Origin of the sequence: Dyella sp. AtDHG13 (genome assembly GCF_003201105.1) — a bacterium.
Lineage (GTDB): Bacteria > Pseudomonadota > Gammaproteobacteria > Xanthomonadales > Rhodanobacteraceae > Dyella > Dyella jiangningensis_B.
In genome coordinates this window covers 167,581-224,056 of record NZ_QICJ01000004.1, presented here as the reverse complement: position 1 = coordinate 224,056, position 56,476 = coordinate 167,581, and the positions used below count along the sequence as shown (strand labels likewise).

Genomic DNA, 56,476 nt, shown 5'->3' with positions numbered 1-56,476 from the left:
TCCGCATCGGCGGCCAGCAGGTTCACCGCTTCCCCGGGTCGGCCTTCGCGGCGCAGCACGCGGGCGCGCAGCACGCGCGCGGCGCGCGGCGCCACCTGTGCGGCCTCGTCCAGCGTGGCGAGCGCGCGGCTGTTCTCGCCGCGACGGGATGCCGCTTCCGCCGCCGCCAGCAAGGCGGGACCGCGCAGCACGTCCAGGCGCGAGGCGCGGTGCAGATCGCGTTCGGCCTCGCCATGCCGGCCTTCCATCAGCGCCAGCAGGCCTTCGCTCATCTTCTTGCGGCTCAGCTTGCGATGGCGGCGCGTGAGCGCGCCGAACGGCCAGCGCACCGCGAACCACACGGCGCTGATAAGCGCCCATGCCAGCAGCAGGATGACCGCGGCGGCGACCACGGTGGTCTCCGCCTGCCAACCGCGCAGCTGCACCAGCACGTAGCCCGGGTCTTCGGCCACCCAATGCCAGCCGAAGGCGGCCAGCGCCGCCGCGATCACCAGCAGCAAGATCCAGCGCCACAACTTCATGGCTTGGCTCCGGTCGAGCTGCTGCTCGCGGGCTTCAGCGCATGCACGGCGCGCAGGTTGCGCAGTTCGTTGAGCGCCGCGCCAAGCTGCACGGGCGCGCCCGGCGGCGTGGCCATCAAGCTCGCCAGCTGCGCGCGCGCCTGCTGCACCGGTGCCGCGTGCGTATCGAACTGCGCGGCGATGCCGGCATCGGCGCGCTTGAGCGCGGCGACGTAGCCGTCGCGATCGGAAGCGAGCAAGGCGGCCTGCGCCTGCGCCAGGTCAATGGCGGCCAGCTCGCGGGCAAAGCGCGCATCCGCCACCGACAGCGGCGCGCCGTTCGTGCGCTGCACCTTCACCACGTTGTTGAGCGCGCCGACGATGCGCGACCAGCCGCCGGGCGCGGTGTCGCCCGATGCGGTGTCCAGCGGCTTCAGCGGCAGCTGCATCATCGATGCGCGCAGATCGCTGAGCGTGATCAGCGACGCATCGATATTGACCGTGCGGCTCTTGCCCAGCGCCTCGCGCTCGGCGCCCATGCTCTGGCGCAAGCCGGAGAAAGCGCCGTCGTTCACGGCGGCCAGCGCCTGGTCCGCCAGCGCGTAGGCGGACAGCGCGCCCTGCGCGTCGTGGAACAGGTCGTAGCGTTCCTTGGCCATGCGCAGCAGCGATTCGGTTTCATCGAGCAGCATGGCGTCATGGCCGGATAGCGTCTTCTCCGACAGCTTGGCCAGGGCGTCTTCCAGGTTGCGCGTGCGCTCGGCCTGGCTGAGCACTTCCTCGCGCAACGAGCGGTTCACCTGGTCGGCATCGCTCAGGCGCTGGCGCAGCAGGTTGCGTTCGCTGTCGCCGGCACTGGCGGCGCCCTGCAGCGCATCGACCTGCTGACGAAGCGCGGCGAGGGTGGCGTTGCCCGCCGCATTGCCCTGTTCCTGCTGCCACTGGCGCCAGCCCACGTAGCCGGCGCCGCCCAGGGCGACCAGCGAGAACAGCAAGGCCACGGCCAGCGTGCCGCTGCCGCGACGCGCGGGCGGCGTGCCTCGGGCACGGGAAGAAGTGTCGGAACGCGCACCCGCAGATGCGCCGCTATCGGGGAGGGAGTCGTCTTGGCTCATGCGAGACATGCTAGCAGCCCGCAGCGGCCGGCTCGCATCAAACGCGCGTGAAAATCGGTGATCGCGCGGGAAAACAAGCCCTAGGGACGCGCCGCCGCAGCCAGCAGGTGTTCGGACAGGGCCGAGTCCGCGATCACGATGCGGGTGAATCCCGCCTCCCGCGCGGCCACGGCGATGCGCTCGCTGCTGGCCACCGCCACGGCACGGCGAAGCTGCGCGAACACGTCGCCGGGCAAGCCCAGCCTCAGGTTCTCCAGCGCCTCCGCGCTGGACAGCAGCACGCGCGACTCGGCCGGCAACGGCCGCACGGCATCCAGCTGGCGGCGTTGCCAGCGCGGCGCGGCGCGGCGGTAGACGTGCACCTCGCGCAGTCGCGCGCCGCGCGCCGCCAGCTCGTCGCGCAGTACGCCACGCCCGCCCGGCGCGCCGATCAGGGCCACGCGACGCCCTTCCAACTTCGCGAGCGCCGGATGCGCGAGCAGGCCTTCGCTGTCCTGGTGGCCGGGCGGAACCAGCGCATGGATGCCAAGACGGGCCAGCGCCCTGGCCGTGCCCTTGCCCACCGCCAGCACCGTGGCCTGGGTCGTGAGCGGTACCAGCCGCGCGGCGAAACGCACGGCCGCGGGGCTGGTGAACACCAGCAAGGCATCGCCCAGCGCGGCACGCACGGCGGCGGCCACCTCCGGCCCATCCACCGCGCGCAGCGAGAGCCCCGGCAGCAACAGGGGCAGGCCGCCCAAGCTCCGCACCTTGCGCGCCATCGGCGAGCCGGTGCCGGCGGGACGCGTGATGACCACCGTGCGTCCGTCCAGCGTGTGCTCGGCAGGTATCGGGGGTCGCGCAGTCATGGTCCGCTCCGGGGAATGCAGGGAGTGTAGCGGCCATGCGCCTGCGGATGGTCGGCCCGGGTGCGTAAACTAGCCGTTCCCTTCCGCTTCCCCACACCGATGAGCACGACCGAACGACACACCCTGGCGCGCAAGCTGGTCACTTTCATGCGCGACGAAATTCCCCTCGCGCAGACCATGGACCTCAACCTGCACGACTGCGACGAAACGCAGCTGACGCTCGCCGCGCCGCTGGGCCCCAACGTCAACGACAAGGGTTGCGCGTTCGGCGGCAGCCTGGTGAGCGTGATGACGCTCAACGGCTGGAGCCTGGTGGAACTGGAACTGCGCATGCGCGGGCTGGAGTGCGACGTGTTCGTGGGCGAATCCACCGTGCGCTACCTGGAACCGGTCTGGGACAACTTCCTCAGCGAGGCGCGGCTGGCCGAGGGCGCGGATTGGGACACCTTCTTCAGCACCCTGGCCGCGCGCGGCCGCGCCCGCATCGACGTGTCGTGCCGCGTGCCGGGCACCGGCGAAAAACCCGCGGCGACGCTGGAAGGCCGCTTCGTCGCCAAGCGGCGATCGCCGGACGCGGTGTGACATAAGCCCGATTCCGCCCGCGGCCGCGCAGATTTTGCGCAGGCACTTGGGCACAATGCGGGCATCGTCCAAGGGGAAGCCTCATGCGTCGCATCCTGATCCCGCTCGTCACGGTGTCCATGCTTGCGCTCGGTGGTTGCGCCACCGACCAGCGCAAGGACGCGCTCACCACCACGCTCAACGCCTATGCCAGCACGGTGCGCTGGGGCGATTTCAACAGCGCGCTGAAGTTCGTCGACCCCAAGATGCTCGAGGCGCATCCGATCTCGCCGCTGGAGATGTCCCGCTACCAGCTCTACAAGGTGAGCGGCTATGACGAGGGCAGCGGCCCCACGCCCAACGGCCAGTTCGAAGTGCGCCAGACGGTGCAGATCAACCTGATCAATGTGAACACCCAGTCCGAGCGCACGGTGACCGACCACCAGGTCTGGCATTACGACCAGGCGAGCAAGCACTGGTATCTGGAAAGCGGGCTGCCGGATATCAGCAGCCAGCCGTAAGCCTCGCTCGACGGAAACCTTTCTATCCGTCATCCCGGCGCAGGCCGGGCTCCAGTGACGGCATGGCATGGTTGTCGCGTGAGGCTGCACCATTTCGCGAAACCCGGCCATTGCGCCACTGGATTCCGGCCTTCGCCGGAATGACGAGCAAAAGCCCCAACACCCTAACGCCGCCACCCGTATAATCGCCCGTTCTGTTCACTCCACGCGGCCGCCGGCCGCGTCCGCGGAAGCCCAACGAATGAGCGATTTCCTGCACAAGCTGCCCCAATTCATCGGCAACAACATGGCGCTTGTCGCGTTGTTCCTGATCCTGCTGCTCGGCCTGATCGTCACCCAGCTGATGGTCATGCTGCGCAAGTACAAGGAACTGACGCCCGCCAGCCTGACCCTGCTGATCAACCGGGAAGGTCCGCTGATGATCGACCTTTCCGCTTACGCGGACTACGAGAAGGCCCATGTGCCGGGCTCGCGCCATGTCGCGCTCAGCCAGTTCGACCCCGAGCACAAGGACATCGCCAAGGCCAAGGACGTGCCGGTGGTGCTGATCGACAAGGACGGCCGCGGCGCCAGCGACAAGGCGGCGCAGCGCCTGGTCAAGGCCGGCTTCACCAAGGTCTACACCCTCGGCGGCGGTGTTTTGAGCTGGCAGCAGGCCCAGCTGCCGGTGGCCAAGGGCAAGAACCCGGGTTGATGGTTGGCCCGGGCGAGGGCGCAAGGTCCTCGCCCGTTGGCCTCACAGGCCGACGATGCCGGCCCGGTTGCCGAGGATCTGCGCCAGCACGTCGGGCGCGTAATCGAACGAATCGTAGTAGAGCCGCTCTTCCGGCAGCCCCGCGTCGATGAAGAGCTTGCGCCCCGCGTCGATCATCGCCGGCGGGCCGCTCATGTAGACGTCGTAGCGGGAAAGCTGCGGATGGTCTTCCAGCACCGCCTCGTGCACCAGCCCCGGCCGGATGCCGCTGGCCAGCGCCTGTTCCGCATCGGAAATCACCGCGTGGAAACGCAGGTCGTGCGCCAGCGCGGTCCAGTGCTCGGCCTGTTCGCGCATGTACAGGTCCGCCGCGTTGCGCGCGCCCCAGTACACGTGCATCGGCCGGCGCGTGCCCAGCGCGATGAAATGCTCCACGATGGCTTTCACCGGCGCGAAACCCGTGCCGCCGGCCATGAAGATCATCGGCCGCTCGGCGTCCTCGCGCGGCACGAAGGTGCCCAGCGGACCCTCGATGCGCAGCACGTCGCCCACTTTCAGCGTGTCGCTCACCCACGAGGTGAAGCCGCCGCCGGCCACGTGCCGCACGTGCAGTTCGATGATGCCTTCGCCTTCGGGGTGGTTGGCGATGGAGAACGGGCGACGTCGCCCGTCGTCCAGCAGCACGTCCAGATACTGGCCCGGCAGCCAGTTGAGCCGCGCATCCGCGGAAGCGGGCTTCAGGTGCAGGCCGATCACGTCCGGCGCCAGCATCCACTTGCGCGCGACCACCACGTCCAGCTGCCGCTTGACGATGTCCTCCACGGAGGTGACCTCGCGCGCCTCGATGGTGAGGTCGCTGCGCGGCACGGCCTGGCAAAGCAGGATGGCGTGCTGCGCCGGCGAGGTGCCGCTCAGCGCCACCGGCGGGTTGCGCGGGTAGTCGCAATGCCCGGCGATCAGCGTGGCCTTGCAGCTGCCGCACACGCCGGCGCGGCACGAATACGGCAGGGCGATGCCGGCCCGCTGGGCGGCCTCCAGCACGGTTTCTCCGGGGCAAACCGGGAAATGCCGGCCAGTGGATTGAATGGTGACGGTAAACACGGGGCGCATTGTCGCGGGCTAGGCGTCCTCCGACAATGAGGGCCTTGAGATATCTTCACAAGCTTTCCCCGGAGAAACCGCCATGCCCATCTGGAAACAGGACACCTCGCTCGAGCGCCTCAACGGCTGGAGCGCCAACACCATGATGGAAACGCTGGGCATCCGCCTCATCGAGGTCGGCGACGACTGGCTGCGCGGCACCATGCCGGTGGACCACCGCACCCACCAGCCCTACGGCCTGCTGCACGGCGGCGCGTCGGTGGTGCTGGCCGAAACGCTGGGCAGCACGGCCGCCATGCTCACGCTGGACCCCGCGCAGGAAGTGGCCGTGGGCCTGGACATCAACGCCAACCACGTGCGCGGCGTGCGCAGCGGCATCGTCATCGGCACCGCGCGCGTGGTGCACATCGGCCGCACCACACAGGTGTGGGAAATCCGCATCGAGACCGAAGGCGGCGAACTGGTGTGCATCTCGCGCATCACCATGGCGGTGATTCCCGCGCGCGTGGTCGCACCGCGTTGAGCATCGACGCGCCTTATGCCTCGCTCGATCCGGATCGCGTCCTCGACGCCGTGACCGCCTGCGGCCTGTGGCCCGACGGCCGGCTGCTTGCACTCAACAGCTACGAGAACCGCGTATGGCAGGTGGGCATCGAGGACGATGCGCCCGTCATCGCCAAGTTCTATCGCCCGCAGCGCTGGAGCGACGCGGCGATCCTGGAGGAACACCGCTTCGCGCAGGAGCTTGCCGACGCGGACATTCCCGTGGTCGCGCCACTGGTGTTCGGCGGACGCACGCTGCTGCACCACGACGGCTTCCGCTATGCGCTCACGCCGCGTCGCGGCGGACGCGCACCGTCGCTGGAGTCGACGGAACAACTGGAATGGCTGGGCCGCCTGATCGCGCGCATCCATAGCGTCGGCGCGCGCGAGCCGTTCGCGCATCGCGGACGCATCGACCGCGCCACGCTGATCGAACAGCCGATGCGCGCCGTGCTGGCGTCATCGCTGCTGCCGCCCTCGTTGCACGCGAACTATCGCGCGGCGGCCGAACGGGTGGACTGCGCGGTGGCCGATCGCTTCGACGCCGTCGGCCCGGTGCGCCAGCTGCGCCTGCACGGCGACTGCCATCCCGGCAACGTGCTGTGGACCGATGGCGGCCCGCATTTCGTCGATCTGGACGATGCGCGCATGGGCCCGGCGGTGCAGGACCTGTGGATGCTCGCCAACGACGACAAGGCCATGACCGCGCTGCTCGATGGCTACCAGCAGATGCGCGATTTCGACTTCGGCGAACTCGCCCTGGTGCCCGCGCTGCGCGCCATGCGGCAGCTGCATTACGCCGGCTGGATCGCCGCACGCTGGCACGATCCGGCGTTTCCGGCCGCGTTTCCGTTTGCCGCGGAGCCGCGCTGGTGGGAGCAGCACATCGCGGATCTGCATGAGTTGGCGGATGAGCTCTAGGAGCCGTTCAAGATCGCGGTGACGTGCATCCTCCTCACGTCATTCCGGCGCAGGCCGGAATCTAGTGGCCCCATAGCGCGGTTTTCGCAGAAGAGCTCAATAGCTCTGTGTCACGCGACAACCGGTCGCTCCCGCTACTGGATTCCGGCCTTCGCCGGAATGACGTGAGGGAGACAAGCGTTCGCACGAGATATCGAACCGGCGCCCACCCTGTACACCACCCAACAAACTGCCAAACCGCCCCGCCACCCTGCGTGCCGCGATCCGCTAAGCTCGCGGCTTTCGACCCGGGGCATCGCACGTGCGCACTTTTCTCTTCCGACTCATCGGCATCCTCGAAGTGGCGGGTGGCTTCTTCGGCATGGTGAACATGCTGCGCCGGCTGCTGCCGTTCGGCACGCACGATTCCATCGTGGCGGTGATCGGGTTCGCGTTCTATGCCTTCGTGATGGTGGCCGGCGCGCTGCTGCTGGAAAACAGCGAGCGCGGCGTGACCTTCTCCAGCTGGGCGCAGCTGATGCAGCTGCCGCTGATCGCCACGCCGGTGCTCAGCTACGGCTTCCACTGCGGCGCCTTCGTGAACATCTACGCCAGCCTGCACCTTCCGGTGCAGCTCGGCCTGGACTGGCACGTGGGCAGCGAGGGTTTCCTGCTCGCCGTGGCGGGGCCGTCGGTGTCGCGCCTGGGCATCAACCTGCTGGCGCTGCTCTCCTGGCTGGCCCTGCGCTTCCGCTGAGCCCAGCCTCCCCGCGCGCCATTCCCGCGAAAAAGCCGGGCGGCGCGGCCCCAGCGGGTATCATGGGCGGATGAACAGCCCCGCTCCCCTCCCCGTCATCCGCCTGAAAACCGACCGCACGCCCGGCCACCCGTGGGTGTGGTCCGCGCAGGTGCACAAGCCTGAAACCCGCGTGCCGCCCGGCAGCGTGGTCGACGTGCAGGACGCCAAGGGCCGCTTCGTCGGCCGCGGTTTCTGGAACGGCCATGCGCGCATCGCGCTGCGCCTGCTCACCAGCGACCCCGCCGAAACCATCGATGCCGAATGGATCGCCGCGCGCATCGACCGCGCCGTGACCCTGCGCAAGAACCTGCTGGAACTCGACCGCGTCAGCGACGCCTGGCGCGTGGTGCACAGCGAAGGCGACGGTCTCTCCGGCCTGGTGGTCGACCGCTACGCCGACATCCTGGTGATCGAATACTTCGCCGCCGGCATGTGGCGCTTCCGCGAGGCCATCCACGCCGCGCTGCTGCGCCACTTTCCGGGCGCGCGCCTGTACTGGTTCGCCGAAAGCCACGTGCAGAAGCAGGAATCCTTCGACTGCCGCTCGCCCGAGGCGCCCGCGCCGGCGGAGGTGCACGAGCACGGCCTGCGTTTCCACGCCGCGCCGGGCTACGGCCACAAGACCGGCTTCTTCGCCGACCAGCGCGAGAACCGCCATCACTTCGCGCGCCTCGCCAGGGGTCGCCGCGTGCTCGACCTGTGCTGCAACGCCGGCGGTTTCGCCGTGCACGCGCTGGCTGCGGGCGCGCAGTCGGCCACCGGCGTGGACATGGACCCGGGCATCCTGGAAATCGCCCGGGCCAACGCCGCCGCCAACGACGTGCCCGCCGTGTTCGAGGCCGCCGACATCTTCGACTGGCTGCGCGGCGCCATCGCGCGCGGCGAGCAGTACGACGCGGTGATCCTGGATCCGGCCAAGCTCACCCGCGATCGCAACAAGGTGGTGGATGCGCTGAAGAAGTATTTCGCCATGAACCGCCTGGCGCTGGACGTGATCCCGCCCGGCGGCCTGCTGCTCACCTGCTCGTGCACGGGCCTGGTGAGCGAGGCGGACTTTTTGGAAATGCTGCGCCGCGTGGCGCTCAACGCGGGGCGCGAGATCCAGGTGCTACACACGGCCGGCGCCGGCGCGGACCATCCGTTCCGCAGCGACGTGCCCGAAGGCCGTTATCTGAAGGCGGTGTTCTGCCGGGTGATGTAACCGCAGGTCTCAAGGGGAGAAGAACGTGCTCGATGTCGTCGACGCCATTCGCGAGTTCAACGCAGGACGCGATCCCGAACGGCTGCAACGCAAGTACACCGCGATGCGGCACGACCCGTTCACCTTCCTGCGCGGCACCGATCACCTGTTCTACGCGCAGCTGCCCGCGGCCAGGGCCTTCGACAAGGCGCCGGCTACCTGGGTGTGCGGCGACCTGCACCTGGAGAACATGGGCAGCTACAAGGGCGACAACCGCCTCGTCTATTTCGACCTCAACGATTTCGACGAAGCCGCGCTCGCGCCGTGCACCTGGGAACTCATCCGCCTGCTCACCAGCGTGCACGTCGCCGCCGCCAGCCTGGAGCTGAGCCGCGACCAGGCCAACCAGCTCTGCCATCGTTTTCTCGACGCATATACCACTGCGTTGTGCGCAGGCAAGGCGCGTTGGATCGAGCGCGACACCGCCACCGGCATGGTCGGCGACCTGCTCGAAGGCCTGCGTGGCCGGCTGCGTCCGCATTTCCTGGACAGCCGCACGGTGCGCAAGGGCAAGCTGCGCAAGCTGCGGCTGGACGGCCGCCGCGCGCTGCCGGTCACGGAGAAGCAGCGCGAGAAGGTCACCGCGCTCATCCAGAAGATCGGCGCGAAGGAAAACGATCCCGGCTTCTACCAGGTGCTCGACGTGGCGCGCCGCATCGCCGGCACGGGCAGCCTGGGCGTGGATCGCTACGCCATCCTCATCGAGGGCAAGGGTTCGCCGGATGGCAACTACCTGCTCGACCTCAAGCAGGCGCTGCCCTCTTCCCTCGCGCCGCATCTGGACATCCCGCAGCCCGCCTGGGAAACCGAGGCCGAGCGCGTGGTCGCGGTGCAACGGCGCATGCAGGCCATTTCGCCGGCGTTCCTGCGCGCGGTGAACATGGGGCGCAAGTCCTACGTGCTGCGCGGGCTGCAACCCACCGAAGACCGCGTCGCGCTCACCGACTGGCACGGCAAGCTGGAGCGCCTGGACGGCGTGCTGGAGGCGATGGGCAAGCTCACCGCCTGGGCGCAACTGCGCAGCAGCGGCCGGCAGGGCTCCGCCATCGCGGACGAGCTGATCGCCTTCGCCGAAAAACGGCGCTGGGCCGTCCAGCTGCACGAACTGGCCCAGGACTGCACGCGCCAGGTACGGCGCGACTGGAAGGCCTATTGCAAGGCCTACGACAAGGGCGCCTTCCCCGCCTGAGGCGCGCCCAGTCCGGGCTTATGAGACGCCAGCGCGTACACTGGCGACCTTGTGTCACCTGGAATCGCCATGTCCGTTACCGAAATCCTCCTGATCGTGCTCGTGGTCGCCGTGCTGGCCGTGGTCGTGCTGCAGGTAATGAGCCTGCTGCGCGGGCGCGAGGACGCCGGCCTCACCGCGCGCCTCGACGCCCTCAAGGACGACAACCGCCACCTGCGCGAAGCGCTGGCGCAGGAGCAGCGCGCCGGTCGCGGCGAAATCACCCAGTCGATCGGCCAGTCGCTGGGCCAGTTCCGCACGCTGGTGCAGGAACAGCTGGGCGGCATGAGCACCCAGCAGCACGAACGCATCGGCCATTTCGGCCAGCGCCTGGACCTGCTCACCGCGCGCACCGACGAAGGCCTGCAGAAGCTGGCCCAGCGACTCACCGAGGATGCGCGCCACAGCCGCGAGGAACTCACCCTTGCGCTCAACCGCTTCGGCGAACAGCAGCAGCAGCGCCTGGCCGCGCTCACCGCCGACAACGAAAAGCGCCTCAACGAAGTGCGCGCCACTCTCGAAACCAAGCTCAAGTCGATCCAGGACGACAACGCCGCCAAGCTGGAACAGATGCGCGCCACCGTGGACGAAAAGCTGCAGACCACGCTGGAAACGCGCCTGGGCCAGTCGTTCGCGCTGGTCTCCGAACGCCTTGAGCAAGTGCAGCGCGGCCTGGGCGAAATGCAGAACCTCGCCACCGGCGTGGGCGACTTGAAGCGCGTGCTCACCAACGTGAAGACGCGCGGCATTCTTGGCGAAGTGCAGCTGGGCGCCTTGCTGGAACAACTGCTCACCAGCGACCAGTACGACGCGAACGTGGCGACCATCCCCGGCAGCAGCGAACGCGTGGAATTCGCCGTGCGCATGCCCGGCGCGGCCGACAACGCGCAGCTCTACCTACCCATCGACGCGAAGTTCCCGGTGGAGGACTACCAGCGCCTGCTCGACGCCCAGGAAGCGGCCGACGCCGAAGCCGCCACGCTCGCCGGCCGCGCGCTGGAACTGCGCGTGCGCGAGGAAGCCAAGCGCATCCGCAGCAAGTATGTCTCGCCGCCGCACACCACCGACTTCGCCGTGCTGTTCCTGCCCACCGAAGGCCTGTACGCCGAAGTGATCCGCCGCCCCGGCCTGTTCGAAGCGCTGCAGCGCGACTTCCACGTCACCGTCGCCGGCCCCACCACGCTCACCGCCCTGCTCAACAGCCTGCAGATGGGCTTCCGCACACTCGCCATCGCCCAGCGCAGCAGCGAGGTATGGACCCTGCTCGGCGCGGTGAAAACCGAATTCGGCAAGTTCGGCACCGTGCTGGAAAAGACCCGCAAGAAACTCAACGAAGCCAGCAACGTCATCGACCAGGCCAGCGTGCGCACCCGCGCCATCGAACGCAAACTGCGCAGCGTGGAAACCCTGCCGGGCGAAGAAGCCCAGCAGTTGCTGGGCGATGCGCCGGCGATTGAAGACAGCGCGGAAGACGATGTGGAGATTTGATCTGCCGGCGCGACCTTCTGCTCGGCCTGAAGACAAGTCCATCTACAGGAATCTCCGTGCACCCTCAACTTTGATCATGAACCAGACGGGTGATTCGTTAGGATGCAAATATCCAAAGGTGGACGCATGAGGCGCACACGGTCAAGCATCAAACGAAAGAGAATCTGGTGGGGTCGAAACGGGTTCACCGCATGCTCCATGGCCGTTGCCATAGTTAGCCTCGCTATGAATTTGTGGACAAGTCACCGCACACGCCAGTCGGAGACTACAGGCGCATCGGTAGTGGCCACGAAGTACGCAGATCGAGTCGCCGAGGTATTCATGACTGCTACCTGGGCGAGATCCCTTGTGGCGGCCGCACGCCTCAAAAGCAATTCGCAGGAACAGCGCCACTTGGCTTTATTGCAATTAAGCGACGCCAAGCCACCGGCACTGAACCCAAGCGAAGAAGAGTTTGAGCTACTGACTCGTGCTGGTGATAACACCGCAAGCCGAGTGTCACTCTGCTTGAACCTGAGGAATCGATTCGAGAGTGACGTCGTGTCTCTCGAAGGAGCGAACCTAGACTCGCTTACCATCTCTCAATGGTTTGCTCTTAATCAGCTGGATCCTGACTCATTGAAGGTCATGTCTTCGTGCAAGAAGGCGGCAGAAGACCTAGCTCGCCTTGCTGAACTGGAACCCTCATTTGATGAGACTCATGAGAAGCCAGTGGTTTTGAAACGAATCCCGCCACCGGAAGATGCCGCCCCCTGAAACGTAGAGGAGATCGATGGGCGAGCGCCTGATATCTGCGATGACATTCACATCTACCGATCCAGCTTCCTACGATCAATTCATCGCGGATCGTTCGACTCTTGAGCCACACCTATTTCGCCATTCAATCTCATCGACATAGACAAATCGACAGGAATTTCAGTCACCTCCTATAGCCAGGCCTCCTTTGAGCCCCAAAACTCAAAGCTCACCATCTGAAAATATTCCAGGGGGAGTTCAAGTGGGCCTTGCCGTTGGTGGCGTTATCGCCAACATCATCGCAACGTTGTTTTTTCTCTCGAACCAAGCATCCGAGGGCGATGATTCCATCGTGGGAATTGCTGCGGTGATTCTCGGTACTCTTATCGCCGTCTCCGTACTTGGCCTGATCATTGCTGGCGCAGGCAAGAAGAAGCTCGGAGGCACCTTGGTCATTATCGGATCCATCGCGTTCGTTCCGCTGGGGCTGATCGGCGTCTTCGGTGGGCGCAAGATCATCCAGTCCAACGCCGGTGCCCATGACCTTGATATGAGGCGGCACATGGCCCCAGCGGCATCAGCCTCGCAAGCAGACTCGTCACGAGGTGGGTGATGGGCACCGGCGCCTCAACTCCAACTTGGAGCACCATCGAGTTCTACGCCGATCGCCGGTCAAATATGATGATCGGAATGGGTTGCGCATTCATCGTGGCTGCGCTTGTTCTTGCCGCCAACTTCGGTGGAGCTGGGATCGGCGGTTTTGTCACCGTATCCATCGCATTCATCGCGATCGGAGCCTTCAGGCGATCAAGCGTTTATCTCAGATTCGCCGCAGATCATTTTGAAACCAAGCTCGCGCTGGCCGCCGGCTGGCACTCGGTTCTTTACAGCGAAGTGACCGGCTGCGAAGTGAGCGACAAGCTCGTTATCGTGTATTACCGAAGGCACGACCAGCACATAGACGCAAAGCCGGAGCGAATTCGCATTCCGTTGGCAGAACTTCGGCGAGACGATCTTCCCCAATGTCTCGATGCGTTTCGCACGCGCTTGCCGCCACCCGCTTCGCCCTGAGCGGCCGCTAGTCACCTTGCATGGCCTCTTCGATAGCACTGAACAAGCGTTACTTGAAGACTTATGTGACTTGCATGAGCCCCTCACCCAAGCGAGCTGAGTGTGCTCAGGCCGACGTGCTCACCAGCGATCCGCCGCTGCTGCCGCCTTCGGCCAGCAAGGCGGTGGACAGTGCGGTGACGGCGGCTTCGAGTTGGCCGGTGGTGGTGGTCACGGCCGATTGCAGGGCGGCGATTTCCGCCATGCTGGCCGGGTCGGTCGCGCCCTTGTTGCGCTGGGTGGCGGCGCGCAATTGCTGCTGTTCCTGCGCGAGCTGCTTCTGCAGTTGCGCGATCTGGCGTTGCAGGGCCTGCACGGTGGGGCTGGCGGAGCTGCTGCTGTCCGAACCGCCGGCCGCACCGGCGGCACCCGCGCCACCGCCCGCGCCGGTGTTCTTGACGACATTCGTCTTGCCCTGCGTCGACGACGCATCGGACGCGGACGAGCCCGCGGCGGAGCCGCCGATGCTCACGGGAATGGTGGAGGTGTCCAGGTGGATGCCGATGCTCATGAGCGGTCCCTTTTCATGGTCATCGTTGGCATCGGCCGCTGCCCAAGGAACTTGAGGCAGCCCGGAACCCCGATGGCTCAACCCCATTCGGGCGGCGGCGACGTTTCATCGTATGCATCGGCCTTCGATGCCTGCCGGAGTCGTCGTCATGCTCACGCTTGGAAAAGCGGTTTTCGGTTTCGCCGCGCTTGCGGCCTGTGCGCAGGCGGGTGCGGTCGGGCGGCTGGTGGATCTGGCCGTGTACGACCGCACCACGCAGCAGGAATTGCCGGTGTATCGCCATGAGGGCCGCTACTACGTGGCGGGGCAACCCGGCCATCGCTACCAGATCCAGTTGCGCAGCCACGAGGATTGCCGCGTGCTCGGCGTGCTGTCGGTCGATGGCGTGAACGTGCTGTCGGGCGACACGGCGGACTGGTCGCAGAGCGGCTATGTGCTCTCGCCGTATGCCGCCACCGATATCGCAGGCTGGCGCAAAAGCCTCACCGAAGTGGCGGATTTCGTGTTTGCCGACGCGGCGCGCAGCTATGCGGCGCGCACCGGCCGGCCCGACAACGTCGGGGTGATCGGCATGGCGGTGTTTCTTCCGCCACGGATGATGCGGCCATTGCCGATGCCGATGCGGCCCGCGCCGATGGCCGCGCCCGAGGCGCCCATCGCCAGCCTGAGCGAACCGGCGCCAGCGCCGCCCGCGCCCGCCACCGAAAGCGCGGCACGCGCGGTGGCCAAGGCAGACGCCGGCGGCCCGCTGGGCACGGGGCACGGCGAGCGCGAAACCTCCGTGGTGACCACTACCGATTTCGAGCGTGCCTCGTCCACGCCCAACGAGGTGATCACGCTGTACTACGACACGCGCGAGCGGCTGATCGCGCAGGGCGTGATCCCGGGCGATGTCCCGCCAGGGCGAAACCGGCCCGACCCGTTCCCCGGACGCTTTGTTCCCGATCCGCGTTGACATCGCAACAACCTGTGTTCAACTGGCGGCCAGCCGAGGCGTGACACCATCCCACGCGTCATTGCGGATATGTCACGCCATGCTGGAAGAGCTGCACATCATCGTCTGCGAAGCCGAACAGGACCGCTCGCTGGAGCGTCCGGAGCAATTGCGCGAGCGCATCCGCGCCATGGATCGGCTGGAAGACGTGATGATGCATGAGCCCCTCGAGCTCACGCGAACGGGCAAGGCGGCCTGGGATGCGCTGCAACGCCGCGCGCAGGCGCGCCACGCGGCGCTTGCCGAGGTGCAGCGGCATCTGTGCGATGCCGTGCGGCATGCCATCGTGCATGGCGCGGGCGTGCATGCGCTGAGCGGCTGGCTGCATCGCGACGACCTGCGCGATCCCTGGGGCTACGACCATCTCGATGCACTGATCGGCGACGTGCTTTCGCTGGACGAACCCACCACGCCCATCGCCTCGCTCGAGCACGAGATGGTGTTCTACCAGCCGACGCCGGTGCGTCATGTGCTCGACCTGATTCATCGCACGCGGCTGTGCGGCGACGACGTGGTGGTCGACCTTGGCTCCGGCATGGGACACGTGCCGCTGCTGGTGTCGATCTGCACCGAGGCGCATGCCTGCGGCATCGAGCGCGAAAGCGCCTATGTGGAAAGCGCACGGCGCGCGGCGCAGGCCTTGCGGGTGGATCGCGCGACGTTCATCGCGCAGGACGCGCGCGAGGCGGACGTGTCGCGCGGCACCGTGTTCTATCTCTATACGCCGTTCACCGGCGGCATGCTGCGCCACATGCTGGACCGGCTGCACGAGGAAGCCCGCCAGCGCAGTTTCCGCATCGCCACGCTGGGCCCGTGCACGCCGGCCGTGGCGGTCGAACCCTGGCTGCGGGCGGCCAGTGAGCCGGACACCGACCGCATCACCGTGTTCCGCTCGGTGGCCTGAGGGGCAGCGCTCAGGCGCCGCCCACCGGCTTGATCAGTTGCAGACGCGGGTCGCCCGAGCCCACGTCGCCATCGGCCATGGCGTCCGGCGACTCGCTGGCCAGTGCCTTGCCGATCCACGTCGGCGTCTGGCGCGGGCCGGGGATATAAGCCTCCCATTGGCCATACGATGGCTTCTGCGGCATTACACCCCCGGGGCGCAGCTCGAAGTTAACCGGCACGCGCACGACCCAATACGGATCGTTCGCCTCCGCGCCCGTGGTCGGAACGTTGAAGGTCCAGTGGCGCGCCGCTTGCAGCGAAGCATCGGCAAGCCATTTGCGGTAGCGCTCCATGGCCGCTTCCCGGTCGTACTGATCGAGGTTCACCTGCTCGGCAATCGCCTCCTGCACCGTGCCGTCGCGCCCGATGCGCAGCACCAGGTACGCCGTGCCGCTGACGCGCGCACTAATGGCCTGCTGCGGATAAATTGGTCGCCCGCGGTCCTTGGACGAGACCTGATTGCTGTGCGCGCCCGGCTCACCAAACGACGAACCCTGCACCGCCACGCTGAACTGGCCGTCGCCCAGTGGCTTGGCCACCACGCGAAGGCTCATCTTCGTTTTCACCACATCCGTGGTGGGCCCGGAAAGCTTGAACTCCCACGCGTGGATGGTCTTGTTGACCACGTCCACCACCACCGGCGGCAACTTCTCCGGCTTGTCCAGGGCGTAGCCGTGGAGCGAGCCATCCGGATTCACCTCGACCGTGCCGGTGACCAGCATGCTGGCCTCGGCCGTCTTGCGGACCTGTTCCGCCGTGGCCGCGGCCGCGGTGCCCACGGCGCTGGCCAGCAGCCAGCCGCACAGCCAGACGATATGCGCGCGTTTCATAAACCCCTCCTTGGCTTGATGTGGGCGCAGTCTAGCCCGGTCCTGGGCGAGGACATAAGTACGCCGCCTGGAGACGGGCCGCCCCTGATCCCATCGCCCCGCGGGGCCAAAGCTTGACGGGGGCGTTACACTGACGCGTCTGCAAGCCGTACCCGAAGGAACCTGCATGAGCGAGCGTCACGAACCGACCGAAGTCACCCGCGAACAGGCCGAGGAGGCCGTGCGCGTCCTGCTGCGCTGGTCGGGCGAAGACCCCAGCCGCGAGGGCCTGCTGGACACCCCCAAGCGCGTGGTGAAGGCCTATAAGGACTGGTTCTCCGGCTACGCCATCGACCCGGGCGAGTACCTGCGCCGCACTTTCGAGGAAGTGGCCGGCTACGACGAGATGGTCGTGCTGCGCGACATCGAGTTCGAAAGCCATTGCGAGCACCACATGGCGCCCATCATCGGCCGCGCCCACGTGGGCTACCTGCCGACCAACCGCGTGGTGGGCATCAGCAAGCTGGCGCGCGTGGTGGACGCCTATGCGCGCCGCTTCCAGGTGCAGGAAAAGCTCACCGCGCAGATCGCCCAGTGCATCCAGGACAACCTGCACCCGGCCGGCGTGGCCGTGGTGGTCGACGCCAGCCACGAGTGCATGACCACGCGCGGCGTACACAAGCGCGGCGTGTCGATGATCACCAGCCAGATGCTGGGCGCGTTCCGCGACGACGCGCGCACGCGCTCGGAATTCCTGCAGTTCATCGGCATCCGCGGCGCGGGCCGTTGATGCAGGGGTTGGAAGGCACCGACGCCGACGAGCGTCTGCAGGACGTACTTCGCGAAGGCATCACCGCCGAGGATCTTCCGGCGGTGTTTCCGCTGCTGCGCGGCCGCTCGCTGCTGCGCGCCTTCAGCGCGCTGTTCCATGGCGGTGAAACCCAGGTGGTGCTGCGCCTGTTGGTGCTGCGCACGCTGGGTGCGCGCGCCCATGCGCCCGAATGGACGCCGGCGGAAATCCGCGAGCAGCTCGCCTTCGTCGAGCCGGTGAAGTTGGAAACCGTGGTGCAGCGCCTGAAAGAGCACGAGCTGCTCAGCTGGGACAACGAAACGTTGCGCTACCGCGTGAGTCCGCTGGGCCGCAAGGCGCTGGCGGCCGTATCCACCCTGCTGGAGTTCGAACGCGACGACGAGGACGGCCTGGGCTATATCACCGCGCAGCTGGCGGCGGGCCAGGCGGTGGGCCGCATTTCCGCCGACGAGCTGGGACACCTGCTGTCGCGCCTGTCCGAGTTGAAGGAAGACTTCGACCGCGCCGTGCTGTCCGGTTCCGAGCACCGCATCCGCCGCGCCGCGCAGCGGCTCGATGCCGTGTGGACGTGGGTGGAAAAAGGCACGGACGTGGTGCGCGCCATCGCCGACAGCGAAGACATCGACCCGGCCACGCATCGCCTGGCCCAGGCCGTGGGCCGCGCGCAGAGCGCGCTGCTGCGCCAGGCCGGGATATTCCAGCGCGAGCTCAACAAGATCGACCAGCATCGCGTGCACCTGGGGCGCACGGGTCTGTCCTCGTCCGACCTGGTGGCGTGGCTGCGTTCGCTCACGCCCGACGCGCTGGCCCAGCACGCCGACGAAGCCGCGCAGCTGCCGGTGCAGCCGCCGTTCCTGCAGGACCAGGTCGCGCTGGACGTGGCCGAGTACGAACTGCTCGAACGCGAACGCGCCGCCGCCGAAAGCACCGAGCTGCCCGGCGCCGAAGCCACGCCGACCACGCACGACCTGCCCATCGACGAGGAAGATCTCTCGCCGCTGCTGGCCTGGCATGGCGAGCTGGCCGCGCTCACCCAGCCCATGGAGCTCAACGATGCGCTGCGCGGCGACGACTACGCGTTGAGCGCGTACCGGCTCTCGCTGCTCGGGCTCGTGGGCGATCCGGAATCCTCGGCGCTGCAAGGCCCCACCGCGGATCTCGCGCGCCTGCCGCTGACACTGGAAATCGAACCGCGCCTGATCGATCCGGGCCTGGCGTCGATCGCGCTGGTCAGCGCGGGACGCCTGCATCCTCGCAAGGACAAGAAACATGCATGACGAAACCGCCGCGCTCGTCGCGCGCCTGCTTTCACAGCGCTGGTTGCCGCGCGACGACGCGCAGGCACGCAAGGCGTTGCTCGACGAAGCCTTCCGCGAAGAGCTTGACCGCCGCCTTGCCGCCGTCGGGCTGGAACTGCGCGAGCATCCCTACTCCGCGTACATCGGCGTGGCCGTGGCGCGCGCCAACGAAAAACACGTGTTCGGCGGCAGCGACAGCTGGATCTCCAACACGCTGCAGCTGGACCGCGACGCGGTCGCGTTGCTGGTGGTGCTGTGGGCGCTGATCGTGCTGCCCAAGCGCCAGCGCCAGCTGGAACGCCAGCAGGCGGAGGCCGATGCCTCGCAGACGCTGATGTTCGCCGAGGCCAAGCCGATTTCGCGCGACGCCTCCCTCTCGCCCATCGTGGCCGAACGCACCCTGCTCGCCGACTTCGGCGAAAAGCTGGGCGGCAAGACGCGCGTGAACTTCAACCTGGGCCTGCTATCGCGCCACGGTTTCATCGTGCGCCGCAAGGGCGAGCTGGCCGAAGGGCCGCTGCTCGACCTGGTGTTCGATTACGAGCGCACCGCGCGGCGCGTGCTGGACGGCGCGCTGAGCGACCTGCTGGCCGGGCTGACGCCGCGCGACGATCTCGGCTCCGATGACGAGCCGCTTTACGACGACGCCGACGGCGACGTGAATGAAACCAGCGAAGACAGCGAAGTGAGCCACGATGTTTGATTTCCGCAGCCTCGAAGTCATCCACTGGGATTACTGGCAGCGATTCAGCCTGCCGCTGGACACCAACATCGTCACCGTGGTCGGCCCCAACGGCTCGGGCAAGACCACCCTGCTCGATGCGCTGCGCACCCTGCTCACCATCGACTGCGCCGGCAACCGCGACTACAAGAGCTACCTGCGCCACAACGGCAAGCCGTTCGCCTGGCTGCGCGCCCGCGTGGGCAACACGCCAGGGCCGCGCGGCGAGCGTCCGTTCTTCCCCATCATGGACAGCGAAGTGACGCTGGCCGTGCGCATCCAGAAGAAAGGCGGCGAATGGCAGCGCCAGTACGCCGTGATGGGCGGCGACGTGAGCGTGGACGAGATCGAGGCGCGCAACGACTTCATGGGCCTGCGCGAGTACCGCGTAAGGCTGGAAGGCGCGGGGCTGTCGCAGGCGATCCGCCGCGTGCTCACCTTGGAACAGGGCGCCACCGACAAGCTGTGCCAGCTGCCGCCCAAGGCGCTGCTGGACCTGGTGTTCGACGTGTTCGGCGACAAGGCCGTGCTGGAGGATTACCAGCGCGCGCGCAACGAGCAGGCCGAGGCCGACCGCGAGCTGCATGGGCTGGAACACCAGCTGTCGCTGATCGGCGTAAGCCTGCAGGAAGCCGAGGGCCGCGTGCGTTCCTGGCAGGAGTGGGATGCGCTGAAGCATGAGCACGCCGACCTGGTGGCCGAAACCTTGCCGCGCACCGAGCTTGCCGAGCTGCACAGCGCCATTCGCGGCGCGCGCCCGCAGCTGCTCGGGCTCAAGCGGAAGTGCCGCGATCTTTCCGCGCGCGATGTCGAACTGCAGCTGGGCCTGCAGGCGCTCGACGCGGCCGAGGAATCGCTGCGCGGCGAACAGCATCTTGCCGACCAGGCACGCCAGCAGGCCAAGCAGCAGCTGGATGAAGCACGCCGCGCCGAAACCGAGAACGCCACCCTGCTCAAGCAGGAGGCGCACCTGCGCAAGCTGGTCGCCGAACAGGACGGCGCCGACCACGAGCAGCAAGGCAAGCAGCTGGTCGAGGCACGCAGCCAGCTCGCCCGCCTGCAGAACGACGAGACACGCCTGCGCGAGCAGCTCTCCACGCTCACCGCGCAGCTCGCCGCATGGCGTCGCGGCCAGCGCTACACGCCGGAGTTCGAGCAGTCGTTCCGCCGCGCGCTGGACGAGGCCAACATCGGCCACAGCATGCTGAGCGAGATCGTGGAGATCACCGAGCCGCGCTGGCAGGCGGCGGTGGAAGCGGTGCTGGCGGGTTATCGCCACGTGGTGCTGCTGGATCATCCGCGCGACCGCGAAGCGGCTTGGCGCCTGGGCGAGCAGCATCGCTACAAGCACTTCGTCGTGGCCGAGCGCGCACCCAGCATGTCGGCCACGCGCGGCTCGCTGCTGGAAGTGGTAGATTTCACCGCGCCCGCGCCGGAATGGCTGCTGCGCCAGCTCGACCGCATCCGCCGCGTGGAAGACGTGGCCGACGGCGCCAAGCTGGGCAAGGAGCAGGACTGGATCACGCCGCAGGGCTATTTCCGCGAACGCCGCGGTGGCCGCCACCTGGGCGTGGACGACGTCTACTTCGGCAGCGCCGCGCGCGAGCGCCAGCTGCGCGAAGGCGAGGAGCGCCTGCAGCAGATCGAGAAGCAGCTGCGCGCCATCGGCGACAAACGCAAGGCGTACCAGGAGCAGGCCAGCGACGCGGAAAGCCTGCTGCGCGGCGCCAACGCCAGCGGCCAGCTGGCCGACCGCGCCGACGAGTTCGCCGCCGCGCACGAAGCACAGGCCGCCCTGCAGGACGACGTGCAACGCTGTGCCGACAGCTACGCCGCCGCCGAGGCGCACTACGAAGCGGTGCGCGAGAAGCGCCAGCAGAACTCGCGCCAGCGCGACAACGAGGCGCGCGAACACCGCCAGGCGCAGCAGCAACTGGCCGACACCGCGCGCCAGTTCGCGCAGGCGCGCAACGAGCAGATCGACCGCCTCAAGGCCTTCCGCCACAAGCGCAGCCATGTGCGGCCGGTACACCGCTCGCGCCGCGCCATGGCGGAGCTGCGCGAACGCTACGAGTCGCCCGCCGCCGTGCGCCGCGAGATCGATCGCATCGAGCGCCGCCTCAACGAAGGACACTGGGAAACCGACGACGCCGTACTGCCGCTGCGCGACAAGTACGCCAACGACCACGAAGGACTGAAGGAAGACCTGCAGCGCCGCCGCGTGCACCTGGAACGTGCGGCCCGCATCACCAGCGAGGCGCGCGCCGCTTATCTCAATGTGCTGCGCAACACGGTGAAGCGCTACGCCCGCAACCTGAAGGTGCTGGCGGATCTGGCCGGCATCGGCGTGGAAACGGAACTGCCGGAACTGTCGAACGAAGACCTCGCGCTGGCGCAGGCCGGCCTCAACGTGCGCTTCGAGTTCGACAAGAAGGGCTGGATCGGCATGGACGACGGCGAGGCCTCCGGCGGCCAGCAGGTGATGAAGTCGCTGCTGTTGCTGGTGGCGCTGATGCGCGACGAGGACCGCCCCGGCGGCTTCGTGTTCATCGACGAGCCTTTCGCGCACCTGGACATCTTCAACATCGACAAGGTGGGCGCCTTCCTCAAGTCCACCCGCGCCCAGTACATCCTGACCACCCCGGCCACGCACAACATCAACGTGTTCCAGCCCAGCGACCTGACCCTGGTCACCAGCAAGCGCCGCCCCGGCGCGACCTGGGCGCAACCGCTGGCGGTGCTGCGCCGCCGGACCGAAGCCGCATGATCGTGCGCCGGCCCATCGCCGCCTCCCTGCGGACAGCCGCGATGCTGGCCGGCCTGCTGCTTGCGCCCCTGCTGGCCCGCGCGCAGTCCACGCCCGCCGAATACCTGCGCCAATTCGATACCGATGGCGATGGCCGGGTGAGCGAGGCGGAGTACGTGGCCCATCTGAGCGAAGGTTTTTACCGTCTCGACCGCAATGGCGACGGCGTGCTGGAAGCCGACGAGCTGCCGGGCGGGCACGGCAAGCCGATCACCCTCAAGCAGTTCCAGGACAACCTGCGCCGGCAGTTCCACAAGCTGGACCGTAACCACGACGGATACCTGGACGCACGCGAGCTGACGCAGCCACCGCACGGGTGAGGTAAGCGGGATGACAGTCAGGCACTCGGCGAAGCGGTAAGACGTACCTCAGACGACTCGATCCATACCGCACTGCACACACAACGTCACGCGCAATCGGCTATCGTGCGCCTCTTGCCGTCGGTCACGTCCATGGATCAGACAACCCATCCTGAGCTTCACCCGCGCCGCCGCGCCGCGCTGGCGTTCATCTTCGTCACCGTGGTGCTGGACATGCTGGCGTTCGGCATCGTCATCCCGGTGCTGCCCCACCTGATCGAGCAACTCGCCGGTGGCGGCATTTCCAACGCGGCCTGGTGGGTGGGCGTGTTCAGCACGGTGTTCGCCATCGTGCAGTTCGCTTTCTCGCCAGTGCAGGGCGCGCTGTCCGACCGCTTCGGGCGCCGGCCGGTGATCCTGATTTCCAACGCCGGCCTGGCCATCGACTTCTTTGTGCTGGCGATGGCGCCCACGCTGTGGCTGCTGTTCGTGGCGCGCGTGGTGCTGGGCATGACGGCGGCCAGTTTCACCACGGCCAACGCCTACATCGCGGACATCACGCCGAAGGAAAAGCGCGCGGCGGCCTACGGCATCCTGGGCAGCGCGTTCGGCCTGGGCTTTATCATCGGGCCGGGCCTGGGCGGCTTCCTCGGCGACATCCACCTGCGCCTGCCGTTCTGGGTGGCCGGCTCGCTGGCGGCCTGCAACTTCCTGTACGGCCTGTTCGTGCTGCCGGAATCCTTGCCGAAGGAACGCCGCACGCCGAAGTTCGAGATCCACAGCGCGCATCCGCTGGGTTCGCTCAAGCTGCTCATGCGCTATCCGCTGGTGCTGCGGCTGGCGGTGGTGATGTTCCTGGTGTTCCTGTCGCACTACGTGCTGCAGACCACTTTTGTGCTGTACGCGGATTACCGCTACCAGTGGGGACCTCGCGCCGTGGGCTATGTGCTGATGCTGGTGGGCGCCTGCGACGGCCTGGTGCAGGCCGTGCTGACGCGCAAGCTCGCGCCCATCTTCGGCGAGCGCCGGCTGATGCTGGGCGGCATGCTGTGCGGCATCGGCTCGTTCCTGGTGATGGGCCTGGCCAATACTGGCGCGGTATTCCTGCTGGGCATCCCGCTGATGGCGCTGTGGGGGCTGTCGCAGCCGCCGATCCAGTCGCTGATGACGCACGAGGTGGACCCGCACGAGCAGGGCCGCCTGCAGGGCGCCATCAGCAGCCTGCAGAGCTTCGCCGGCATCTTCGGCCCGTTCCTGTTCGCGCAGGTGTTCTCGTTCTCGATTTCGCCGGCCTCGCCGTTCCACCTGCCTGGCCTGGCGTTCGTGCTGTCGGCGGTGCTGCTGGCCATTGGCGCGTACATCGCGATGCGCGCGACGCGCCACGTGCATGACCTGGCCAGGGGCGACGAATCGGCGCCAAACACGATACCGGGCGAACCGTCCTCGGTCGTCCCGCTGCAAGCCGCCATTACCCACACCGAACCACCGGAGCAATCCCCATGACTTTGTCGATGTATCAGGCCTCCGTTCCCGTCTTCCTGCGTGCCCTGCACAACCTGCAGCATGTGCTGCGCAAGGGCGAGGCGCATGCGGAGGCGCGCAAGTACGACCCCTCCCTGCTGCTGCAGGCACGCCTGACCGTGGACATGCTGCCGCTGACGCGCCAGGTGCAGATCGCCACCGACATGGCCAAGAACGGCTGCGCGCGCCTGGCCGGCGTGGACCCGCTGAAGTTCGAGGACAACGAGACCAGCTTCGCCGAACTGCACGCGCGCATCGGCCGTGCGGTCGATTACATCAAGAGCTTCAAGGCCGACCAGATCGACGGCAGCGAGACGCGCGCGGTGACCATCAAGACCCGCAACGGCGAGCAGCATTTCGAGGGCGAAGGCTACCTGTTGCACTTCGTCATCCCCAACCTGTTCTTCCACTGCACCACCGCCTACGCGATCCTGCGCGAGGCCGGCGCGGACCTGGGCAAGACCGATTTCATCGGCAAGGCGTAAGAGCGAGGAAATAGTGAAGAGGAGTGAGTGGTGAGAGCGGCGGCATCTGCTCTCTCTCACTTCTCACTACTCTTTACTCACTCCTCGCCTTTACGCCCTTGATTCCGGCCGGTGGCGATCCCACTGAACAGGGGTCGCCACCCTCGAGAACCCAGCCATGTCCGCCCCCGCACCACTCAAGATCGATTTCGTCTCCGACGTGGTGTGCCCGTGGTGCGCCATTGGCCTGAAGTCGCTGGAAAAGGCGCTCGAGAAGCTGGGCGACGAGGTGGCGGTCGAGCTGCATTTTCAGCCGTTCGAACTGAACCCGCAGATGGCGCCCGAGGGCGAGGACATCGGCGAGCACCTGGCGCGCAAGTACGGCAGCACGCCGGAGCAGATGCGCCAGAACCAGGAGGCCATCCGCGAACGCGGCGCGGGCGTTGGCTTCGTCTTCGACATGAACAAGCGCAGCCGCATCGTGAACACCTTCGATGCGCACCGGCTGCTGCACTGGGCCGCCCTCGAGGGCAACCAGGCCGAGCTCAAGCAGGCGTTGCTGGCCGCCTATTTCACGGACGGCCGCGACGTCAGCTCGCGCGACGTGCTGGTGGACGTGGCCGCCTCGGTGGGCCTGGACGCCACGGAGGCGCGCCATGTGCTGGACGAGAACCGCTACGCGCAGGACGTGCGCGCGCAGGAGCAGTTCTACCAGTCGCAGGGCATCCAGGCCGTGCCGTCGGTGATCATCAACGACCGCTACCTGATCCAGGGCGGCCAGCCGGCGGAAGTGTTCGAGCAGACGCTGCGGAAGATTGCGGCCGAAGGCTGAAGAGCCCGCTTGCCGCGCATTCCGTTTCCCCTCACCGTCATTCCCGCGAAAGCGGGAATCCAGCGACTTTATGCCTTGCAATAGTCGCAATAAGAGCCTAAAGGCACTGGATTCCCGCTTTCGCGGGAATGACGGTGAGGAAACTCTGGAGCTAGTAGGGAAGCGGGATGGAAATGGCGCTGAGGGTCGCGTCCCGCGCCAAGTCCCTCCATGCGAAAATAGCCGGCCATCGCCCCTAGCCCGCCTCGCCGCATGATCCGACTGACCGACATCAAGCTCCCGCTGGACCACGCCGAAGGCGCCCTCGAGGCCGCCATCCGCGCGAAGCTGGGGCTGGGCAAGGGCGGCCTGCGTGGCTTCACGGTGTTCCGGCGCGGCTATGACGCCCGCAAGCGCGGCGCGATCCAGCTGATCTACACGCTCGACGTGGACGTGGCCGACGAGGCCGCGGTGCTTAAGCGCCACGCCGACGACCGGCATGTCCAGCCGACGCCGGACACCAGCTATCACTTCGTCGCCCAAGCGCCGCAGGATCTCAAGCAGCGCCCGATCGTGATCGGCTTCGGCCCCTGCGGCCTGTTCGCCGGCCTGCTGCTGGCGCAGATGGGGTATCGGCCCATCATCCTGGACCGCGGCAAGGCCGTGCGCGAACGCACCGTCGACACCTGGGGCTTGTGGCGCAAGCGCAAGCTGGAGCCCGAGTCCAACGTGCAGTTCGGCGAGGGCGGCGCGGGCACGTTTTCCGACGGCAAGCTGCACAGCCAGATTTCCGACCCGCATCATCACGGCCGCAAGGTGCTCACGGAGTTCGTGAAGGCCGGCGCGCCGGAGGAAATCCTCTACGTCAGCAAGCCGCATATCGGCACGTTCCGCCTGGTGTCGATGGTGGAGAACATGCGCGAGACGATCCAGTCGCTGGGCGGCGAGATCCGCTTCAGCGAGCGCGTGGACGACCTGCTGGTGGACACCGCCGCCGATGGCACGCGGCAGCTGCGCGGCGTGGTGCTGTCCAATGGCGAACGGCTGCTGAGCGATCACGTGGTGCTCGCCGTGGGGCATAGCGCGCGCGATACCTTCTTCATGCTGCACGACCGCGGCGTGTACATGGAGGCCAAGCCGTTCTCCATCGGCTTTCGCGTGGAGCATCCGCAGTCGATCATCGACCAGGCGCGCTTCGGCCCGCAGGCCGGCCATCCCATCCTCGGCGCGGCCGACTACAAGCTGGTGCACCACTGCAAGAATGGCCGCTCCGTGTACAGCTTCTGCATGTGCCCGGGCGGCACCGTGGTCGCCGCCGCATCGGAACCGGAGCGCGTCGTCACCAACGGCATGAGCCAGTATTCGCGCAACGAGCGCAATGCGAATGCCGCCATCGTGGTGGGCATCGATCCTAAGGACTACGCCGCGTTCGACGACAGCGGCAGCCCGCTGGCCGGCATCGCCCTGCAGCGCGCGCTGGAATCGCGCGCGTACGAACTCGGCGGCCGCGACTACAGCGCACCGGGACAATTGGTGGGCGACTTCATCAAGGGCAAACCCTCCACCGCCTTCGGCAACGTGCAGCCTTCGTACAAGCCCGGCGTGCACCTGACCGACCTGGCGCCCGCCCTGCCCGACTACGCCATCGAAGCCATCCGCGAAGCGCTGCCCGCGTTCGACCGCCAGATCAAGGGCTTCGCCATGCACGACGCCGTGCTGACCGGCGTGGAAACCCGCACCTCGTCACCGGTGCGCATCCGCCGCGGCGAGGACTACCAGAGCCTCAACACGCGCGGCCTTTATCCGGCGGGCGAAGGCGCGGGCTACGCGGGCGGCATTCTTTCCGCGGCGGTGGATGGCATTCGGGTGGCGGAAGCGGTGGCGCTGGCCATCAACGCCTCGCACTGATACCGCGGCCCGGCCGACTCCGGCCATCAGAAACAGCGATATCCCTTTAATAACGGCAACTTAAGTCAGGCATCTATAGGCCCGCTCGTCGTTGTACGCTGACACCGTGTCAGCGAACTCCCCATGACCTCTGGCCTATTTCCGCAAGAAAATGCTGATTTCGTCAGCATTTTGTAAGTTTCTTGTGATCTTATCGCAACAACTTGCTAACAACCCCGTAGCAAGTTGCAAACCCCACAGCTGATGTCTGTCTGCCCGGCAACGGGCGGCGTTGCGCAGCGTCGGCACCAAATGACCCACACCGTAGGGAGGCGGTCAATGAAAATCACCCTGTCTTACACCCGTAATCTGCTCGCTCTGGCCTGTCTGGCGGCACTCGCCGCGCCGGCTATGGCTGATGACAATGCCGCCGCGGCAGACGCCAAGAAGGCGGCCAATCTCGAGACGGTGACGGTTACCGGCTCGCGCATCTCCAACCCGAACGTGATTTCGCCCACGCCCATCAGCACGTTGACAGCCGCGGACATCAAGGCCACCGGCGCCGTCAATATCGGCGACGTGCTGACCACGCTGCCGCAGCTGGCGACCACATTCACCATGGGCAACTCCAACCGCTTCATCGGCACGGCCGGCGAATCGTTCCAGGATCTGCGCAACCTCGGCACCAGCCGCACGCTGGTGCTGGTGAACGGCCGCCGCTTTGTCGGCGCCAGCGCCGGTGACACGGCAGTGGACGTCAACCTCATTCCGGCGGACTGGGTCGAGCGCGTGGAGATCATCACCGGCGGCGCTTCCGCGGTGTACGGCGCCGACGCTGTGACCGGCGTGGTCAACTTCATCCTGAAGAAGAACTACCAGGGCGCCAACCTGCATGCCCAGCTCGGCACGTCCGAACATGGCAATTTCAATAAAGGTCTGGTGTCGCTGACCGGCGGCATGAACTTCGCCGACAACCGCGGCAACATCGCCGGCTCGGTGGAGCACTCGGAGCAGGACGACCTGATGTTCGGGGATCGCTTCGGCCACAAGGCCTATGCGTCCATCCTGACCCCGAACGGTCCGTACGACGCGACGCTGTACCCCAACGGCGGCGGCTACACCAACTACGCGGGCGGCACCTTCTCCACCGGCAGCTCGACGGACATCAGCAAGCGCTACGTGTTCAATCCTGACGGCTCGGTACGCCACCAGAACTTCTACGGCCCGTACGACAACACCGGCCGTTGCAGTGACTGCGATCGCACGGACGTGAACCAGGTGCTGCAGCTGCAGCCGAAGTACAAGCGCACCACGCTGAGCGGTGTCGCTTCGTTCGACATCACGCCCGAACAGCATCTGTACGCCGAGGGCACCTACAGCCACGTCGACGTGACCAAGTCCGGCCAGCCGGCCTTCGGCAGCGGCAGCAGCGCTTATGTCATCACCCGTGACAACGCCTATATCGACCCGACGCTGGCCGCCGTGATGGACGCGAACAAGCTCAAGTCGATCAAGGTGTCGCGCTTCGACCTCGATGCCGGCCTGCGCGGCGAGGACACCAAGCGCAACACCGCGCGCGGCGTCATCGGCGCCAACGGCGTCATCACCGGCGATTGGGAATACGACGCCTCCCTGGTGTACGGCTGGTCGGATGAAACCCGCCACAACCTCAACAACCGCATCAATGACCGTTTCTACGCGTCGATCGACGCGGTGAAGGATGCCAAGGGCAACATTGTCTGCCGTTCGACCCTGAACCCGAACTCGGTGAACCCCAACGCCCATGGCGTGCTCGACCCGATTGCCCTGGGCGGCGGCTGCGTGCCCACCAGCATCTTCGGCGCGGGCGCGATCAACCCGGCTGCGGCGCAGTGGTTCAACACCACGACCACCACCACCTCGCGCCTCACGCAGTTCGTGGGCGGCGGCACCATCACCAACAACAACCTGTTCCAGATGCCGTTCGAAGCGGGCGCCGCCAGCCTCGTCGGTGGCGTGGAGTTCCGCCGCGAAAGCAGCCGCCAGATCACCGACCCGCTGGACGTGGCCGGCCTGACCTTCCTCAACGCGATTCCGCCGTCCAGCGGCGCATACAACGTCAAGGAAGGCTACATCGAAACGGCCATGCCGCTGCTGTCGAACCGTCCGTTCGCGCAGAACCTGACCTTCGACGCCGCCGCGCGTTTCTCCGACTACAGCACCATCGGTCATACCAAGACTTGGCGCTGGGGCCTGGACTGGGCCATCGACGGTAACGTCCGCCTGCGCGGCACCGTGTCCAGCGCCGTTCGCGCGCCGAACATCGGCGAACTGTTCGGCGGCCAGTCGCAGAACTACTTCACCATCACCGACCCGTGCTCGGCCAAGCAGATCAAGAACGGCCCGGATCCGTCCGTGCGTGCGGCGAACTGCGCGGCGCTGGGTATTCCCGCGGGTTGGACGTCCAGCAACACGGCCACGATCTCCGGCATCTCGGGCAGCAACCCCGACCTGAAGCCGGAACAGGGCCGCACCTGGACCGGTGGTATCGTGCTGACGCCGGAGTTCCTGCCTGGTTTCGGCGTCACCGCCGACTATTGGAACATCAAGCTCACCGACGCCATCAGCGCGCCGAGCGGCACTGACATTGCCAACCACTGCGTTGACTCCACCACGGGCATCAACAATATCTACTGCGCCAACGCGCAGCGTGGACCGGACCACGAGTTGAACTTCATCAACTCGATCAACCAGAACATCTCCTCGCTCAGCACGTCGGGCGTGGATATCGGTGCCTATTACTCGCACGAAGTCGGCCCGGGCAAGCTCGGCCTGAACCTCGACGTGACCAAGGTCATCGCGTACACCGAGCATCCGTTCCAGGACGACCCGAGCAACACCGTGCAGGACAACGGCACGCTGGGCTTTCCGAAGTGGAAGGGTGTGCTGCGCACGACCTACACGATGAACAACTGGCTGTTCAATTGGACCACGCGCTACTTCTCCTCGATGCTGCGCGTGAGCAACGAGAGCTACGAGTCCAACCCGTACCAGATGACGCCGATCAAGGCAGGCGCCGGCTTCTTCAACGACGTGCGCGCAAGCTACACGTTCGGCAAGAGCGGCTGGCAGGCGTATGCGGGCATCACCAACGTGTTCGACCGCGATCCGCCGGTCAACATCTTTGGCAACAGCCTCGGTGGCGGTCTGTACGACACCATCGGCCGCGCCTACTACGCCGGTTTCAACTACAACTTCTAAACCCGGGTGGCAGCCCGGAGACTTGGGGTGAAGGGCTGGCGTTGGCCGGTCCTTCCTTGCAGCTTGCGAAGCCGGCGAAAGCCGGCTTTTTTTCGTGCATCGAACCTCGGTGCCCCTTCACGTTGCGCGTGTTCGATGCGGCCAGGTTCCGCCCCGTTCATCACCATGGTGTAGCCTCGGACACCTTTCGTGGACGTATGTCTTGCCGACATGCGCCCCAGGCACAACCGTGAAGGAGCGTTTCCATGTGGTCCATTCGAGAACCCGTGCTCAAGCCTGTCGCCATCAAGAAACTGCGACCCACGCAGATCACGGTGGGCATGCATGAAGTGAGGGAGAAGCGCGCGCACTGGCGCCGGCTTCCCGACAAGGAAAAGGTCGACTATCTCGGCCACCACATGATTCCGGTCATCCACGGACCCAAGCAGCGCGACTACATCATCGACCATCACCATCTGGCGCGCGCCTTGCTGGAAGAAGGCTGCGAGCACGTGTTCGTGGTCACCGTGTCCGACCTCAGCAGCCTTCACCAGGATGCGTTCTGGACCTTCCTCGATCACCACGCCCGGGTCTATCCCTACGATGCCAAGGGCAAGCGGCGCGGATACGACGAGATACCGCGCTCGGTGTCCGAACTGGTGGACGATCCCTACCGCAGCGCCGCCGGTGAATTGCGGCGCATCGGCGGCTACGCGAAGGACGCCACGCCCTTCAGCGAGTTCCTCTGGGCGGATTTCCTTCGTGGACAGCTGAAGCGGTCGCAGCTGGAGAAGCATTTCAACGCCGCCATGAAAACGGCCTACACGCTGGCACGCAGCCAGCAGGCCAGGTATCTGCCCGGCTGGTGCGGCCCCATCGGCAATTAGACGGCCAAAAGGAAAGACCCCCTTGCGGGGGTCTTTGGGGTTGGGGCCAAGCTAAAGGGAGGGTCCTGGCCCCGGCCTTCACGACAACGGGGGACCGGCGGCTGAAGGCAAGACCAGAATAGCTGCTGTCCAGGCGCGGCACTGTCAGCGTCTTCCGACGGCGTTGTCATGCAATGGCCCGGACAGAAAAAATCCCGCCGTTACGCCCATTCGTCGGCCAATTCAGAGCCATCCGATAGCTGCACTCACGCGCCATCCAGACAATATCGCTCGCCCCACATGCGCAGGGAATGTTGTATGGGCCCGCGGTGACGCGCGCGACGAATCCGGGGATTAGGTGGTTGAGTGCTCAACCGTTTGGATTCGTCGGGGTTATCAGCAAGCTTGGAGTAGGGAACTTCGCGGATGGCCTTGTCATCCGCTTTTTTTCGCCCCGGCTCAGTGACTTGGGCCGCGCCGGCCACGTCGCCCCGGCAGGGATGGGGCAGGCATGCGAGAATGGTCCTCCGACGCGCCCCCTGCGCGCCCTAGCCGCTGCATGCTGACCGATACCACCAAAGACGCGATCCGCGCCGCCTACACGCGCATCAAGGAAGGCCTGCCCGGCTTTCGCGCGCGCGCGTCGCAAGGAAAGATGATCGCCGAAGTGGCCAAGGCGCTGGCGCAGGAAGGCGGCTCGGCGGTGATCGAGGCGCCCACGGGCACCGGCAAATCCATGGCGTATCTCATCGCGGGCGTCGAGGTGGCTCGCGCGCAGAAGAAGAAGCTGTTGATCGCCACCGCCACCGTGGCGCTGCAGGAGCAGCTGGTTCAGCGCGACATCCCTCTCTATCTCAAGCTCAACGGGCGCGAGGCCAAGGTGGCGCTCGCCAAGGGGCGGGGCCGTTACCTGTGCCCGCGCAATCTCGCCATGGCCAGCAACAGCCTCAACGAGAGTTCGCAGATGGGCCTGGGTTTCGACGCCGACCTGGCGCTGTGGACCAAGCCGCCGCAGGAGCGCGACAAGAAGGCGCTCGCCAAGTTGATGGATCTGTTCGACCGGCGCGAATGGGACGGCGATATCGATGCCGCGCCCGAACCCGTCAGCGACGTGCTGCGCCCGATGATCACCACCAGCGCCGGCGGCTGCACCAGCCGCAAGTGCGCGCATTTCATGCAGTGCCCGTTCTTCGCCGCGCGCCGCGCGGTGGGCGACGCGGAGATCATCGTGGCGAACCAGGACCTGGTGCTGGCCGACCTGACCATGCCGCGCGAGGAAGAAGGCTTCGGCGGCGTGATCCTGCCCAAGCCCGACGAGACGCTCTACATCTTCGACGAGGGCCATCACGTGCCGTCGAAGGCGATCGACCGCGGCGCCGCCGAGGTGTACATGAACGCCGCGGTGCGCCAGCTGAGCCGTCTCGGCCGGCAGATCCACGCCGCCTATTCGCTGACCGACAAGGAAGTGATCGGCAAGCTCTCGCTCGATGCGGGCGACGAGAAGCTGCAGGAACTCAGCAACGCGCTCGAGGAACTGGAAAAGGAAATCCGCCTCGGCTGGCTGCCCTCGCCCGACGACCAGGAGCCGATGTACCGCGGCTCGCTGGGCCAGTTGCCGGAAGCCTGGGTGGAACATGCGCGCGCACTCTACGTATTCACCGGCGACGTCGAGCGCTGGGTCGGTGCGGTGCGCCGCGCCGTGCTGGAGATGACGGAAACCGGCCCCACGCACGAAGCGCTTTCGCGCGAGCTGGGCATGGCGCTGGAACGCATCGACCGCCAGGTGCGCACGTGGCGCGCCTGGTCCGCCACCGACGGCGACAACACGCCACCGCTCGCGCGCTGGGTGACGCTGAGCAACGACCAGCAGCTGGTCTGCCATGCCTCGTCGGTATCTGCCGGCGGGCTGCTGCGCAGCGTCCTGTGGGGCAATGCGAGCGCGGTGGTAATGACTTCCGCTACGCTGAGCGCGGGCGGCAATTTCCGCGGTTTCGCCGATGCGGTGGGTCTGCCCGACGATTCGGTGACGCTGAGCCTGCCCTCGCCGTTCGATCTCGCCGCGCAGGCAAGGCTGGAAGTGCCCGCCATGCGCGCCCTGCCGGACGCACGCGAAGAACACGTGCAGGAGATCTGCGACTGGCTGGCCGAGCATCTCGACTGGAACGCCGGCAACCTCGTGCTGTTCACCTCGCGCGCCAAGCTCGACCGCGTGCTGCAGAAGCTGCCCATCGAATACGTGCGCAAGGTGCGCGCGCAGGGTTCGCTGGGCAAGGCGCAACTGGTTGCCGAACATATCGCCGACGTGGAAGCGGGCAAGGGCAGTACGCTGTTCGGCCTGGCCTCGTTCGGTGAGGGCCTGGACCTGCCGGGCAAGCTGTGCGAGACGGTGGTGATCACCCAGCTACCGTTCGCCGTGCCGACGGACCCTGTCGGCGCCACCTATGCGGAGTGGCTGGAATCGCGCGGCCGCAATCCCTTCATCGAAGTCACCGTGCCTGAAGCGACGCGCCTGCTCACGCAGTATTGCGGCCGCCTGATCCGCACCGAGACCGATCGCGGCCGCATCGTGCTGCTGGATCGCCGCGTGGTGCTGAAGCGTTACGGCGAGCGCATGCTGAAATCCCTGCCACCGTTCACCCGCGTCATCGAGAAGGTCGCATGAGCTTCCACATTCTCCGCGCCGCCGACATGCAGCCCCAGCCCTGGAAGAACGGCCTGGGCGTGACGCGCGAAGTGGCGCGTTTTCCGGCCGACGCCGGCGGCGAGGATTTCATCTGGCGCGTGAGCGTGGCCGAGGTGAACAGCGCCGCACCGTTCTCCACCTTTCCCGGCATCGACCGGCAGATCGTGCTGCTCGACGGCGACGGCTTCACCATGACGCTGGACGGCGCGCGACGGCATGCCCTGACCACGCCGCTGGAACCGTTCGCCTTTGCGGGCGAAGCGCAGGTCGACGTGGCGATGGCCGGCGGCGCCACGCGCGACTTCAACCTGATGGTGCGGCGCGCGCAGGCCAGCGGACGGCTCGATGTCGTCGCGGGACCAGGCAGCCAGGTGATGCCGCCCGATGCCGTGCTGGTCTTTCTCGCCCGCGGCACGGCCGACACGCTGGATGGCCCGCTGGCCGCAGGCGACGCGTGGCGGCCGGATACCAGCCCCATCGAGCTGCATGAGGGCGCGGTGGCGCTGGTCGCGCGAGTCACGCTGCACGCCGGGGCGGCGTAACCGGTCGATCCCGACCCGATGTGACGCCCGGCGCATGCGCCCGGCCCACGGCGCGTGCCATGATCGGCGCACCCTGCCCGCCAAGGTGAAGTCATGGCATTGCTCATCGTCGGCCTGGTGTTGTTCCTCGGCATCCATTCCGTTCGCATCGTGGCCGATGGCTGGCGCACGCGGCAGCGCGCGCGACTGGGCGAGAACGGCTGGAAAGGCCTCTATTCACTGATTTCCATCGTCGGCTTCGTGCTGATCGTGTGGGGCTTCGGCCTTGTCCGCCAGCACCCGGTGCTGCTGTATGTGCCGCCGCTTGCGCTGCGCCACCTCAACGCGCTTTTCACGCTGCTGGCTTTCATCCTGGTGGTGGCCGCCTATGTGCCGGCCAATCATTTCAAGGCGAGACTGGGACACCCGATGCTCGCCGGCGTGAAGGTCTGGGCGTTTGGCCATCTGCTCGCCACCGGCATGCTGCACGACGTGGTGCTGTTCGGAGCGTTCCTGCTGTGGGCCATCGTGGATTTCGTCAGCGCCCGCCGTCGCGACCTGGCCGCTGGCGTGGTGTATCCCGCGGGCACGGTCAAGGGCGACGCCATCGCCCTGGTGGCGGGCATCGTGTTGTGGGCGGTGTTCGCGTTCTGGCTGCACGGCTGGCTGATCGGCGTGAACCCGATGGGGTGAAATCAGTCATCTGGGCCGTGCCACGGCGCTGCGCTAGAGTGGCGCCGTTTCCCGCATGAGGATCGGGCCATGGTCGGTTTCCTGCTCTGGGTGTTGCTGCTGGTGGTCTGCTGGCCGCTGGCCCTGCTGGCGTTGGTGCTCTACCCCATCGTGTGGCTGCTGATGCTGCCGTTCCGCCTGGTGGGCATCACGGTGAATGCGGTGTTTTCCTTTCTTGGCGCCCTGCTGATGCTGCCTGCGCGCGTGCTGCGCGGGCGCCCGGTCTGAGTGGACAAGCCCAACGCGCCTTCGTGCGAGCGCAACCGCGAGCCGATTCTCGCGGTGCTGCGCGACCGGTTCGCCGACCGGCGCAAGGTGCTGGAGATCGGCAGCGGCACCGGGCAGCACGCGGTGTATTTCGCGCAGGCCATGCCGCAGTGGTTTTGGCAATGCACCGACCGCGCCGACAACCTGCCCGGCATCCGGCAATGGCTGGATGAGGCCGCCTTGCCCAACACGCCCGCTCCGCTCGCGCTGGACGTGAACGATGCGTGGCCCGCGGGCGACTACGACGCGATGTTCAGCGCCAACACGCTGCACATCATGGGCTGGGACGAGGTGCAATCGCTGTTCCTCCATCTACCCGGCGTGACCACCAAGGATGCGAAGCTGGCCATCTATGGCCCGTTCAACTACGGCGGCCGCTATACCAGCGAGAGCAACGCGTCGTTCGACGAATGGCTGCAGGCGCGCGGCGAGCACATGCGCATCCGCGATGCCGAAGCGGTGGATGCATTGGCCGAGGCCGCCGGCTTCGCGCTGATCGACGACGTCGCCATGCCCGCCAACAACCGCCTGCGGATCTGGCAGCGCACCCGCTGACGGGCCGGATCATTGGCATTTTTCCCCGGTTGGCGTCAGGATGCGTGACGGAGGCGCCCCAAACCGCGCCCACGCCAAATCATGCGACCCTACGTGCAAGCCATCGACACGCTCACGCCCTGCCCCTGCGGCAACAACGAGGGATACGCCCGTTGCTGCGGGCTGCTGCATGAAGGCGCCGTGGCGGCCACCGCCGAGCAGCTGATGCGTTCGCGTTACAGCGCCTACGTGCTCAAGCGCGAGGACTACCTGCTCGACACCTGGCACCACAGCACGCGCCCCGCACACCTCAAGCTGGCAAGCCAGCAACCCGCGCCAAGCTGGCTGGGCCTTACCGTAAAGCGGCACGAGAGCGACGGCGACGCCGCCATCGTCGAGTTCGTTGCGCGCCTGCGCTACGGCGGCGGCAAGGCACAGCGCATGCACGAGATCAGCCGCTTCGTGCGCGAAGACGGACGCTGGTTCTACGTGGACGGGGAGTTTCCGGAGAAGTCCGGAGAGTGAGTTTGCACTTCATGGAGCGGTGCTAAATCTTCAGTCCACCATCCGTCATTCCGGCGCAGGCCGGAATCCAGTGGCCCCATAGTGCGGTTTTCGCCGAAAGCCAAACGCTTTGAAGTCACGCGACAACCGATCGTTCTCGTCACTGGATTCCGGCCTGCGCCGGAATGACGGCGAGGAATGGGTGCTCACGCAAGATTGAGCACGCTATCAGCGCGAGAACGGAATCGCCGTCTCGCCTTCCTCACGGCCGTTAGGCCCAAAGCGCCGCTCCACCACCACGCCACGGCCGTCATGGCCAATGGCCACCACGGTACTTGCACGCGTGCCATAGCGATCGCCGCGAATGAACGCCGACGACAGCCAGCGCTCGCGCTCCAGGCCCACACCGGTATCGGGCAGCTGATCGTCGGGATAGCCCCGGGGATCGGCCAGCGCGTCGAACAGCGGCGCGAACTCGTCGTCGTGTCCCGCGTCGATCCATTCGCGCAGATGCCGCATCAGTGCGCGCGTTTTGGGCCACGGGGCATTGAAGTCCGCGTTGGACAGGCCGTGTACGCCGGGTTCCACCGACTGCGCGCGCGAGTCCGGACGATTGCCGATGTAGAACGCGTGCGTCGCATCGAAGGTGAGCAGGTTGAACGGGCGATAGTCGGCCGCCGTACCCAGCAGCGCCTTGGCATGGCCCACCGCGTCATCCGCGCCCGCGAGATAGTCCAGCGACAGCAGGCCACGCGAACGTCCCAGCTGCGGATCGCGAGGGTCGCGCACATTGGTCACCACGCTGCAGCGGCCGTCGTCGGTCACGCCCAGCCAGGTGCCGCCGGCTTCCAGGTCCTTGCCGGCGATGATCGCCGGCTTGTCCCAGCGCGCCAGCGGCAGGCTGGGCCGCGCGTGGAACTCATCGCGGTTGCCGATCAACAGCAGGCGCCAGCGCGGATGCGCGTGCCAGGCGAAAGCAATCACACACATGGGGACAATCTCCACACGATAACCACGACAGCCGCCATGGCCGACAGACGCTCAGTATGCGCCCGGCGCAACGGATCACCCTATGCCACGCAATGCCACCGCCGCAGCCCAGCGCGCGGCCACCTTGGGCGAGGTCATGCACACGGCATCGTCGGTGCGCGTGGTCACGGCGCGCTCCAGCAGCTGGATGTCGGCCTCGTGCTGGCGCGCCACGTGCGGATCCTCGAAGAAGATCGCGCGCTGGCAGCGGCGTTCGAGCACGAGGTCGGCGATCTGTGCGTCGCCGCCCATCGGGCCGCTCTGGTAGCGCTCCACCCACGCCTTGTCCGTCGGCCAGCCGCGGCTCCATGCCAGCTCGTTGAGGCGCTGGCCGGTGGTGCCGGTGCCCACGCGATGCGCGAAGCGCGACAGCACGTCGAAGTGCTCGGCGGCGAAGGCCAGCATCTGCGGCTTCATGGCGTCATGCGCGATCAGCGCCAGCGTCTGCGCTTCCAGATCGTGGAAGATGTTGGCGCCAGCGTCGGGCGCGAAACCCGCGTGGATGCGTTCCATCTCGATCCAGTCGCGCGCGGTGGCCACGGTGGAAATGAAGGGCTTGCCGTGGATCACGCACTGGCGCTTGAGCGCGATGGCTTCGGGAAAGATCGACGAAGGATCGACCGGATCGATCAGATAGATGGCGCCATCGAGCACGCGCTCGCCGCCCAGCCCCACCACTTCGGCCACCAGCTTCATCAGGCCGCCCTCGCGTCCGTAGGGATAGCGGCGCAGCGGCAGGTAGCGCTCCAGATAGCCCGCGCGATGGATCGCATCGTAGGTGCGCCCCACCGCATGCAGCCCAAGATCCAGTTCGCGGATGCCCACCTCGCATGCGTGCAGCCAGCGGAACAGCGCGGCGTTCGCATGGGCATGGTGAAGCTGGTTGGCGGCAAGGCCGAGACGCATGGGGTGTCACTCCATCAGGGGTTGGGTGTGCTGCCTTCGGGCAGCAGCAGGACCAGTTTGAAATCGGTGTGGCTGGCGGGGACCAGCGTCACCTGCGTGTAGGCGACGTGGCCAAGCCGCGGATGATCGAACGTGCGTCGGCCGCCCTCGCGCGCCTGCACGCCCTGCGCGTTCCAGTAGCGCTCGAAGGCCGCGCTTTCGCGGCGCAATGCGTCGACCAGCGCGAGCAGTGTCGCATCGTCGGGATACAGTGCCGTGTCAGCGCGGAATTCGGCCACCAGGCGTTGCGCGCGGTCGTCCCAATCGGTGATCAGATCGCGCGCGGCCGCATCGAGGAAGACGAAGCGCAGCAGGTTTTCTTCGCCGCTGTCGCGCCACGCGGCGAACAGTTCGGCGGCCGGTTCGTTCCACGCGCGGCGTCGCCAATGCCGGTCCAGCAGATAGGCCGGCACGGGCTGCACGGCCACCGCATGAAGCAGTTCGTTCGGCGTGCCGGCTTCATCCAGCAGGTGCGGTGCGGGATCGCGCCGCCGCGCCAGCTCGAACAGATAGGCGCGCTCGGCCGCAGACAGACTCAGCCCATCGGCCAGGCGCGCCAGCGCATCCGCCGACAGCGCCACGTCGCGCCCCTGCTCCAGCCAGGTGTACCAGGTGGTGCTGATGCCGGCGCGCTGCGCCACTTCCTCGCGACGCAGGCCCGGCGTGCGTCGCCTGCCGCGGCCCTCGCCGAGCGAGGTGTCCGCCGTCGCCGCTTCGCGGCGCGCGCGAAGGAACTGGCCGAGCAAACGGTGCGGGTCGTTGGGCGTGTCCAGGGTGGTACCAGTCATACCGGGATAAGTGCACAACTTACACCGGACGATGGCCGCCCGGACAATGCGCACCGCACATCACCGGAGGAACCCGCATGACCACGCCGCAACAGCGCTTCGTCGCCGACCAGTACGGGCCGCGCGCCCAGGATTACGTGAGCAGCGAAGTGCACCGCCAGGGGCCGGACCTCGACCAGATCGAAGCCGAATTGCACGCCATGGTGCCCGGCCGCGTGCTGGATCTGGGCTGTGGCGGCGGCCACGTCACCTACCGCGCGGCGCCGCTGGCGCGCGAGGTGGTGGCCTGCGACGTGACGCCCGACATGCTCGATGCGGTACGCCGCACCGCCGTCGAACGCGGACTGGACAACGTTGCCGTGCAGGCCGCGCCCGCCGAGCGGCTGCCGTTCGATGACGATGCGTTCGACGTCGTCGTGGCGCGCTACACCACGCATCACTGGCACTCACGTGATGCCGGCTTGCGCGAAGCCCGGCGCGTGCTGAAAGCGGGAGGCCGCGCGATCTTCATCGACGTGATTTCGCCGGAGCACGCGTTGCTCGACAGCTGGCTGCAGACGCTGGAGCTGCTGCGCGACGTCTCGCACGTGCGCAACTATCGGGCAAGCGAATGGATCGCCGCGCTGGCAGCGGCGGGATTCACCGTGGATGGCATCACGCGGCGCCGCCTGCCGTTGCGTTTCCCCGACTGGGTGGCGCGCACCCGCACGCCGGATGCGCAGGTCGCGGCCATTCGTGCCCTGCAGGCCACGGCGCCGGACGAGGTGCGGGAGCATTTCGCCATCGCCGACGATGGCAGCTTCGTGCTGGACACGGCCACTTTCACGGCCCGCTGATGGCGGCTCGCGGGAGCGCATCGCCGCGCTCCCGCATGGGCATGGCTCAGGCGTGCGCCAACAGTTCGGCGTCGACCGTCTGCAGCATGCGCACGATGGAAGCGGCCGCTTCGCGCCCGTCGTACACGGCACGCACGACCAGGTCGGCGCCGCGCACGTTGTCGCCACCGGCGAAGATCTGCGCATGGCTGGTCTGGTGCGGCAACGCTCCATCGGCACCGGTGATGACGCGCCCGGACTTGTCCAACGCCACGCCATGCGAACGCAGCCAATCCGGCGGACTGGGCAGGAAACCGAACGACTGGATCACCACGTCGGCATCGATCACGTATTCGGTGCCGGGTACGTTCTGCGGACGCAGGCGGCCGGTGCCGTCGTCCACCAGCGCCGTCTCCACCACGCGCACGCCGCGCACGTTGCCGCGCGCACCGCCCAGGATTTCCAACGGCTGGCGCTGGAACAGGAAGGTCACGCCCTCCTCGCGGCTGTAGTTCACCTCGCGCGCAGAACCGGGCATGTTGGCCTCGTCGCGGCGATACACGCAGGTGACGCTGGCGGCGCCAAGGCGGATCGCCGTGCGGTTGCAGTCCATGCCGGTATCGCCGCCGCCGAGCACCACCACGTGCTTGCCGCGGAAGTCGAAGGAAGGCGACGGCGATTCGTCGCGCAGCAGGCGCTCGGTATTGGCGATAAGGAAGGGCAGCGCGTCGTGCACGCCGTGCAGTTCGCGGCCCGGCAGCTGCGCATCGACATAGGTGTACGCGCCGGTGCCCACGAACACGGCGTCGTAGTCGTCCAGCAGCTGGCCGAATTCGATGTCGCGCCCCACGTCGCGGTTGAGCAGGAAACGCACGCCCATGCCTTCCAGCAGCTGCCGGCGCGTGCGCACCACGCCCTTGTCGAGCTTGAAGGGCGGAATGCCGAAGGTGAGCAGGCCGCCGATCTCGCTCTGGCGGTCATACACGTCGGCCGCGATGCCCGCGCGGCGCAGGCGATCCGCGCAGGCCAGGCCCGCCGGGCCGGCGCCGATGATGGCGACGCGCTTGCCGGTTTCCTGCACGGCGGAAAGATCGGGCCGCCAGCCCTGCCGCAGCGCCTCGTCCGTCACCCAGCGCTCGATGCTGCCGATGGTCACCGCGCCGAACGCGGTCTGCTCCAGCGTGCAGGCGCCCTCGCACAGGCGATCCTGCGGGCATACGCGGCCGCAGATTTCCGGCAGCGGATTGGTTTCGTGCATCAGCGTGGCCGCTTCCATCAGGCGGCCTTCCTGCACCAGCTTCAGCCAGTTGGGGATGTAGTTGTGCACTGGGCAGGCGTGCTCGCAGTACGGGTTGCCGCAATCGATGCAGCGCTCCGCCTGCGTGCCGGCCTGTTCGGAACCGAAATCGCCGGAGATCTCGCCATAGCCCAGCACGCGGATCGCCACCGGCACCGTGCGCGGCGTCTGTCGCTGGACATTGAGGAATTGGAAGGTCTTGTCGGTCATGGGCGTTGCGCCGGGAATAGGGAATCGGGAATGGGGAATAGGAAGAGCGCCAGCCCGGCAGGTTTTCGCAAGCCCGCAAGGGTTTGCCTATTCCCTATTTCCAATTCCCAATTCCCTGGCAACAGCAGTTGCCCACTCATGCCGCGCTCCTCAGTTCCTCAGCGAGCGCCGCCAGGCTTGCTGCCTTCGGTTTCACCAGCCAGAACTTGTATTGCAGGCCGCGGAAGTCCGCCAGGATGCGGCGGCCCCAGTCGCTGCCCGTCAGCTCTACGTGCCGCGCCACCAGGCCGCGCAGGTGCTGCATGTAGTGCTCCATGCCCTCCGGCGAGATGCGCAGGATGTCGACCAGCTCGTGGTTGTAGCAGTCCACGAAGGTGCGCTCGATATCCAGCACGTAGGCGAAACCGCCGGTCATGCCCGCGCCGAAGTTGAGGCCGACCTTGCCGAGCACGGCGACGACGCCGCCGGTCATGTACTCGCAGCAGTGGTCGCCCGCGCCTTCCACCACGGCGAGCGCGCCGGAATTGCGCACGGCGAAGCGCTCGCCCGCGCGGCCTGCGGCGAACAGCTCGCCGTCGGTGGCGCCGTACAGGCAGGTGTTGCCGATGATGGAGGCGTCCTGCGTGGCGAACGGCGAATCCGCCGGCGGACGCACCACGATGCGGCCGCCCGCCATGCCCTTGCCGACGCCGTCGTTCGCCTCGCCCACCAGGTCGATATGCACGCCGCCCGCATTCCACGCGCCCAGGCTCTGTCCGGCCGCACCGCGCAGCTTGAGCAGCACTGGCTTGAGCTCCATGCCGTGGTCGCCGTAACGGCGTGCCACTTCGCCGGAGAGACGCGCGCCGATGGCGCGATCCGTGTTGACGATGTCGAATTCGAACTCGCCGCCGGTGCGGTTGACGATGGCCTCGCGCGTGGCTTCGTCGATGCGCGTCGCCAGCGCCGCTTCGTCGCGCATCGGGTTGCGCGGCAGCGTGCAGGCGAAGTCCACGTTGGAACCCAACGTGCCGTGGCCGAGCAGCGGCGCCAGGTCCAGCTTGTGCTGCACCGGCGTGGTGCCATCCACCTGCTCCAGCAGGTCGGCGCGGCCGATGATCTCGTCCAGGCTGCGCGCGCCCAGCTTCGCCAGATGCGCGCGCACATCCTCGGCGATGAAGCCGAAGTAGTTCATCACCATCTCGGGCAGGCCGATGAAGTGTTCCTTGCGCAGCACCGCGTGCTGCGTGGCCACGCCCGTGGCGCAGTTGTTGAGATGGCAGATGCGTAGGTACTTGCAGCCCAGCGCGACCATCGGCCCGGTGCCGAAGCCGAAGCTTTCCGCGCCGAGCATCGCCGCCTTGATCACATCGAGGCCGGTCTTGAGGCCGCCATCGGTCTGCAGGCGCACGCGTCCGCGCAGGTCATTGCGGCGTAGCGTCTGCTGCGTTTCGGCCAGGCCCAGCTCCCACGGCGTGCCGGCGTACTTGATGGAGGTGAGCGGGCTCGCGCCCGTGCCACCGTCGTGGCCACTGACGGTGATCAGGTCCGCGCCGGCCTTCACCACGCCCGCCGCCACCGTGCCCACGCCCGCGTGGCTGACCAGCTTCACCGAGATCAAGGCCTCGGGATTCACTTCCTTGAGGTCGTGGATCAGTTCGGCCAGATCCTCGATGGAATAGATGTCGTGATGCGGCGGCGGCGAGATCAGGCCGATACCGGGCTTGGCGTAGCGCAGGCGCGCGATGGTGCTGTCCACCTTGTGGCCCGGCAGCTGGCCGCCTTCGCCGGGCTTGGCGCCCTGCGCGATCTTGATCTGCAGCACTTCGGCATTGACCAGATATTGCGGCGTGACGCCGAAGCGGCCCGAGGCGACCTGCTTGATCTTGGACATCTTCTCGGTGCCGTAACGCGCTGGATCTTCGCCGCCCTCGCCGGAATTGCTGCGCGCGCCGAGGCGGTTCATCGCGATGGCGAGCGCCTCGTGCGCCTCCGGCGACAGCGCGCCCAGCGACATGCCGGCCGAGTCGAAGCGGCGCAGGATGCTCTGCGCGGATTCCACTTCCTCGATGGGGACGGCCTCACCCAAGGGGCGCGGCGACAACAGATCGCGCAGCGCCGAGGGCGGGCGATGATCGACGAAGTTCGCATAGGCGCGGTAATCGGCCGGGTTGCCCGTGCGCACCGCCTTCTGCAGCGTGCCGATCACGTCCGGGTTGTACATGTGGTACTCGCCGCCGACCACGTACTTGTAGATGCCGCCCGCGCGCAGCGGCGAGGCATCGCTCCACGCTTCGGCGGCGAGCACCTGCTGGTCGTGCTCCAGTTCGGCGAAGCCCGCACCGCCCACGCGCGACGGCGTGCCGGGGAAGCACAGTTCCACCACGTCCGGCGCGAGGCCCACGATCTCGAACAGCTGCGCGCCGCGATAGCCCGCCACGGTGGAGATGCCCATCTTGGACAGGATCTTCATCAGGCCCTTGCGGATGCCACGGCGGTAGCTGCGGCCGATCTCGAAGCGGTCGCTGGCGATATGGCCTTCGCGGCCCAACTCGAACAGGCTCTGATAGGCCAGCCACGGATAGATCGCGGTGGCGCCGAAGCCCAGCAGGCAGGCGAACTGATGCGGGTCGCGCGGCGTGGCGGTTTCCACCAGGATGTTGCACTGACATCGCAGCGCCTGCTCGATGAGGTGCGCGTGCACCGCACCCACCGCCAGCAGCGAATGGATGGGCAGCAGGCCCTTCTGCGGATAGCGGTCGCTGAGGAACACCAGCTGGCAGCCTTCGCGCACGGCCTTTTCCACCTCGCGGCAGAGGCGGCGCAGCGCGGCTTCCAGCCCTTCTTCCGGCGCGTACATCAGGTCGAAGCGCGGCGTGCCCGCGTACTGCGGCAAGGCCAGCAACTGGCGCAGCTTGCGCTGCGAGAGCACCGGGGAGTTGATCAGGATCTGCTTCGCGTTCTCCGGCGTGAGGTCGAACACGTTCGATTCCGGGCCGATCTGCGTCACCAGCGACATCACCAGCTTTTCGCGCAGCGGGTCGATCGGCGGATTGGTGACCTGCGCAAAGCCCTGGCGGAAACGGTCGAACAGCGGCCGCACCTGGCGCGACATGGCGGCGATGGGCGTGTCGTCGCCCATCGAGCCGGTGGCTTCCTGCTCCAGCTCCACCATGGCCTTGAGCACGGTTTCGCGTTCCTCGCGCGAAAGGCCGTACAGCTTCTGGTAGCGGCGCAGTTCCTCCGCCGGCAACGGCTCGGCGGCCAGCGAGGGATCGATCAGATCCGATTCCAGATAGCTCACGCCCGCGCGCAGCCAGTCGCGGAACGGCGCACGCTTGCGGTTGATCTCATCGATGTCGGCGTCGCGCAGCAGGCGATGCTGGCGCAGATCCACCGCGATCATCTCGCCGGGCGCGAGGCGGCCCTTGGCCACCACCTGCGAGGAAGGCACGTCCCACAGGCCCGCCTCGGACGCGACGATGAGATGGTTGTCGGCCGACAGCGCCCAGCGCCCGGGACGCAAGCCGTTGCGGTCCAGCGTGCAGGCGGCGTAGTGGCCGTCGCACATCACCAGGCCCGCCGGGCCGTCCCAGGGTTCGCAATGCAGCGCGTAGTACTCGTAGAACGCGGCGAGGTCCTCATCGATGCCTTCGCGCGCGGCGAAGGCTGGTGGCACCAGCACGCGCATCGCCGTGAGCAGGTCGAGGCCGCCGGCGATCAGCACTTCCAGCGCGTTGTCCAGGCTTTCCGAATCCGAGCCGGTCTGGCGCACCAGCGGGCCGATGTCGGAAAGATCGAGCAGCGGCGAATGCAGGATGGATTCGCGCGACTGCATCCAGCGGCGATTGGCGCGGATGGTGTTGATCTCGCCGTTGTGCGCCAGCAGCCGGAACGGCTGCGCCAGACGCCACTGCGGCGTGGTGTTGGTGGAATAGCGCTGGTGGAACACCACCGCATCGCTGCTCAAGGCCGGATGCGTGAGGTCCGCGAACACGTCGCGCAGGCGGCCGGGCGCGGCCATCGCCTTGTAGCCCACGACCTGCGCGGACAGCGTGACCACGTAGAAATGTTCGTCATCCGACAGCGCGACTTCGGCACGGCGGCGCGCGCGGAACAGGGCGCGCTCGAAGGCGCCATCGTCCATCGATGCCGCCGGCTCCACGAACACCTGGCGAACATGCGGCTTGGCCGCCGCGGCCAGCGAGCCGCAGGCGTCGGCGTTCACGGACACGTCGCGCCAGCCCGCCACGCGCAGGCCTTCCTCGCGCAGATGCTGTTCTAGCACCGGAACGGCGGCATCGTCGCCGTGGGGATCGAGAAATACCACGCCGGCGGCGAAACGCTCGCCCAGCGCGATGCCGGCTTCATCGGCAAGCGCTTTCAGCCAGGCCTGCGGGCGATGGAACAGCACGCCGCAACCGTCGCCGCTCACGCCGTCCGCGTTCACGCCGCCGCGGTGGGAAAGTTTGGCCAGCGCACTGAATGCGGTGTCCACTACCCATGCGCTCGCACGGCCGTCGATCTGCGCCACCAGACCAAAACCGCAGCTGTCGTGCTCGAACGCAACGTCGTAAAGCGTCGGACCTGCTTGCGCCATCTCGCCTCCCCAGGCCGATGGTGGGAGACGCGTCGTCCCAACGGAGCCGAAGGCGCCGCTGTCACGCGTCCATAGTGTGGGTTCGACTAAAACACAGTTTGGTGCGTCGCGTCAAAGACATCTTTACGTCCAAATGAAAGTTTCAATTGGAAGTGTTTTCTTGTCTCGCAGGACAAATCCCGCGACGCGGCACATAAGGCGACGCTCCCATCGAGTGCGCACTTGCGCACCACTCGTCGGCATCGCATCGCGCGTGACGATCGCACGAGGCATACCAGTGATCGCATCGGCGCTGCGATGAAGAGTGCGTGACCGGGATCGACGCACGGCGCTGGCCGGCTCGCGCGCCGTCGCGGCGCTCTGTGATAATCGGGCGATGCCCATACCAGTCCGTCGTGCCCGCCCCCTCGCCTGCGCCGTCACCGGCGTCCTCATCCTTGCCCTGGGCGCCGCTGCCCCGCCGGCCCGCGCCATGCAGGACAGCAAGGCCAAGTCCGAAAAGGCCGAGCAGGCCGAGGCCCAGAAGAAGCTCTCCGACGTGCGCAGCAAGATGGAAGCGCTCGCCAAGGAACAGGCCGAAACCGCCGCCAGGCGCGACAGCGCCACCGCCGAACTGGCCAAGCAGGCCAATGCGGTGGCGGGCGCGGCCAAGGCCGTGCGCGAGACCGACGCCCAGCTGGCCGCCAAGCAGAAGGAGCTGGGCGAGCTGGAGGCCCAGCGCACCGAGTTGCAGAAGAATCTGGAAGGACAGCGCGCCGCCATCGCCGACCTGCTGCGCGCCACCTATGCCCTGGGCCGGGGATCGGACCTGCGCCTGCTGATGGGCGACGACGATGTCGCCCGCATCGCCCAGGCGCTGGCCTATTCCAAGTATTTCCAGGAAGACCGCGTCGCCCGCGTGCAGAAGCTGATGGGCGACCTGGCCCGCCTGCAGGATCTGGAAACCCAGATCACCGCCCAGCAGCAGGCCCTGCAGGCGGCCCGCGCCGAACGCGCCACGCAGGCCAAGGCGCTGGAACAGCAGCGCGCCGCCCAGGCCAAGCTGGTGGCCGACACCGACGCCCAGTACAAGGACCAGGCCAGCAAGCTGGCCGCGCTGAAGCAGAACGAGGCCTCGCTGAACTCGCTGGTGGCCACGCTGCAGAAGGCCATCGACGAAGCCGCCCGCGCGGCCGAGCGCGCGGCCAAGGCCAACGAGGGCAAGGCCGCCCCGCCGGCCGGAAAGGGCCTGGCCAACATCCGCGGCAATCTGCCCTGGCCCGCCTCCGGCGTCGTGAATACTTACGGCAACGGCGTGCTGATCAAGGCGCCGGGCGGCAGCGAGGTGCGCGCCGTGTCGGCGGGGCGGGTGGTCTATGCGGCCTTCCTGCGCGGCTACGGCATGCTGGTCATCGTCAGCCACGGCGGCGGCTGGATGAGCATGTACGGCAACAACGAGACCATCCTGCACGGCGTGGGCGACCAGGTGAGCGCGGGCGAAGCCGTCGGCACGGCCAGCGCGCCCACCGGGGTCAACACCGGCGTCTATTTCGAGCTGCGCCAGAACAACCAGCCTGTGGACCCCCGCACATGGCTGGGAAAAAAGGGCTGATCCGACATTGACGCCGGCTACGCGGCGTCGCAGGCTAATCTTCGTAGCACATTGAATTTCGGTGACATCCGGCGGTCCAACGGCCATTCGGCCCGCCGCCGGCCTCGCCCCCACAAGCTTTACCGGAGTCCCCCATTCATGCGGCTTTCCCCCTTGAGCCTGGCCGTCCTGCTGCTGGCGGCGCCGTTGGCACAGGCGCAGACCGCGCCGGTCATCCACCATGACGCCAAGACGGCCACCGCCGCGCCAGCCTCAGCCTCGTCCGCGCCCGACCAAGTAGACCTCGACGACGTGCGCAACTTCAGCCGCGTCTACGAGATCGTGCGCCAGGCCTATGTGGAGCCGGTGGACAACAAGACCCTGATGAAGGCCGCCATCAGCGGCATGCTCAGCGGCCTGGACCCGCACAGCGAATACCTGGACAAGGACGGCTTGGCCGAACTCAACGAGGACACCACCGGCCAGTACGGCGGCCTGGGCATCGAAGTGCTGCAGGTGGACGGCACGCTGCGCATCATCGCCCCCATCGACGACACGCCCGCCTCGCGCGCCGGCATCAAGCCGGGCGACACCATCGTGAAGATCGACGGCAAGACGGTGGAGCCGGAGAACATCGACGACATGTTCAAGGCGCTGCGCGGCGACCCCGGCAGCAAGGTCACGCTGACCATCCTGCACGAGAAGAGCGACAAGCCCATCGACATGCCGCTGGTGCGCGAGAAGATCTCCGTCACCAGCGTGAAGACGCGCGAACTCGAACCCGGCTATGCGTATATCCGCATCAGCCAGTTCCAGGACGACACCGCGCCCGACCTGGAAAAGAAGCTCGGCGAACTGATCCGCAAGAACGGCCCGCAGAAGGGCGCCATCCTCGACCTGCGCTCCAACCCCGGCGGCCTGCTCACCGCCGCCGTCGGCGTGAGCGACGACTTCCTCAGCAGCGGCACCATCGTCACCACGCGCGGCCGCCTGCAGGATTCCAACCTCAGCTTCGAAGCCCACGCCGGCGACCTGCTCAACGGCGCGCCGATGGTAGTGCTGGTGGACAACGGCACGGCATCGGCGGCGGAAATCGTCTCCGGAGCGCTGAAGGACAACCACCGCGCCCTGATCGTCGGCCGCCGCACCTTCGGCAAGGGCGTGGTGCAGACCGTGCTGCCGCTGGACAACGACCACGCCGTGAAGATCACCACCGCCCGCTACTACACGCCCAACGGCACCTCCATCCAGGCCGAGGGCATCAAGCCCGACATCGCGCTCGCCGACCTCGCGGTGAACAAGGCCGACAGCGCGCCCAGCCTGATCAGCTCCGAAGCCGACCTGCCCAACCACCTCGCCAACGAGGACGGCACCAAGCTCGGCAAGGACATCGACAACGACGGCAGCGCGGAGAACGCCAAACTCGCCACGCAGGATTACGCCTTGTCGCAGGCGTTGAATGTGCTGAAGGGGCTGGCGCTCAATCGCTCGACGTATGGCTCGCCGACGGCGGCGCCGACGAAGCATTGATTTCTGTTGGTGTTGAAGCCAGCGGAGCTGAAGTTGGCTGACGCGGCCCACTGCGGCGTGCCAAGACTTAGCTCCCTCTCCCCTCCGGGGAGAGGGTTGGGGTGAGGGGCAGGTGCTCGTCCCACCGTTTCATCTTCGCCGTGATCCAAACGCAGAGAGGGTGACCGTATCAACCCACATGGTGAGGCTAGATTGGCCCCTCACCCCAGCCCTCTCCCCGGAGGGGAGAGGGAGCTTAAAAGCGGCGCGCGGCCTAACTAGAATCCAATCTCCGGCACCAACCCCGCCAGATGCCCCGCCAGCGGATCATCCGGCTTGAGCAACTCGAACCCGTCGTACTGGAACCCCGGCGCCACCACGCAGGTGGCCAGCGCATAGGCGCCCAGCGGCCGCGCCGCCTGCCATGCGCCGGCGGGCACCACGGCCACTGCCTGCTTGCCATCCCGCAACGGGCCGAGCGTGCAGCGGTCCAGCCATTTGCTCACCGGGTTGTAGATCAGCAGCTCCAGCGGCTCGCCTTCCACGAAGTGCCACACTTCCTCGGCATCCACGCGATGCCAGCTGCTGCATTCATCCGCTTCGAGCAGGTAGTGGATGGCGCTCATCGCGTGGCGCACGCCGTCGCTGTCCGAGCCCTTGGGTGGATGGAAGCGGTGGTAATGCCCGCCTTCGACGTGGGGCTGCAACCGCAGCGAGGTTTTCAGCTCCTCGATGCGGGCGGCCGTGTCGCTCACGCCGTCTTCTCCGTCTTGGCCGGATGCAGCAGCCAGCGCACCGCCAGCAGGCCCAGCTCGTAGAGCAGGCACATGGGAATGGCCAGCATGATCATCGAGGTGATGTCGGGCGGCGTGATGAAGGCGGCGATGGCGAACGCGCCGACGATGGCGTAGCGGCGCGCGTCACGCAGCTGCTGCAGGTTCACGATGCCGACCGCGGCGAGGATCACCACCGCCACCGGCACCTCGAAGCACAGCCCGAAGGCGAAGAACATCAGCACCACGAAATCCAGGTAGTGCGTGATGTCGGTCATCATCTCCACGCCCTCCGGCGTCACCGCCGTGAGGAAGCGGAACGCCGCCGGCAGCACCAGGAAATAGGCGAAGGCGCAGCCCAGGTAGAACAGGAACAGCGCGGCCACCAGCAGCGGGCGGGCGAGGCGCTTCTCGTTGCGGTACAGGCCGGGGCTCACGAAGGCCCACAGCTGGTAGACGATCATCGGCATGCTGATGAACAGCGCCGTGTAGAACGCCAGCTTCAGCGGCGTCACGAACGGGCTGGCCACCTCGGTGGCGATCAGGTGCGCGCCTTGCGGCAGGCGCGACACCAGCGGCGCGGCCAGCTCCGCGTACAGGCGGTTGGCGAAGGGAATCAGCGCGCCAAGCACGATCAGCACGGTAACGATGGCGCGCATCAGGCGCGAGCGCAGCTCGATCAGATGCGAAAACAGGCCCTGCTCGAGGTCGTCCTCGGGGCCGTCGAGTTCAGGCGCCGCCATGCGGGACATCCTTGGTCGGGGTGGCGTCGGTGGCGACAGCGGTTTCCGGCGACGGCTCGGCGGCCGGCGGGGCCGGGCTCGACGGCACGCCGGACGGACGCATCTTGCGCAGGGTTTCGTCCAGGTCGGCCTGCGCGGCCTCGGCTCGCGCGGCGGCCTCCTTGGCCTGGCGGCGGATCTCCTCCACCTGCAGCTCGCGCTCCACCTCCGCGCGCACGCTGTCCCAGCCGGTGCGGATGCGGCGCATGAACACGCCCGCGGTGCGCGCGGCGTGCGGCAGCTTTTCCGGGCCGAGCACGATCAGCGCGATAAGCGCGAGCAATACCAGCTTGCCGAAGCTGATCTCGATCATCGCCAGCCTTCCGGCTTACTTCTGTTCGGTTTCGTGCTGGCTCTGGTTCTGCGTGCTGGCCGGCGGCGGATCGGCGCGCAGGCGCTCGTTGGGGTCGCCGGGCTTGGCGGCTTCGTCGCCGTCCAGGCCCTTCTTGAAGTCGCGCACGGCGCCGCCCAGGTCGGAACCGATGTTGCGCAGCTTCTTGGTGCCGAAGATCAGCACGACCACGACCAGCAGGATGAGTAGATGGGTAATGCTCATGAAAAGGGACCTCAGGAAGGAAAGCGGCGGAACGAAACCGTCACGCTGCCGCGCCGCCGCTCCACATCATCGCTGAGTGTACTCCTCAAGGCGATCCCTGAAATCGACCACCTGTGACGGAACATTGCTCACGCCGCCCTCGAAGATGCGGCGCGGGGTGATGCCCTTGCCGTAGATAGCCTCGTTGGCGTCGTAGTCGATGCGCAGGGCCGAGCCGTCCAGGGCCACGCCGGCGAACAGGCCGCGCGAGCGGGAATAGGAGTAGATCTCGGCCTTGAAGTCGCTGTCGGTGGAGGCCTGGGCGGTGCGGCCCACCGGGCCGGCCGCGGCGGCGGCGTCCGCGCCCAGCGTGAATTTGCCGTTGACGATCTGATCCACGCCGCGGTCGGTGCGGAACACCAGGATCACGTCGGTGGACGAGGCGCCGGCCTGGAAGCCCACGCTGCCGCCGGTCATGGTGATGAAGCTGGGATTGGACCAGGTGCCGTCCGCGCCCTTGACCGAGATCAGGCCCTCGCCGCGGCGGCCGCCGAACACGAAGCCCACCTTGAGCAGGTCAGGGATCACGGCGATGGCCTTGGCCTGCTTGAGCAGGTCGGTCGGGATCGACTTGTCCGGCGCTTCCATGATGTCGTTCAACACGCGCACGGCGTTCTGGGCGCGCACCAGCGGCGGATCCTCCGCGTGAGCGGCCATGGCCGGCATCAGCAGGACCAGGGCGGCGAGCAGCAGGCGATGCAGCGACGTTTTGATCATGACGACTCCTGTGCAGATATTCGGTGCGGCGGCCTGCGGCGATCCTCGCCACGGCGAGGCCGAAGGCTTGTGGCAGACTGCGCAGCGGTTCTCACCGTCAGCGCCACGATGCCACGCAGCCATGACTATACCGGCGTTGCCGGTCCATCCCGTGACCAGCCCGTTCAGGCTGCAGTGCTCTTGGTGAACCTCGGCACACCGGAAGCGCCCACCGCCAGTGCCGTTCGTCCCTATCTCGCCGAGTTCCTGGGCGATCCGCGCGTGATCGATTATCCGCGCTGGCTGTGGTGGCTGATCCTGCACGGCGTCATCCTGCGCGTGCGGCCGGCGCGCTCCGCGCACGCGTACCAGCGCATCTGGACGCCGCAGGGCTCGCCGCTGCGCGTGGGCAGCGAAGCGCTCGCGGCGCGCCTGCAGGAGAAGCTGTCGGAGGCATGCAACGAGCCCGTCCGCGTGGCGCTGGCGATGCGCTATGGGCAGCCCTCCGTACCGTCGCAGATTGAGCGCCTGCAGCGCGAAGGCGTGCGCCGCCTGCTGGTGCTGCCGTTGTATCCACAATACTCCGCCACCTCCACCGGCTCGGTGATCGACGCCGTGGCCGAGGCGATGCGCTCGCTGCGCTGGCCGCCCGAATTGCGCCTGATCAACGATTACCACGACGACCCGGCGCACATCGACGCGCTCGCGCGCAGCATCGAGCAGTGGTGGTCAACGCACGGGCGCGGCGAGAAGCTGCTGCTCTCCTTCCATGGCATTCCGCAGCGCTACGTGCGCGAGGGCGATCCCTATTTCGAGCAATGCCAAGCCACGGCGCGCGCATTGCGCCAACGGCTGCAACTGGACGAGTCGCAGCTGCTGATGAGCTTCCAGTCCCGCGTGGGACGCGAGCAGTGGCTGCAGCCGTATACCGACGCCACGGTGCGCGAGCTGGCGGCCAACGGAGTGAAGACGCTGGACGTGGCCTGCCCCGGCTTTGCCGTGGACTGCCTGGAGACACTGGAAGAAATCGCCATGCAGAACCGCGACTTCTTCCGCGAAGCCGGCGGCGATGAGCTGCGCTACATCCCGGCCTTGAACGACACGCCCGCGCAGGTCGACAGCCTCGCCGCACTGGTGATGCGCCACGCCGGCGGCTGGAAGGAATTCGCGCCGCGCACCGGTGCCAGCCTGTGAGCGCTCCGGTCGAACGCGACGTGCGCCTGCCGCATCTGCGCCTGAGCGCGCAGGTGTGGGGCGACGAGGCCGCGCCGCCGCTGCTGGCCTTGCATGGCTGGCTAGACAACGCGTGGAGTTTCGCGCGGCTCGCGCCGCTGCTGGCTTCGCGCTGGCAGGTGATTGCGCTGGAGCTGCCCGGCCACGGCCATTCCGATCATCTGCCTCCGGGCATGGCCTACCACTTCGTGGACTATGTGCGCGCCGTGCTCGACGCCATCGATGCGCTGGGCTTCGAGCGGCTGCACCTGATGGGCCACTCGCTGGGCGCCGGCATCGCCTCGCTGGTGGCCGCCGCCAAGCCCGATCGCATCGATCGCCTGCTGCTGATCGAAGGCCTGGGCCCGATCGCGGACGACGCCCACCACACACTGCGCCATTTCCGCGACGCCATGGCGAGCACGGCCACCGGGCGCTCGTTGCGCGCGTTCCCCTCCATCGACATGGCCATCAGCGCCCGCACGCTGGCCAGCGGCCTGCCCGCCGAACAGGCGCGCCCCATCGTGGAGCGCGGCCTGCGCAAGACCGACCACGGCTGGCACTGGCGCAGCGATGCGCGGGTCAATCGCCCGTCGGCCGTGCGCCTGGCGGAAGCGCAGGTGCGCGATCTGCTGCGCGGCATCGAGGCGCCCACGGCGCTGCTGCTCGCGCAGCCGGACACGCCCTACCTGCCCGGCATGCGCATGCGCGAGCGCGCCGCCTGCGTCGGCGACATCGCGGTGACGCACTTGGAAGGCGGCCACCATCTGCAACTGGAACACCCCGACGCCGTGGCGGCCTGGGCGAACGCGCACCTGGACGGCCGCGCCGCCTGAGCCGCGCGCGGGATGGCCTGACCGACGGCACATGCCCTGGCGCGCAGGCGGCCTAGACTCATCGCCATGCAGCATCTACAGCGCGCCAACTACGGCCAGCCCGCGCAACTGCGGCAGCTCGCCGGCCTGCAGATTTCCGCAACGCCGTATGCGGGCGGCAGCGCCTTGCCGTGGCACGAGCACGACGAAGCCTACCTGTGCCTGGTCGCCGCCGGCCGCTACACGCAACAGTCGAGCGGCAGCGACGTGGATTGCCAGCCCGGCCTGCTGCTTGCGCATCCGCAAGGCCATCGCCATGCCAATCGCTTTGGCCCATCGGGTGCGCGCTGCATCAGCATCTTTCTCGGCGACGCGTCCAACGATGGCGTGTCGCGTCTGCTAGGCGAACACCGGCAACTGCGACTGCCCGAAGCCGACCGCCTGTTCGCCCGTATCGAACGCGAACTGTGCGCCACGGACGATGCCGCCGCACTCGCACTGCATGCGGCCGTGCTCGAACTGGTGGCGTCGGCGTGCCGCGCCGACGGCGAGCGCCGCCCGGCATGGCTGCAACGCGTGCTCGATCGCCTGCACGACGATCCGCTCGCCACGCCCTCACTGCACGAACTGGCGGCGCTGGCCGGCGTGCATCCCTCCCACCTGGCGCGCAGTTTCCAGCGTGCGCAGGGCACGTCGGTGGGCGAGTACCAGCGCGGGCTACGCATCGCGCTGGCGCGCAAGGCGCTGGCGGAAGAACGCCACTCCATCGCCGACGTCGCCGCCATGGCGGGCTTCCACGACCAGAGCCACTTTGCCCGCGTGTTCCGCCGCATGACCGGCGAGACGCCGCGTGACTACCGGCACAGGCTGCAAAACGCGTCCTGATTCGCAACGCGCGTCCTAGACCGGTTGCGACGGCTGGCGGACCATGACGCCACCCGACCACGGAGTGTCCCCATGCCGAACCGCGCCCGTCCCCTGCTTGGCCTGCTGCTCGTCGGCGCCCTGAGCCCGGCGCTTGCCGCTTCCGGCGACAGCGCCGCCGTGCTGGACAGCCTGCGCCAGGCGGCCGGCGGCGCACGCTGGAACGAAGTGGCCGGCCTGCAGGCCAGCGGCACGGAAGACAGCGACGGGCTCAAGGGCCCCTGGCAATTCGCCGTGGACCTGCACAGTGGCCAGTACCTGTCGCGCACGCGCAATGAGATGTTCGGCTCTGCCCAGGGCATCGACGGCCAAGGCCAGTGGCGCGAGGACATCACCGGCATGGTGCATCCGCTCGATTCGGACGAGGCGCGCACCGTGGCCGCCACGGAGAGCTGGCTGCACCGCTTCGGCTATCTCGACCCGCGGGACCAGGCGCGCTATCGCCGCCTGCCCGACGCGCAGGAGCAGGGCCGCAGCTTCCAGCGCCTGGATGCCACGCCGGTGGGCGGCCGCACCGTCACCTTGTGGATCGATGCATCCACGCATCGCCTGGATCGCGCGGTCTACGCCACCTCGTTCCTTGTCGCCACCGAGCGCTACGGCGACTACCGCAACGTGGACGGGCTGCAGCTGCCCTTCCGCGTCGCCAACTCCCGCGCCAATCTTGCCGGCAACAGCGACGGCGAAGCCGTGGACACCGTCGAGCAGTACCGGCTGTGGTCCAGCGTTCCCGCCGCGGCGTTGCAACGCCCCGACGGCAAGGTGCGTGACGTGACCATGGCGAATGGCGCGCGCGAAGCGACGACGCCCATGCGTGTGGAAGGCGGCATCGTGATGGTCGATGTGAGCATCGACGGGCGACCGCCGATGCCCTTCATCCTGGATACCGGCGGCCACGCCATCCTCACCAGCGACGCCGCCAAGCAGATGGGTTACCGGACGCAGGGCCAGGGCGTGAGCGGCGGCTCGGGCTCCGGCACCATGAGCACGTCATACACGAAGGTGCACGACACCGCGCTGGGCAACGCGCACGTGCGCGACCTCACCTTCACGGTGCTGCCCTATCCCTTCGGTTTCTATGAGCGCGGCAACGACACGCCCATCGCCGGCATTCTCGGCCTGGAGATGTTCGAGCGTTTTGCGATCACCTTCGACTACGACCATCACCGCCTGCGGCTCCAACCCTACGACCAGGGCGAGGCACCGCCCGCCGCGAAGGGTGACGCGATAACGCTACGCTTCACCGACGACATGCCGCTGGCGCAAGCCCAGCAGGACGGCCATACCGGCATGTTCGGCATCGACACCGGCAACGCCGGCTACGTGCTCACCTTTCCGCAGTGGGCCGAAC

At 67.4% G+C, this 56,476-nt stretch carries 54 protein-coding genes (2 of these 54 running past the window's edge); 38 read left to right on the top strand and 16 right to left on the bottom strand.

Translation table 11 applies throughout. The annotated features are described in order from the left end of the window. From BDW41_RS09455 to BDW41_RS09445, 3 genes are all read right to left on the bottom strand, one after another. Positions 1–521: the beginning of a heme biosynthesis HemY N-terminal domain-containing protein gene (locus tag BDW41_RS09455; RefSeq protein ID WP_074548216.1), read on the bottom strand. The gene continues 736 nt to the left of window position 1, outside the view; the window shows 521 of its 1,257 coding nt (coding positions 1–521); the start codon lies at positions 519–521; its stop codon lies off the left edge, out of view. After that, on the bottom strand, positions 518–1,615 hold the full coding sequence (locus tag BDW41_RS09450; protein WP_074548215.1) for a uroporphyrinogen-III C-methyltransferase: 1,098 nt from the start codon (positions 1,613–1,615) through the stop codon (positions 518–520). Before BDW41_RS09450 ends, BDW41_RS09455 begins: the two co-directional genes overlap by 4 nt. 80 nt (positions 1,616–1,695) lie before the next feature. After that, on the bottom strand, positions 1,696–2,463 hold the full coding sequence (locus BDW41_RS09445; RefSeq protein WP_074548213.1) for a uroporphyrinogen-III synthase: 768 nt from the start codon (positions 2,461–2,463) through the stop codon (positions 1,696–1,698). A 99-nt stretch (positions 2,464–2,562) separates the two neighbouring features. Between BDW41_RS09445 and BDW41_RS09440 the strand changes: the two genes are divergently transcribed. From BDW41_RS09440 to BDW41_RS09430, 3 genes are all read left to right on the top strand, one after another. After that, complete coding sequence (locus BDW41_RS09440) at positions 2,563–3,045, top strand: YiiD C-terminal domain-containing protein (RefSeq protein WP_074548211.1); 483 nt, start codon at positions 2,563–2,565, stop codon at positions 3,043–3,045. Between the two features lie 83 nt (positions 3,046–3,128). After that, the gene (locus BDW41_RS09435; RefSeq protein ID WP_074548209.1) at positions 3,129–3,545 is read left to right on the top strand and encodes a hypothetical protein; all 417 of its coding nucleotides are present in this window, start codon (positions 3,129–3,131) and stop codon (positions 3,543–3,545) included. Between the two features lie 241 nt (positions 3,546–3,786). Beyond that, entirely contained in the window at positions 3,787–4,239 is a 453-nt protein-coding gene (locus BDW41_RS09430) for a rhodanese-like domain-containing protein (RefSeq protein WP_074548207.1), read from the top strand. Between the two features lie 42 nt (positions 4,240–4,281). Here BDW41_RS09430 and BDW41_RS09425 read toward each other — a convergent pair whose 3' ends face one another. Beyond that, positions 4,282–5,349: a 2Fe-2S iron-sulfur cluster-binding protein gene (locus tag BDW41_RS09425; protein ID WP_074548205.1), complete on the bottom strand. Its 1,068-nt coding sequence runs from the start codon at positions 5,347–5,349 to the stop codon at positions 4,282–4,284. 73 nt (positions 5,350–5,422) lie between these two features. Between BDW41_RS09425 and BDW41_RS09420 the strand changes: the two genes are divergently transcribed. The 9 genes from BDW41_RS09420 (at position 5,423) to BDW41_RS09385 (ending at position 13,344) form a co-directional block, all read left to right on the top strand. Beyond that, positions 5,423–5,863 (top strand): hotdog fold thioesterase, encoded by a 441-nt coding sequence (locus BDW41_RS09420; protein WP_074548203.1) that lies wholly within the window; start codon positions 5,423–5,425, stop codon positions 5,861–5,863. Further along, on the top strand, positions 5,860–6,804 hold the full coding sequence (locus tag BDW41_RS09415; protein ID WP_074548201.1) for a serine/threonine protein kinase: 945 nt from the start codon (positions 5,860–5,862) through the stop codon (positions 6,802–6,804). Before BDW41_RS09420 ends, BDW41_RS09415 begins: the two co-directional genes overlap by 4 nt. A gap of 301 nt (positions 6,805–7,105) precedes the next feature. Continuing rightward, entirely contained in the window at positions 7,106–7,540 is a 435-nt protein-coding gene (locus BDW41_RS09410; protein ID WP_074548199.1) for a hypothetical protein, read from the top strand. Between the two features lie 70 nt (positions 7,541–7,610). Continuing rightward, positions 7,611–8,783 carry a class I SAM-dependent rRNA methyltransferase gene (locus tag BDW41_RS09405; RefSeq protein WP_074548197.1) on the top strand — a complete coding sequence of 391 codons (1,173 nt, stop codon included), beginning with the start codon at positions 7,611–7,613 and terminating at the stop codon, positions 8,781–8,783. A 25-nt stretch (positions 8,784–8,808) separates the two neighbouring features. After that, positions 8,809–10,011 (top strand): DUF2252 domain-containing protein, encoded by a 1,203-nt coding sequence (locus BDW41_RS09400; RefSeq protein ID WP_074548195.1) that lies wholly within the window; start codon positions 8,809–8,811, stop codon positions 10,009–10,011. Between the two features lie 69 nt (positions 10,012–10,080). Then, positions 10,081–11,538, top strand: a complete 1,458-nt coding sequence (gene rmuC / locus BDW41_RS09395; RefSeq protein WP_074548193.1) for a DNA recombination protein RmuC — start codon at positions 10,081–10,083, stop codon at positions 11,536–11,538. A 321-nt stretch (positions 11,539–11,859) separates the two neighbouring features. Beyond that, on the top strand, positions 11,860–12,294 hold the full coding sequence (locus BDW41_RS23000) for a hypothetical protein (protein ID WP_146217335.1): 435 nt from the start codon (positions 11,860–11,862) through the stop codon (positions 12,292–12,294). A 241-nt stretch (positions 12,295–12,535) separates the two neighbouring features. Continuing rightward, entirely contained in the window at positions 12,536–12,886 is a 351-nt protein-coding gene (locus BDW41_RS09390) for a hypothetical protein (RefSeq protein ID WP_074548191.1), read from the top strand. After that, positions 12,886–13,344, top strand: a complete 459-nt coding sequence (locus BDW41_RS09385; protein WP_074548189.1) for a hypothetical protein — start codon at positions 12,886–12,888, stop codon at positions 13,342–13,344. Before BDW41_RS09390 ends, BDW41_RS09385 begins: the two co-directional genes overlap by 1 nt. A 106-nt stretch (positions 13,345–13,450) precedes the next feature. Here the strand turns inward: BDW41_RS09385 and BDW41_RS09380 are convergent, their stop codons facing one another. Then, positions 13,451–13,894, bottom strand: a complete 444-nt coding sequence (locus tag BDW41_RS09380) for a hypothetical protein (protein WP_074548187.1) — start codon at positions 13,892–13,894, stop codon at positions 13,451–13,453. 148 nt (positions 13,895–14,042) lie between these two features. On the opposite strand from BDW41_RS09380, the gene BDW41_RS09375 reads away from it, so the two are divergent. Next, positions 14,043–14,849: a hypothetical protein gene (locus tag BDW41_RS09375; protein ID WP_110301572.1), complete on the top strand. Its 807-nt coding sequence runs from the start codon at positions 14,043–14,045 to the stop codon at positions 14,847–14,849. A 79-nt stretch (positions 14,850–14,928) separates the two neighbouring features. Further along, the gene (locus BDW41_RS09370) at positions 14,929–15,792 is read left to right on the top strand and encodes a methyltransferase domain-containing protein (protein ID WP_074548185.1); all 864 of its coding nucleotides are present in this window, start codon (positions 14,929–14,931) and stop codon (positions 15,790–15,792) included. Between the two features lie 10 nt (positions 15,793–15,802). Here BDW41_RS09370 and BDW41_RS09365 read toward each other — a convergent pair whose 3' ends face one another. Beyond that, positions 15,803–16,663: a hypothetical protein gene (locus BDW41_RS09365; protein ID WP_074548183.1), complete on the bottom strand. Its 861-nt coding sequence runs from the start codon at positions 16,661–16,663 to the stop codon at positions 15,803–15,805. Positions 16,664–16,829: 166 nt separating this feature from the next. Between BDW41_RS09365 and folE the strand changes: the two genes are divergently transcribed. From folE to BDW41_RS09275, 17 genes are all read left to right on the top strand, one after another. Further along, on the top strand, positions 16,830–17,432 hold the full coding sequence (gene folE / locus BDW41_RS09360; RefSeq protein ID WP_074548181.1) for a GTP cyclohydrolase I FolE: 603 nt from the start codon (positions 16,830–16,832) through the stop codon (positions 17,430–17,432). Then, on the top strand, positions 17,432–18,730 hold the full coding sequence (locus BDW41_RS09355) for a hypothetical protein (protein WP_074548179.1): 1,299 nt from the start codon (positions 17,432–17,434) through the stop codon (positions 18,728–18,730). Before folE ends, BDW41_RS09355 begins: the two co-directional genes overlap by 1 nt. Next, positions 18,723–19,454 (top strand): hypothetical protein, encoded by a 732-nt coding sequence (locus BDW41_RS09350; RefSeq protein WP_074548177.1) that lies wholly within the window; start codon positions 18,723–18,725, stop codon positions 19,452–19,454. Before BDW41_RS09355 ends, BDW41_RS09350 begins: the two co-directional genes overlap by 8 nt. Next, positions 19,447–22,239, top strand: a complete 2,793-nt coding sequence (locus tag BDW41_RS09345) for an AAA family ATPase (RefSeq protein ID WP_074548175.1) — start codon at positions 19,447–19,449, stop codon at positions 22,237–22,239. Before BDW41_RS09350 ends, BDW41_RS09345 begins: the two co-directional genes overlap by 8 nt. A 41-nt stretch (positions 22,240–22,280) precedes the next feature. Next, a complete protein-coding gene (locus BDW41_RS09340; protein WP_199535317.1) occupies positions 22,281–22,598 on the top strand; it encodes an EF-hand domain-containing protein in 318 nt (105 codons plus the stop codon). A 132-nt stretch (positions 22,599–22,730) separates the two neighbouring features. Then, the gene (locus tag BDW41_RS09335) at positions 22,731–24,080 is read left to right on the top strand and encodes a TCR/Tet family MFS transporter (protein WP_074548173.1); all 1,350 of its coding nucleotides are present in this window, start codon (positions 22,731–22,733) and stop codon (positions 24,078–24,080) included. Next, positions 24,077–24,583 (top strand): DUF1993 domain-containing protein, encoded by a 507-nt coding sequence (locus BDW41_RS09330; RefSeq protein WP_074548171.1) that lies wholly within the window; start codon positions 24,077–24,079, stop codon positions 24,581–24,583. The genes BDW41_RS09335 and BDW41_RS09330 overlap by 4 nt, the downstream gene beginning before the upstream one ends. Before the next feature lie 157 nt (positions 24,584–24,740). Continuing rightward, positions 24,741–25,394: a DsbA family oxidoreductase gene (locus tag BDW41_RS09325; RefSeq protein WP_074548169.1), complete on the top strand. Its 654-nt coding sequence runs from the start codon at positions 24,741–24,743 to the stop codon at positions 25,392–25,394. A gap of 252 nt (positions 25,395–25,646) precedes the next feature. Then, positions 25,647–27,281, top strand: a complete 1,635-nt coding sequence (locus BDW41_RS09315; RefSeq protein WP_074548167.1) for an NAD(P)/FAD-dependent oxidoreductase — start codon at positions 25,647–25,649, stop codon at positions 27,279–27,281. 318 nt (positions 27,282–27,599) lie between these two features. After that, the gene (locus BDW41_RS09310) at positions 27,600–30,500 is read left to right on the top strand and encodes a TonB-dependent receptor (RefSeq protein WP_074548165.1); all 2,901 of its coding nucleotides are present in this window, start codon (positions 27,600–27,602) and stop codon (positions 30,498–30,500) included. Between the two features lie 245 nt (positions 30,501–30,745). Further along, positions 30,746–31,366 (top strand): ParB-like protein, encoded by a 621-nt coding sequence (locus tag BDW41_RS09305; RefSeq protein WP_074548163.1) that lies wholly within the window; start codon positions 30,746–30,748, stop codon positions 31,364–31,366. A gap of 538 nt (positions 31,367–31,904) precedes the next feature. Then, on the top strand, positions 31,905–34,007 hold the full coding sequence (dinG, locus tag BDW41_RS09300; RefSeq protein WP_074548161.1) for an ATP-dependent DNA helicase DinG: 2,103 nt from the start codon (positions 31,905–31,907) through the stop codon (positions 34,005–34,007). Then, positions 34,004–34,570, top strand: a complete 567-nt coding sequence (locus BDW41_RS09295; protein WP_074548159.1) for a HutD family protein — start codon at positions 34,004–34,006, stop codon at positions 34,568–34,570. The genes dinG and BDW41_RS09295 overlap by 4 nt, the downstream gene beginning before the upstream one ends. Positions 34,571–34,663: 93 nt before the next feature. Further along, entirely contained in the window at positions 34,664–35,242 is a 579-nt protein-coding gene (locus tag BDW41_RS09290; RefSeq protein WP_074548157.1) for an NnrU family protein, read from the top strand. 69 nt (positions 35,243–35,311) lie between these two features. Then, a complete protein-coding gene (locus BDW41_RS09285) occupies positions 35,312–35,509 on the top strand; it encodes a hypothetical protein (RefSeq protein ID WP_074548155.1) in 198 nt (65 codons plus the stop codon). Beyond that, a complete protein-coding gene (locus BDW41_RS09280; protein WP_074548153.1) occupies positions 35,510–36,103 on the top strand; it encodes a DUF938 domain-containing protein in 594 nt (197 codons plus the stop codon). A gap of 81 nt (positions 36,104–36,184) precedes the next feature. Next, complete coding sequence (locus tag BDW41_RS09275) at positions 36,185–36,607, top strand: YchJ family metal-binding protein (RefSeq protein WP_199535312.1); 423 nt, start codon at positions 36,185–36,187, stop codon at positions 36,605–36,607. Between the two features lie 207 nt (positions 36,608–36,814). On the opposite strand, the gene BDW41_RS09270 is transcribed toward BDW41_RS09275, so the two are convergent. The 3 genes from BDW41_RS09270 to BDW41_RS09260 all read right to left on the bottom strand — a co-directional run bounded on the left by BDW41_RS09270 (position 36,815) and on the right by BDW41_RS09260 (position 39,348). Continuing rightward, positions 36,815–37,576 carry an NRDE family protein gene (locus BDW41_RS09270; RefSeq protein WP_074548151.1) on the bottom strand — a complete coding sequence of 254 codons (762 nt, stop codon included), beginning with the start codon at positions 37,574–37,576 and terminating at the stop codon, positions 36,815–36,817. Between the two features lie 75 nt (positions 37,577–37,651). After that, on the bottom strand, positions 37,652–38,521 hold the full coding sequence (locus BDW41_RS09265) for a methylglyoxal synthase (protein ID WP_074548149.1): 870 nt from the start codon (positions 38,519–38,521) through the stop codon (positions 37,652–37,654). A 14-nt stretch (positions 38,522–38,535) separates the two neighbouring features. Then, positions 38,536–39,348, bottom strand: a complete 813-nt coding sequence (locus BDW41_RS09260; protein ID WP_074548147.1) for a helix-turn-helix transcriptional regulator — start codon at positions 39,346–39,348, stop codon at positions 38,536–38,538. A 77-nt stretch (positions 39,349–39,425) separates the two neighbouring features. Between BDW41_RS09260 and BDW41_RS09255 the strand changes: the two genes are divergently transcribed. Further along, positions 39,426–40,184 (top strand): class I SAM-dependent methyltransferase, encoded by a 759-nt coding sequence (locus tag BDW41_RS09255; RefSeq protein WP_074548145.1) that lies wholly within the window; start codon positions 39,426–39,428, stop codon positions 40,182–40,184. 46 nt (positions 40,185–40,230) lie between these two features. Here BDW41_RS09255 and BDW41_RS09250 read toward each other — a convergent pair whose 3' ends face one another. Together BDW41_RS09250 and gltB are read right to left on the bottom strand one after the other, a co-directional pair. After that, entirely contained in the window at positions 40,231–41,670 is a 1,440-nt protein-coding gene (locus BDW41_RS09250) for an FAD-dependent oxidoreductase (RefSeq protein WP_074548143.1), read from the bottom strand. Between the two features lie 136 nt (positions 41,671–41,806). Beyond that, a complete protein-coding gene (gene gltB / locus BDW41_RS09245; protein WP_074548141.1) occupies positions 41,807–46,249 on the bottom strand; it encodes a glutamate synthase large subunit in 4,443 nt (1,480 codons plus the stop codon). 376 nt (positions 46,250–46,625) lie between these two features. On the opposite strand from gltB, the gene BDW41_RS09240 reads away from it, so the two are divergent. Continuing rightward, positions 46,626–47,840: a peptidoglycan DD-metalloendopeptidase family protein gene (locus BDW41_RS09240; protein ID WP_074548139.1), complete on the top strand. Its 1,215-nt coding sequence runs from the start codon at positions 46,626–46,628 to the stop codon at positions 47,838–47,840. Between the two features lie 138 nt (positions 47,841–47,978). Continuing rightward, positions 47,979–49,349: a S41 family peptidase gene (locus BDW41_RS09235; RefSeq protein WP_074548137.1), complete on the top strand. Its 1,371-nt coding sequence runs from the start codon at positions 47,979–47,981 to the stop codon at positions 49,347–49,349. A gap of 257 nt (positions 49,350–49,606) precedes the next feature. Here the strand turns inward: BDW41_RS09235 and BDW41_RS09230 are convergent, their stop codons facing one another. From BDW41_RS09230 to BDW41_RS09210, 5 genes are all read right to left on the bottom strand, one after another. After that, positions 49,607–50,083: a cupin domain-containing protein gene (locus tag BDW41_RS09230; protein ID WP_074548135.1), complete on the bottom strand. Its 477-nt coding sequence runs from the start codon at positions 50,081–50,083 to the stop codon at positions 49,607–49,609. After that, complete coding sequence (gene tatC / locus BDW41_RS09225; RefSeq protein ID WP_074548133.1) at positions 50,080–50,844, bottom strand: twin-arginine translocase subunit TatC; 765 nt, start codon at positions 50,842–50,844, stop codon at positions 50,080–50,082. The genes BDW41_RS09230 and tatC overlap by 4 nt, the downstream gene beginning before the upstream one ends. Continuing rightward, complete coding sequence (tatB, locus tag BDW41_RS09220; RefSeq protein WP_074548131.1) at positions 50,831–51,196, bottom strand: Sec-independent protein translocase protein TatB; 366 nt, start codon at positions 51,194–51,196, stop codon at positions 50,831–50,833. The genes tatC and tatB overlap by 14 nt, the downstream gene beginning before the upstream one ends. Positions 51,197–51,211: 15 nt before the next feature. Continuing rightward, positions 51,212–51,439: a Sec-independent protein translocase subunit TatA gene (gene tatA, locus BDW41_RS09215; RefSeq protein ID WP_074548129.1), complete on the bottom strand. Its 228-nt coding sequence runs from the start codon at positions 51,437–51,439 to the stop codon at positions 51,212–51,214. A 66-nt stretch (positions 51,440–51,505) separates the two neighbouring features. Further along, positions 51,506–52,195, bottom strand: a complete 690-nt coding sequence (locus BDW41_RS09210; protein ID WP_074548128.1) for a lipid-binding SYLF domain-containing protein — start codon at positions 52,193–52,195, stop codon at positions 51,506–51,508. A gap of 108 nt (positions 52,196–52,303) precedes the next feature. Between BDW41_RS09210 and hemH the strand changes: the two genes are divergently transcribed. The 4 genes from hemH to BDW41_RS09190 form a co-directional block, all read left to right on the top strand. Continuing rightward, positions 52,304–53,368: a ferrochelatase gene (gene hemH, locus BDW41_RS09205; RefSeq protein WP_074548126.1), complete on the top strand. Its 1,065-nt coding sequence runs from the start codon at positions 52,304–52,306 to the stop codon at positions 53,366–53,368. After that, positions 53,365–54,222, top strand: a complete 858-nt coding sequence (locus BDW41_RS09200; RefSeq protein ID WP_074548124.1) for an alpha/beta hydrolase — start codon at positions 53,365–53,367, stop codon at positions 54,220–54,222. Before hemH ends, BDW41_RS09200 begins: the two co-directional genes overlap by 4 nt. Positions 54,223–54,288: 66 nt before the next feature. Beyond that, on the top strand, positions 54,289–55,086 hold the full coding sequence (locus BDW41_RS09195) for an AraC family transcriptional regulator (protein ID WP_074548122.1): 798 nt from the start codon (positions 54,289–54,291) through the stop codon (positions 55,084–55,086). A 72-nt stretch (positions 55,087–55,158) separates the two neighbouring features. Continuing rightward, positions 55,159–56,476: the 5' portion of an aspartyl protease family protein gene (locus BDW41_RS09190; protein WP_074548120.1), read on the top strand. 554 nt of this gene lie beyond the right edge of the window; 1,318 of the gene's 1,872 nt are visible here — the first part of the coding sequence; the start codon lies at positions 55,159–55,161; its stop codon lies off the right edge, out of view.

What these genes read in the sequence shown, in the direction of transcription:
- BDW41_RS09375 (WP_110301572.1), top strand. Translation starts at nt 14,043, where the DNA reads ATGCTCACGCTTGGAAAAGCGGTTTTCGGTTTCGCCGCGCTTGCGGCC.
- BDW41_RS09440 (WP_074548211.1), top strand. Translation starts at nt 2,563, where the DNA reads ATGAGCACGACCGAACGACACACCCTGGCGCGCAAGCTGGTCACTTTC.
- BDW41_RS09355 (WP_074548179.1), top strand. Translation starts at nt 17,432, where the DNA reads ATGCAGGGGTTGGAAGGCACCGACGCCGACGAGCGTCTGCAGGACGTA.
- BDW41_RS09345 (WP_074548175.1), top strand. Translation starts at nt 19,447, where the DNA reads ATGTTTGATTTCCGCAGCCTCGAAGTCATCCACTGGGATTACTGGCAG.
- gltB (WP_074548141.1), bottom strand. Translation starts at nt 46,249, where the DNA reads ATGGCGCAAGCAGGTCCGACGCTTTACGACGTTGCGTTCGAGCACGAC.
- tatA (WP_074548129.1), bottom strand. Translation starts at nt 51,439, where the DNA reads ATGAGCATTACCCATCTACTCATCCTGCTGGTCGTGGTCGTGCTGATC.
- BDW41_RS09275 (WP_199535312.1), top strand. Translation starts at nt 36,185, where the DNA reads ATGCGACCCTACGTGCAAGCCATCGACACGCTCACGCCCTGCCCCTGC.
- BDW41_RS09350 (WP_074548177.1), top strand. Translation starts at nt 18,723, where the DNA reads ATGCATGACGAAACCGCCGCGCTCGTCGCGCGCCTGCTTTCACAGCGC.
- tatB (WP_074548131.1), bottom strand. Translation starts at nt 51,196, where the DNA reads ATGATCGAGATCAGCTTCGGCAAGCTGGTATTGCTCGCGCTTATCGCG.
- folE (WP_074548181.1), top strand. Translation starts at nt 16,830, where the DNA reads ATGAGCGAGCGTCACGAACCGACCGAAGTCACCCGCGAACAGGCCGAG.
- hemH (WP_074548126.1), top strand. Translation starts at nt 52,304, where the DNA reads ATGCCACGCAGCCATGACTATACCGGCGTTGCCGGTCCATCCCGTGAC.
- BDW41_RS09380 (WP_074548187.1), bottom strand. Translation starts at nt 13,894, where the DNA reads ATGAGCATCGGCATCCACCTGGACACCTCCACCATTCCCGTGAGCATC.
- BDW41_RS09255 (WP_074548145.1), top strand. Translation starts at nt 39,426, where the DNA reads ATGACCACGCCGCAACAGCGCTTCGTCGCCGACCAGTACGGGCCGCGC.
- BDW41_RS09290 (WP_074548157.1), top strand. Translation starts at nt 34,664, where the DNA reads ATGGCATTGCTCATCGTCGGCCTGGTGTTGTTCCTCGGCATCCATTCC.
- BDW41_RS09420 (WP_074548203.1), top strand. Translation starts at nt 5,423, where the DNA reads ATGCCCATCTGGAAACAGGACACCTCGCTCGAGCGCCTCAACGGCTGG.
- BDW41_RS09285 (WP_074548155.1), top strand. Translation starts at nt 35,312, where the DNA reads ATGGTCGGTTTCCTGCTCTGGGTGTTGCTGCTGGTGGTCTGCTGGCCG.
- BDW41_RS09430 (WP_074548207.1), top strand. Translation starts at nt 3,787, where the DNA reads ATGAGCGATTTCCTGCACAAGCTGCCCCAATTCATCGGCAACAACATG.
- BDW41_RS09210 (WP_074548128.1), bottom strand. Translation starts at nt 52,195, where the DNA reads ATGATCAAAACGTCGCTGCATCGCCTGCTGCTCGCCGCCCTGGTCCTG.
- BDW41_RS09435 (WP_074548209.1), top strand. Translation starts at nt 3,129, where the DNA reads ATGCGTCGCATCCTGATCCCGCTCGTCACGGTGTCCATGCTTGCGCTC.
- BDW41_RS09425 (WP_074548205.1), bottom strand. Translation starts at nt 5,349, where the DNA reads ATGCGCCCCGTGTTTACCGTCACCATTCAATCCACTGGCCGGCATTTC.
- BDW41_RS09385 (WP_074548189.1), top strand. Translation starts at nt 12,886, where the DNA reads ATGGGCACCGGCGCCTCAACTCCAACTTGGAGCACCATCGAGTTCTAC.
- BDW41_RS09340 (WP_199535317.1), top strand. Translation starts at nt 22,281, where the DNA reads ATGCTGGCCGGCCTGCTGCTTGCGCCCCTGCTGGCCCGCGCGCAGTCC.
- BDW41_RS23000 (WP_146217335.1), top strand. Translation starts at nt 11,860, where the DNA reads ATGACTGCTACCTGGGCGAGATCCCTTGTGGCGGCCGCACGCCTCAAA.
- BDW41_RS09335 (WP_074548173.1), top strand. Translation starts at nt 22,731, where the DNA reads ATGGATCAGACAACCCATCCTGAGCTTCACCCGCGCCGCCGCGCCGCG.
- BDW41_RS09235 (WP_074548137.1), top strand. Translation starts at nt 47,979, where the DNA reads ATGCGGCTTTCCCCCTTGAGCCTGGCCGTCCTGCTGCTGGCGGCGCCG.
- tatC (WP_074548133.1), bottom strand. Translation starts at nt 50,844, where the DNA reads ATGGCGGCGCCTGAACTCGACGGCCCCGAGGACGACCTCGAGCAGGGC.
- BDW41_RS09310 (WP_074548165.1), top strand. Translation starts at nt 27,600, where the DNA reads ATGAAAATCACCCTGTCTTACACCCGTAATCTGCTCGCTCTGGCCTGT.
- BDW41_RS09315 (WP_074548167.1), top strand. Translation starts at nt 25,647, where the DNA reads ATGATCCGACTGACCGACATCAAGCTCCCGCTGGACCACGCCGAAGGC.
- BDW41_RS09370 (WP_074548185.1), top strand. Translation starts at nt 14,929, where the DNA reads ATGCTGGAAGAGCTGCACATCATCGTCTGCGAAGCCGAACAGGACCGC.
- rmuC (WP_074548193.1), top strand. Translation starts at nt 10,081, where the DNA reads ATGTCCGTTACCGAAATCCTCCTGATCGTGCTCGTGGTCGCCGTGCTG.
- BDW41_RS09445 (WP_074548213.1), bottom strand. Translation starts at nt 2,463, where the DNA reads ATGACTGCGCGACCCCCGATACCTGCCGAGCACACGCTGGACGGACGC.
- BDW41_RS09365 (WP_074548183.1), bottom strand. Translation starts at nt 16,663, where the DNA reads ATGAAACGCGCGCATATCGTCTGGCTGTGCGGCTGGCTGCTGGCCAGC.
- BDW41_RS09240 (WP_074548139.1), top strand. Translation starts at nt 46,626, where the DNA reads ATGCCCATACCAGTCCGTCGTGCCCGCCCCCTCGCCTGCGCCGTCACC.
- BDW41_RS09295 (WP_074548159.1), top strand. Translation starts at nt 34,004, where the DNA reads ATGAGCTTCCACATTCTCCGCGCCGCCGACATGCAGCCCCAGCCCTGG.
- BDW41_RS09250 (WP_074548143.1), bottom strand. Translation starts at nt 41,670, where the DNA reads ATGACCGACAAGACCTTCCAATTCCTCAATGTCCAGCGACAGACGCCG.
- BDW41_RS09325 (WP_074548169.1), top strand. Translation starts at nt 24,741, where the DNA reads ATGTCCGCCCCCGCACCACTCAAGATCGATTTCGTCTCCGACGTGGTG.
- BDW41_RS09195 (WP_074548122.1), top strand. Translation starts at nt 54,289, where the DNA reads ATGCAGCATCTACAGCGCGCCAACTACGGCCAGCCCGCGCAACTGCGG.
- BDW41_RS09305 (WP_074548163.1), top strand. Translation starts at nt 30,746, where the DNA reads ATGTGGTCCATTCGAGAACCCGTGCTCAAGCCTGTCGCCATCAAGAAA.
- BDW41_RS09450 (WP_074548215.1), bottom strand. Translation starts at nt 1,615, where the DNA reads ATGAGCCAAGACGACTCCCTCCCCGATAGCGGCGCATCTGCGGGTGCG.
- BDW41_RS09330 (WP_074548171.1), top strand. Translation starts at nt 24,077, where the DNA reads ATGACTTTGTCGATGTATCAGGCCTCCGTTCCCGTCTTCCTGCGTGCC.
- dinG (WP_074548161.1), top strand. Translation starts at nt 31,905, where the DNA reads ATGCTGACCGATACCACCAAAGACGCGATCCGCGCCGCCTACACGCGC.
- BDW41_RS09265 (WP_074548149.1), bottom strand. Translation starts at nt 38,521, where the DNA reads ATGCGTCTCGGCCTTGCCGCCAACCAGCTTCACCATGCCCATGCGAAC.
- BDW41_RS09260 (WP_074548147.1), bottom strand. Translation starts at nt 39,348, where the DNA reads ATGACTGGTACCACCCTGGACACGCCCAACGACCCGCACCGTTTGCTC.
- BDW41_RS09405 (WP_074548197.1), top strand. Translation starts at nt 7,611, where the DNA reads ATGAACAGCCCCGCTCCCCTCCCCGTCATCCGCCTGAAAACCGACCGC.
- BDW41_RS09270 (WP_074548151.1), bottom strand. Translation starts at nt 37,576, where the DNA reads ATGTGTGTGATTGCTTTCGCCTGGCACGCGCATCCGCGCTGGCGCCTG.